The organism is Rhodococcus sp. LB1 (genome assembly GCF_001583455.1).
GTDB lineage: Bacteria > Actinomycetota > Actinomycetes > Mycobacteriales > Mycobacteriaceae > Rhodococcus_F > Rhodococcus_F opacus.
Genome location: NZ_LTCZ01000334.1, coordinates 231160 through 286669, shown reverse-complemented (window position 1 = coordinate 286669; position 55510 = coordinate 231160). Strand labels below are relative to the sequence as shown.

Genomic DNA, 55510 nt, shown 5'->3' with positions numbered 1-55510 from the left:
CGACGTCGATGCGAATCAGCTTGTGGTCCAGTTCGACCGGGCCGTACCAGAAATCGGAGGGTGCGAATTCCGTCCCGATCGCGAGAACGCAGTCGGCGGCCTCGAGCACGGCGCGGACCGACAGATGGTGTACGCCGGCCCCCACCGACAGCGGGTGGTCCTCGTCGAGGACTCCCTTCCCGTTGGTCGTCGTGAGTACGGGCGCGGACAGCCGTTCGGCGAGGGCACGGACCTGCGGCGCCGCCGAGCGGGCCCCGCCGCCCACGACCAGCACGGGACACTGTGAGGCGGCGAGGCGCTGCGCCGCGTCGGTCACCGCGTGGAGGGGAGCGGCGAGCGGAGCGGACTCGACCGGTGCCACGATCCGGACGTCCGCTTCCGCGTCGAGGATGTCGACGGGGATCTCGATGTGCACCGGTCGCGGTCTGCCGGAGCTCATGGCGGCGAAGGCGTAGGCGATCGCGCGGGGGATCTCGGCGACGCTGGTGACCCGGTGGCTGTAGGACACGATCGCCTCGAGCGCGGCCTGCTGATTCTTCACCTCGTGGAGGTAGCCGTTTCCCCTCCCCGGGTGGGTGAGCGGCAGGGCCGGTGAGATGAAGAGAACCGGGACCGAGTCCGACCACGCCTGCGCCGCTGCGGCAGCGGCATTGAGTATCGCGGGGCCGGTGGTGGTCAGGCACACGCCGGGTTTGCCCGTCACGCGCGCGTATCCGTCGGCGGCGTAACCGGCCCCCTGCTCGTGCCGTGTCAGGACGGAGCGGATCGGCGAGTCGGCCAAGGCGGCGTAGACGGCGAGGTTGTGGGTGCCCGGAATTCCGAAGACCGTGTCGACTCCGTGTGCGGCGAGAGCCGCGACGAGTGCCTGGCCGCCGTTCTGGCTTGTCATCGATGCCCTCCCATGGGCTGTGCAGTGTTCGTGTGCGGATGGTGCGCGGGTACCCGGACGGGTGCGGGGCGAAGGCGTGTCTCCGCCCCGCAGCCGCGCGAGTCAGTCCAGGTTCCGGGAAATGACGAGCTTCATGATGTCGGACGTGCCTTCCTCGATCTCCTCCAGTTTCACGTCGCGCATCCACTGCTCGACGGGGTACTCGCGGGAATAGCCCCAACCGCCGAGCGTCTGCACCGCGGCGTGCGTGACGAACATGGCGGTTTCGGACGCCGTCAGTTTCGCCATGGCGGCGATGCCCCTGGCGTTTCCGCCGCTGTCGATGATGCGGGCGGCGTGATGGACCAGCAGCCGGGCGGATTCGATCCGCGTCGCCATGTCTGCCAGCCGGAACGCGACTGCCTGATGCTCGATGATCGGCACCCCGAACTGCTTCCGTGTCTTCGCGTAGTCGAGGGCGTACTCGTAGGCGGCGCGGGCGGCGCCGACGGCGGCGGCCCCGAGCACGACCCGCGAGATGTCGAATGTGCCCATCAGACCGTAGAAGCCCTGTCCCTCCTCGCCGAGACGATTCTCCTCGGGGACGAACACGTTGTCGAAGAAGATCTCCCGGCACACGATGGCGCGCTGTCCCATCTTCTTCATCGGCTCCCCGAAGGTCATTCCCTCGGCGCCCTTCTCGAGGAGGAACGCGGAGACGCCACCGGACCGCTGGGTGCGGTCGGTCTTCGCGAACACGACGTAGAACTGGGCGGCGCCGGCGTTGGAGATCCATGCCTTCTGCCCGCCCAGCCGGTAGCCGCCGTCGACGCGCTCGGCCGTGGTGACGATCGACGCCGCATCCGAGCCGGATCCCGGTTCGGTGGTGGCCAGCGAGGTCATCGGTGCGTTCGGTCCGGTGAGGGGGCCGAGCCACTGCTTTTTCTGCTCCTCGGTACCGAGGACCATGATCGGATCGGAGAAGAAGCCGTTGGAGCACACGAGGTTTCCGATTCCGGGGTCACCCCAGCACAGTTCCTCCTGCACCAGGCACTGGGTGAAGACGTCGCCCATGCCGCCTCCGCCGAACTCCTCGGGGATCATGAAGTCGGTGATGCCCACCGCGGCGGCCTTGGCGAAGATGTCGACGGGTGTCACGACATCCGCCTCGTCGACCTCCCGGCCGCGGGGCCGGATCTCCTTCTGCGCGAAGTCCCGGCACAGCTCGATGATCTGCTTCTGCTCGTCGGTCAGGGGCCAGGCGGGGATGTTGGTGGTGGTGGTCATGTCGCGGTTCCTTCGCTTCGAATACGGTTGTGTCGGTGCGGGACTGTGGAGTGTGTGTGGGGTGCGTCGGGTCAGCGCTGCACCGCCGTCAGCTCGGTGAATTCCTCGACGCCGAACCGGCCGAGCTCCCGGCCCAGGCCGGAGGACTTCCAGCCTCCGAACGGGGCCTCGGGGTTGAACGGGGCGCCGTTGATGTCGACCTGACCGGTGTCCATCCGGGCCGCGACGCCGAGTGCCCGTTCCGGGTCGGCCGACCACACGGCGCCGCCGAGCCCGTAGTCGCTGTCGTTGGCGAGCCGGATCGCGTCCTCGTCGCCGTCGTGCGGAAGGACGGCCAGCACCGGCCCGAAGATTTCGTCGCGCACGATCGGGTCGTGCGGCCCGACCTCGGCGAGCACGGTCGGTCGCAGGTAGTGGCCCGTTTCGAGGCCGGCAGGCACGCCGGAACCTCCCGCTGCCAGGCGGGCCCCGCCGGCGACCGCCGCATCGACCGCCTCCGCGATCGATCGTCGCTGCGCAGCCGAGATCACCGGGCCGAGTTGCGTCGAGCGGTCCCGGGGATCACCCACCCGCAAGGTGTCGGCGTGATCGGCGGCGAGTTCGACCGCCTCCTCGTACCGTGCGCGCGGCACGAGCAGACGAGTCCACGCGCTGCACGTCTGACCCGAGTTGAGCATGGCGGCGTCGACGGTCGCGGCGACCGCTTCCGGCAGCGGGGCATCGTCGAGCACCACGGAGGCCGACTTCCCGCCGAGCTCGAGGCACGCGCGTTTCAGGGATTCGGCGGCGGCGTGTGCGACGCCCCTGCCGACAGCGGTTGAGCCGGTGAAGGACACCACATCGACCCCGGGGTGCGCGGCGAGCGCGGCCCCCACCGTTCGACCGCTGCCCGGAACCAGGTTCAGGACCCCGGGCGGAACTCCGGCATCGAGTGCGGCGTCGGCGAACAGGTAGGTGGACAGCGGGGTGAGCTCGGCCGGCTTGACGACAGAGGTGCATCCCGCCGCGAGAGCCGCTCCCACCTTGGCTGCGAGCTGGTAGAAGGGGTAGTTCCACGGCGTGATGCACGCGACGACCCCCGCGGGGCGCCGCAACAGCAGCGTCCGGCCCAGCCGTTCCCGGAAGGGAAGGTCCCTGGCGAGCCGCGCATACGATGCGAGGATCTCGATACCGAGGTCGATGTGCGCTTCCTCGGCCACGGTCACCGGGGCTCCCACTTCCGCGACGGTGGTGTCGACGAGGAGCTGCCTCCGCGCGCGAAGTTGGGTGCACAAGGCGTCGAGGACCGCGGCGCGATCCTCGGGAGCACCTGCACCCCACGCTGTTCCGGCGACGCGTGCCGCCGCGACAGCGGCGTCGACATGGACGGCACCGGCCGACGCGGACCGGCCGATCACGGACTCGGTGGCCGGGTCGTGCACCTCCGTGCAGTCGGTGACGGGAATCCAGTCCCCGCCGACGAGGATCGAGTCCCGGTCCCAGGTGGTGTGAATCGTGACGGTCATCGGGCCGCCGCTCGCGAATCCGTGTACACGGACTTGCCGAGCCACTGGCCGCCGTCGGTGACGAGGACCTCTCCGGTGACGTAGCCGGAGCGGTCGCTGAGCAGGAAGGCCGCGGATTCGGCGACTTCCTCCGGCGTCGTGAAGCGAGCAGCGGGGACGCTCGACAGCACTCGGGCGCGGTCCTGCTCGGTAGGCCACAGGGCCGCCCCGGCTCCCTCGGTTTCGGTCGGTCCCGGTGCGATGCAGTTGATCCGGACGCCGCGACCGCCCCATTCCACGGCCAGCGTGCGCGTCATCGCGACGACACCCGCCTTGGCCGCCGCACTGTGGACGGTGCCGGGATGACCGTGCCACGCGTAACTGGCGATGGTGTTGAGGATGGTGCCGCGACCGGTCGCCAGCATGTGGCGGCCCGCCGCGCGGGTGCAGTAGAACGTGCCGTTCAGGACGATGTCCACCACAGCCTTCCACCCGCCCGGCGAGAGGTCCTCGCTGGGAACCACGAAGTTGCCTGCGGCGTTGTTGACCAGCGCGTCGAGGCGGCCGTAGCGATCGACGACGCCGTCGATCGCCACGTCCACGGCGTCGGAATCCCGCACGTCGCACACCACGGCCTCGGCTTTCCCGCCGACCAGCTCGGCCGCCCGGACGGTGTCGTCGAGCGCGTTCTGCCTGCGGCCGAAGACGACGACGGTGCCGCCCGCGGCCGCCCACCGCATCGCGACGGCGCGTCCGATACCGGAGCCGCCACCCGTGACGACGGCGACGCGGCCCTGGAATTCGTCGGCGGTGTTCGGGACGAGGCCGGGGGAGTGGGTCTCGGTCATCGCATGGTTCTCCTGTGCTGTCTCGGGATGTGGACTCACGGGGCTGGGGTCGGTTCGGCGGCCACGACGAGCGCGTCGACGGTGAGCGCTCCGTCCGGGGCGACGCGGACCGGATTCAACTCGATCTCGGCGATGTCGGGCCGTTCCGCGATCAACCGGGACACCCGCGTGATCACGTCGACCAGACCGTCGACGGACACCGCGGGGCGTCCCCGCCATCCGCGGAGAAGCGGCATGCAGCGGAGGCGTTCGACCATCGCGAGGGCATCCTCGGCCCCGACCGGGGCCGATTCGAGACCGATGTCCTGGAGCACTTCGGTTTCGGTGCCGCCGGCGCCCACCACGATCACCGGACCGAGGTCGGGATCACGGCGCGCGCCGACCAGGATTTCCACCGCGCCGGCGCGGGTGTCCTGCTCCTCGAGCACGTAGTCGCCGTCGCCGAGCCGGGAATACATGTCCTGAAAGGTGCACACCAGTTGTTCGGGACCGGCGATGCCGACCGCGACCCCGCCCGCCTCACTCTTGTGCTCGAGCCAGCTCGCCTTGAGGACGAACGGGGCCCGCAGACGGCCGGCCACTGCGACCGCCTCGTCGTGGGTGCGCACGACCCCGCCGTCGGGAAAGGCGACACCGAGTTCGGTGAGGAGTTCACGCGCGGCCCAGTATCCGGACCGGAGTCCGCCCTGCGGAACGGGCTCGGAGAGAAGGTGATTCGAGGCCTGAGGTGGACGCAGGCGGGACAGCCCGGACAGGGCGCGGACCGCGGAATCGACCGTGTCGAACACGGGGACGCCGTGCTGCCACAACGCCTGTGCGGTGCTCGATTCCGGAGCCATGGTGTGGACGACGACGGGTTTGCCCGTCTCCGCGGACGCCCGCCCGATCCGTTCGGCCACGGCCGCTTCGCGTTCGGCGAGAGTGGGAGCGTCCCGCGCGTAGCAGCCGAAATACCCGGTGAGCACCACGGCGTCCGACTCGTCGGCGCGGAGAAGGTGTTCGACGACGCTCGCGTAACTTCCCAGATCCTGCTCTCCCGCCCCGGCGAGGTCTACCGGGTTGCTGCTGGCCGCACCGGTCGGCAGTTGCAGGGCAATGGATTCGGCGAGCGCGGACGAGAAGTCGGGAACGGTCAATGCGCTCGCGCTCGTCACGTCGGCGGCGATCGCGCACTGCCCGCCGCTGTCGCCGACGATGGCGACGCGGTTGCCGTCGGGGACGGTGGTGGTGAGAAATGCCCGGGCGACGGTGATCAACTCGTCGGGGGTGCTCACGCGGAGCACGCCCGACGCGCGGCAGGCTGCGTCGACGACGTCCAGGGCAGAGGTGAGTGAACCCGTGTGGGAGCGCGCCAGGCGCGTGCTCGCGGCGCTGGCACCGACCGTCAACAGCAGAGTCGGTCGTCCGGTGTCGCGCAGGGCGCGCAACGTCCGGAATAGGGATTCGCCGTCGCTGAAACTTTCGAGGTACAGGGCGATCACGCGCGTCGGGTCGTGGCTGCCGAGATCGGAGAGCAGTTCGGCGGCGGTGACGTCGGACTGGTTTCCGATGGAGACGAACCGGGAGACGCCCACGCCGTGCCGGGCGCCGAGCGCGGCGAGTTCGGAGCCGAGTTGCCCGCTCTGCGAGATGACGGCGAGCGGCCCGGGTGTGAACCGCCCCCACGTCAGCGAGAGGTCGGTGGCGCTGTCGTAGATGCCGAGACTGTTGGTGCCGACGAGTCGTGCTCCGGCACTTCGGATCCGGTCGGCGAGTTCGGCTTCGCCGGGAACGCCTGCGGTGACCCCGAGGAATCCGCGAACGCCGAGTGCGAGTGCCTCGTCCACCACGTCCGAGACGAACGGCGCCGGCACGCAGAGGGCGACGAGGTCGGGGACCTCGGGGAGGGCCGACAGGTTCGGATGGCATGGGTGTTCGAGGAGGGTGTCGGTTCTCCTGTTGACCAGATGAACTCGGCGGCGGTGCTCACCCGTCAATGCGCCGCTCGCCAGCCAGTAACCCCACTTCGCGGGATCGGCGGAGGCGCCGACGACGGCCACCGAGGCGGGGTCGGAGAACACGCTCAGTTGTGTGACGGATTCGGCCACCACAGTGGTCATAGGGACTCTCCTCGATCTCGCGTTGCTGTCGATCGGAAAATAGATAACTGGCGCATCAGTCAATTTAGATTGTGGCGGCACTCACAGGGGCTGTCAACCCGCCTCTCGCCGTCGCTGCGGGTGCCGTTCGGGAGGTGATGCGCTCTTGACATCGAGTGTGATCGCCCTCACGATGATTCATAACTGGCCCACCAGCCAACTATTCGACACCCTCTGTCCGGCCATCCGCGAGGAGCGTTCATGAAGACTGTGCACGATGGATCGACCACGAACGACACGATGATGTCCTCGGCGGGAATCCCCGACGCCGAGGCCGGTCAGCTGCCGCGCGGAATCCTCCCGACGTGGGCAGTGTTCGGCGTTTCGCTCGGCATTCTGGCGCCCGCGTCCACGCTGGCCCTCGCGATCGGTGTCGTCGTCACGATTGCCGGCAACCTCAGCTGGATCACCTGGGCCGTGACCTCCGTGCTGGTCCTCGGGTTCGCCGGGGGCATCGGCTGGCTGGCCAAACGCTTCACCACCACCGGAGGGACATACGGACTCGCGGCTCGCGCGGCAGGCAAACCGGCCGGATTCTTCGTCATGGTCACCCACCTCGCGTCGTCACTCGTCGCGGGTCCCGCATGCGTGATCGGCTCGGCGATCTACCTCGACGCATTCCTTCAGAAGGTGGGTCTGCCCGCGAGCACGTGGACGCTCGGCATCTGCGCCGGGGCCGTCGCGGTCGCGGTGACCGCCCTGAATCTTCGTGAAGTGAAGCTGTCCGCGAAGCTGCTGCTGGTGATCGAATTCTTCACGGTGGCAGTGATCGTCGTGCTCCTGATCGTGGTCCTCGCGAATTCGGACACCGGTCCGATCGACAGCCGGCAGTTCGACTTCCACGGGTTCAGTGCCACGGCGATTCTCGCGACCGCAGGCTTCTCCGTGTTCTCCCTCGCCGGATTCGACCACGCCGCCACGCTGGGCCGGGAGGCGCGTCATCCCAAGCGGGCCATCAGCTTCGCCGTCGTCGGCTCGGTCCTGGCCTGCGGGGTGCTCTACATCGTCGCCACCTACATCATCGTCCTGGGCTTCCGCGGGTTGCCGATCGAGAACATGAACGCACCTCTCGACACCCTGGCGGAGCACAACGGCGTCGGGTGGCTCGGCTATCTGATCGACATCGGTGTCGCCATCAGCTTCTTCGGTTCCACTCTCGGGGTCATGGCAGGTACCAGCCGGACCGTGTACACACTGGCCCGCGACGGTCTGCTGCCCGCTCGACTCGGCAAGGTCAGCGCCCGCCACGGAACTCCCGTCGGCGCGGTGACGACCCTCGGCGTCATCTACCTCGTGGCCGGGCTCCTCGGCGTGGTCGTGACCGCGGCGGAGACGTCGTACGGCCTGCTCGGGACGTACGCCGGCTACATGCTGATCGCCGCCTACGGACTCACCGCACTGGCGGCCGGCTACTGCGCGATCCGGTCGCGGTCGCTGCGCCTGGGCATCGGACTGGCGACCGTCCTCGCCGCGATCGGGTCGGTGCTCGTGTACTGGTACAGCTTCAACCCCTTCCCGTCCGGAGCGCGAGGCGTGGTCGCGTGGATCTTCTTCGCGACCGTGCTCGGCTACATCGCCCTGTACTGCTACCTGCGGCTCCGCAAGCCGCTCGTCTTCGCGCGAATCGGTGAATCCGACCGGAAGACGACCCTCGAGGTCGATGCCGACGAGCAGGCGGGCGCGGCGCGCTGACGGTCCGGGCGGTGGCAGGGCGTCAGGCGCGTCCGGCGTCGTGCTCGGCGATCGCCGGCGCGACGAACTGCTCGAGCATCGTGCGTTCGTCGGTGTCGTCGACGCCCGGAACGGTGAGCAGGGAGACGATGATCCGGACGAGCCACCGTGCCTTCCTCACCGTCTCCTCTCCGGAGAACCCCGCCTGCCCCAGGAGGGCGGTGCCCAGCGACTCGATGACGTCCGACGAGTGGGCGATCTGCGCGGCGAGGCCGGAGTCGCCGAGCTGGAACCAGGCGGCCAGAGTCGGGTCGGCGCGCACCAGCCGGATCGCGGCCAGCATCGCCTCCACGATCACGTCCTTCGGGTCGCCGACCCCGGACACCTCCTCCGCGACCAGCGCGCCGATGCGCCGGGCCTCGCGGTGGACGAACGCCAGCTGCAACGACTGCCTGCCGTCGAAGTAGCGGTACAGCGTGGCGCGGGAACATCCGGCCGCCCGGGCAACCTCGGCCATTCCGACGGCGGCGATGCCGTTCTCGACGTACAGCTGGGCCGCGACGTCGAGGATTCGCTCGGCGGCGAGGCGGGGGCGTTCGTCCCGCATCCAGTCGGCGGTCACGCTCCACCCACCCGGAACGGGACGCTTGTCGGGCGGCGCACGTAATTGCCGTCCGCGTAGACGACGGCGTCGATGTCGACGGTGAAGTCGGGGCAGCGGGCCAGCAGTTCCTCGAGAGCGATCCGCGCCTGCATCCGTGCCGCGGCCGCACCCAGGCAGTGGTGGGCCCCGTGGCTGAACGTGAGGATCTGCTTCGGACTGCGACGCACGTCCAGGACCTCGGAATCCGGTCCGAACCGGCGCGGATCGCGGTTCGCGGAGCCGTACAGCAGGAGTGCCTTCCGTCCCTCGGGAACGACGGTGCCGTCGATCTCGACGTCGCGGGTCACCGTGCGGGCGAGGCCCTGGACGGGGGCCGTGAGCCGCAGCAATTCCTCGACGGCGTCGCCGACGAGCTCCGGATGTTCGATCAGATCGCGGCGCTGATCCCGGTGCTCGGTGAGCAACTGGACTGCACCTCCGAGCATCCCGGTGGTGGTGTCGTTGCCGCCGGTGACCATCGTGAACGCGAAACCGAGGATGGAGAGCAGCCCGGTGACGTCGCCGTCGGCTCCCATCCCGCCCGCGACGAGGTGCGAGATCGTGTCGTCTCCGGGGTCGGTGCGCCGCCGCTCGATCAGTCCGGCGAAGTAGCCCATCAGATCGGTGACCGCACCCGTCGCCTGCAGCGTGTCGCCCTGCGCATTGGCCGCGACGATTGCCTCGGTCCACCCGTCGAACTGCGCTCGGTCCTCGTCGGGGACACCGAGGTAGTGGGCGACGACCATGCTCGGCAACGGCTTGAACAGTTCCTTCACCACATCGCCCTCGCCTGCCTCCCGCAGTCGTTCGATGCGCTCCACCACGAATGCCCGGACCGACGGCTCGACGGCGGTGACCTGCCGCGGGGTGAATCCCTTCGAGACGAGACGCCGGAACGCGGTGTGGTCGGGCGGGTCGAGCATTACCAGCGGCGGATTGTCCTGCAGGCCGATCTTCTCCAGCTCGCCGTACGTCGTGGTGAGGCCGGCTGCGGAGGAGAACGTCTCGGCGTCCCGGGCCGCCGCGTAGACGTCGGCGTGCCGGGACAGCACCCAGTAGTCGTTCCCGGGTGCGCCCTCGGGGACGACGTGATGGACAGGGTCGTGGTCGCGCAGGTCTGCGTACATCTGCCACGGGGCCCGCCACGATTGCCCGGATCTCGGCACGAACGAGACGCTCGACACATGTGCGGTCATGTATCGATGGTGAGACACTTTGGCCAAAGTGTCAATAGTGCGAGGCGCGACCCCTTAGCCGAACAGGGCGAACGCCACGACGGCGAGGATCAGGACGAGTACCGGCGTGAGGATGAGCAGCAGCCCCAGCAGTCCCGGATTCTTCACCGGCCGATGATCGATGGCGCCCTTGCTGAAACTGCTGAACGGCGACGCGTAGTACACCGGGGGAGCCGGGTGATACCGGTTGTCGACGGTGATCTGTGCCTTGCCCTGCTCCACGATCCACGGGACGGAGATCTGGATGTGATGCACACCGGGAGGTGCCGGAATGACGTTGTGGCCCCACCGCAGCGGTACGGGATAGCCGTTGATACGGGCGTTGGGCGTCACCAGCATCGGGCCCATCGGCGGCTTCTTCGCGTCGATGACGAGCGCGGTGGGTGAGGAGGCGGGCTGCATGAAGGGCGAGAGTATCACCCGGCCGCAGCCCGAAAAGTGCGGGCTACTGGCCGGCCGCGATCCGGGCCTTCTCCAGAGCCGCGAGGGTGCGGAGCACGGTGGCGCGCTGCTTCTCGAGGTCGCTGATCCGGGCACGCGCGGCGAGGCCGGCGGGCTCACCGATCAGATTCATCTGGGCGTCGATGGCCGAGAGCTGATCGAGCAGACCCGTAACGCGCGATTCGAGTGCGGCGACGTCGACGGCGTCGGTGCGCACCGGAGCCACCGGCGGCGTGGCCGACGTGCGGGATGCGCTCGGGCGGGTCGACGCGGTGGCCGACGACGTTCCCGAATGAGCGGTGCTGCGCGGCTCCGACACCACGCTGGCCGCCCGGGGGCGGAGCGCCTTGCGCACGGCGGCCGGGTCCGGGAGTTCCGCGAGCTTCATCTCGTTGAGTTCGCGACGCGCATCGCGGGCGTTGACCCGGTGCTCACGCTCTTCGTCATCGTCCGACTGCAACGTGCCGCCGAGCGGACGCAGACCGTACATGCCCAGGAAGCGGCGGGCCTCGTCGATGACCGATTCCTTCTCGCGGCAAGCGCCACAGCGAGGTTCGTTACGGAACATCTCGACCGCGTTGTCGTCTCCGCACCACACGCACGCCCCCGGCGACCAACGCCGGACGTTTCGAATTGCAGCGATATCGATAGGGCCGGAGAGAGTCTGCGCGTCGATCACGACGAGCCACAGTAGGGGAATTCGAGCGTGCGAGTCACATCGCCGTAAGTACGACCTGCGGTTCTGCGGCCAAGCGTGACGAAGATCATGCCGAGGCTCGCAAACTGCTCCGCAAACGCTGTGTGCCACACGTGTTTTCCCGACCGGTAAGTTTCATTCTCCGGCACCGATGACGGTCGTCAGCCAGTCGACGAGCGGCCGCATCGAACGCCAGGCGGTGCGCACTTCGTCAGCGGCGCGGGGAGTTTCGATCCAGTCGGGGGAGAGATAGCTCCGGCTGGCGGTGAGCGACTTGTGACGCATCAGGTCGAGTCGCGGGTGGTCCTCTGCGACGCCGCGGGGACGGGTCTTGAGTGTGTCGCCGCCGATCTCGAATCCCGACGACCGGACCTTCTTCACGAGCCGGACGAGTTCGCGGCCCTTGCGGTCGTCGTCGACGGCGTCACGGAAACGCCCGACCTGGAGCGGGGTATGCGAATAGAAGCCGCCCGCGACGAACAGTCCCGCGGCGTCGATCTGTACGTAGTAGCCCACGCCGGGGCGGGTTTCGACGAATCCGCCCTGGTGGGTCTTGTAGGGCGTCTTGTCCTTCGAGAACCGGACGTCGCGGTACGGGCGAAACACCTTGCCCGCGCCGAACTCCGATTCGAGTTCCGCGAGCAGGGCGGTCATGGGTGCGCGCACGGAGTCGTCGTAGACGGATTTGTGCGCGGTCCAGAAGCTCTTGCTGTTGTCTGCCTCGAGGTCCTCGTAGAAGTCGAGAGCAGCGGTGGGGATCCCGGTGAACACAGGGAAAGGCTACGCCTGTGAGTGGTTGACGAGTCCCTGGACTCGTCAACCACTCACAGGTGCGAAGCGCCTAGGCGTTGCCGTTGAACAGCGACGTGACCGAGCCGTTCTCGAAAACTTCCTTGATGGTGCGAGCCAGCAGCGGCGCGATGGACAGCACCGTCAGGGTCGGGAACTTCTTCGACTCGTCGATCGGGAGCGTGTTGGTGACGATGACTTCCTTGGCACCACACGCGGCGAGGCGCTCGGCCGCCGGATCGGACAGGACACCGTGGGTGGCGGCGATGATCACGTCGCCCGCGCCGGCCTCCTTGAGGATCTTCACGGCGCCGGCGATGGTTCCACCGGTGTCGATCATGTCGTCGATCAGGATGCAGGTGTGGCCTTCGACGTCACCGACGACGCGGTTGGACTTCACCTGGTTGGGCACCAGCGGGTCGCGCGTCTTGTGGATGAACGCCAGCGGCGCGCCGCCGAGGGTGTCGGCCCACTTCTCGGCGACCCGGACGCGACCGGAGTCGGGGGAGACGACGGCGATGTTCTCGGTGCCGTAGTTGCCGCGGATGTACTCGGCGAGCTGACCCTGGGCGTGCATGTGGTCGACGGGGCCGTCGAAGAAGCCCTGGATCTGGTCGGTGTGGAGGTCGACCGTGATGATGCGGTCGGCGCCGGCCGTCTTGAGGAGGTCGGCGATCAGGCGAGCCGAGATGGGCTCACGGCCGCGGTGCTTCTTGTCCTGGCGTGCGTACGGGTAGAACGGCAGGATCGCGGTGATGCGCTTGGCCGATCCACGCTTGAGCGCGTCGATCATGATCAGCTGTTCCATCACCCACGTGTTCAGCGGGGCCGGGTGGCTCTGCAGCACGAAGGCGTCGGAGCCGCGGACCGACTCCTCGAAACGGACGAAGATCTCGCCGTTCGCGAAGTCACGGGCAGTCTGCGGGGTGACCCGCACGTCGAGTTCCTTCGCCACCTGTTCGGCCAGCTCCGGATGCGCGCGACCAGAAAAAAGCATGAGGTTCTTCTGGTTGTCGATCCAATTCGCGGTCACTGCTCTATGCCATCCTTTAAATCTTGCTTCTCGGTTTCGTGCAGATCTGAACTGTGGTGCAGTCCCGCGGCGGCTGCCGCCTCGGCGGCGGCGGTACCGGGCCGATTTCGTTGCACCCAGCCGTCAATATTGCGCTGCTTTCCGCCGGAGACCGCGAGTGCCCCCGGTGGTACGTCGAAACGCAGCACCGTGCCGGCGCCGGTGTAAGCACCGTCACCGACCTGTACCGGAGCGACGAACATGGTGTCCGATCCGGTCCGGACGTGTGACCCCACCACCGTACGGCTCTTGGCGACGCCGTCGTAATTGACGAACACGCTCGACGCACCGATGTTGCTGTACTCGCCGATCGTGGCGTCGCCCACGTAGGTCAGGTGAGGAACTTTGGAGTGCGCCCCGATGTCGGCGTTCTTCGTCTCGACGAATGCGCCGAGCTTGCCGGACGCACCGAGGACGGTGCCGGGACGCAGGTAGGAGAACGGGCCGACGGTGGCGCCTGCGCCGATCGTCGATTCCGAGCCGTGGGTGCGCACCACACTGGCGCCTTCGCCGACCGACACGTCGGTGAGCGTGGTGTCGGGACCGATCACGGCGTCCTCGCCGACGGCGGTGGTACCGAGCAACTGCACGCCCGGATGGATGGTGACGTCGCGAGCGAGCGTGACGCCGACGTCGATCCACGTGGTCGACGGATCGACGACGGTGACGCCGGCCCGCATCCAGTTCTCGACGGTGCGGCGGTTGAGTTCGGCAGCCAGCCTCGACAGCTGGACGCGATCGTTGGCGCCCGCGACCTTTGCGGAGTCGGACAGATGCGCGGCGAAGACGGGTGCACCGGCCTCGCGGGCGATCTTGACGACGTCGGTCAGGTACAGCTCGCCCTGCGCGTTGTTCGCGTTGAGCTGTCCGAGCGCGGAGCGGAGGAACTCGGCGTCGAACGCGTACACACCCGCATTGACCTCGGTGATGGCCGCCTGCTCTTCTGTGGCGTCGGCCTCTTCCACGATCTCGGCGATCTCACCGTCGTGGGGCAGTCTGACGATCCGCCCGTAGCCCGTGGGCTCCGGGGCAGTGAACGTCAGTACCGTGACCGCCGCGGGAGTGGGCTCGCTGCGGTGCTCGTCGACGAGAGCGTGCAGGGTGCGGCCGTCGAGCAGCGGGACGTCCGCGGCGGTGACCAGCACGGTCCCACGGAAATCGGCGGGCAGAGCGGACAGGCCGCATTCGACGGCGTGCCCGGTGCCGTTCTGCTCTTCCTGGACGGCGATTGCGATCGGGCGGCCAAGCTCGGCCTCGAGGGCAGTGACGGCGGCTCCGACGCGTTCCTTGTCGTGGCCGACGACGGTGACGAGGTGCGCCGGATCGACCTCCGAGGCGGCGTGCAGGGAATGCGCCAGCATCGTGCGTCCGCCCAGGGTGTGCAGCACCTTGGGGGTCTTCGACCGCATCCGAGTTCCCGCGCCGGCGGCGAGGACGACCACGGCGGTCTGCACTGGCATGAAGCTCCCTCTGGGTCGTTCCGCTCTTGACTGTTCTCGACAGCTCCGCCTGCAGGAAATAGCTCCGCAGGCTCCGCTCCGCCGCCAGGACTCGAACCTGAACTATCTGAACCAAAATCAGAGGTGCTGCCATTACACTACGGCGGATTGCCACACACACGGGGTGTCACGCCCGTTTGCGCGAGAGAATCCTCGCATGCCGACCCGCCGCCCGTCGAACCGCTGCGGAAATTTGTCTCGGTCGTCCCGATAGAGTGGGTGCTACCTGCAGTGTTTCGACGCTGCCCGCGGCACTTCATCGTCGCGAGTGTCAGGAAAGGATGGTGCCTCGGTGCCCCGACCCACGGACGTGGACGCGACCCCCGAGAGGGCGGTCCGCACCCGGATGACCGGTACGCAACGCCGCGAGCAGTTGATCGAGATCGGTCGCGCCCTGTTCGCCGAGCGAGGCTACGAGGCGACGTCGATCGAAGAGATCGCACAGCGGGCGCACGTCTCCAAGCCTGTCGTCTACGAACACTTCGGCGGCAAAGAGGGCCTCTATGCCGTGGTCGTGGATCGGGAGATGTCGCGGCTGCTGGAGATGGTGACGTCGTCGCTGAAGCAGAACCGCTCCCGGGTCCGGGTCGAGCGGGTCGCGCTGGCGCTGCTGACCTATGTGGAGGAGCACACAGACGGATTCCGCATCCTCGTCCGCGACTCTCCGGTGGCGGCACCGGACGGAACGTATTCGAGCCTGCTCAACGAGGCCATCGGTCAGGTCGGGCACATCCTCGCCGGCGATTTTTCGCGGCGTGGCTTCAATCCCGATTTGGCCTTGCTCTACGCGCAGGCGCTGGTCGGAATGGTGTCCACCACCGCGACGTGGTGGCTGGACGAGCGGACGCCTCCGAAGGAAGTCGTCGCCGCGCATCTGGTCAACCTGTGCTGGAACGGGTTGACCAATCTCGAAGCGGATCCCCAGCTGGGCACCGATCGGCCCCGCACGACACCTCAGTGAACGTGTTCTCGTTTTCCGACTCGCGGTTCAACTTCACTAGGGCTGCGCCTGTCGAGTGCTAGGGTTCGCTGGAGTTTGCGCGCCCCGTCGGGGGGGTTGTTCGGGAGGCAGTCGATGGCGAGACAGGTTCGAGCAGAGGTAACTCGGGCGTCGGTCCTGATGGCGGCGGCCGACGTATTCTTACGCCTCGGGTACGCCAACGCGGGTCTCAACGAGATCATCGAGCAGTCCGGTGTGACCAAAGGTGCGTTGTACTTCCACTTCAGTTCGAAGGAAGACCTCGCCCGCGGTGTCATCGACGAGGGGCAGATCCGTCTCACCTCCGGAATGACGTCCGTCAGCGACGGGCCGACGCCGGCACTGGAAGCGCTCGTCGCTCTGTCCTACGTGGCGATCGAGGCAGCGAGTTCCGATCCGATCGTCGCGGCGATGTTGCGACTGCAGCACGAGATCGGCGACTACCAGGGGACGCACGGCAACGTGGTGGCCTCGTGGCAGCAGGGTTTCGAACGACTCGTCGCACGAGCGGTCGAGGAGGGCGACATTCTCGCGGAGGACGACGTCTCCACGGGGACGCTTTCCACCTTTCTGCTCGGGTCGTTGCTGGGAGCGCATGTGGTCGCGACCGCGACCGGCGCCTTCGACGATCTTCCGCGCCGCATGGAGCGGGTCTGGTACTTCATTCTTCCCGGGCTTGTCGAGCCGTCGAAGCTCGTGTACTTCCGGCAGTTCGCCTCGCGCCGCCTGCTGCGCTGAGTGCGTTTCCGGCGGTGGTGCCTCCACCGCCGGGCGCTCCTCGCGCCCCCACCCGGAGCGGGAACTGCATCTGGTCCATCACCACACGACGGCCGAAGTCCAGGGTTCGTCAACGATGGAACCCCCGCGGCGCGCCGTTCGTCTGCGCATCGTCGAGATTCGTCAACAACTGAGGCTCTAGCTTCTGTCGGGCCGGGTGGGTAATCTCTTCATCGAAGTGATATAGCTCTCTTGTCTGTGTTGGGGGCCAAGAGAAGGCTCTGGAGGCCGCGCTCACCCACATTGATGGAGCCACCATGTTCCACTTGCGTTCCGCGCTTGGTTCAGTTGCGGTCGCTGCGGCCGTCGTCTTTTCCATCTCGGTCACACCGCTTGGGGTGACGACAGGGGTGAGCGCCGCGCCGTTCACCACCCCCGTGGCCCGGACCTTCACCGGCGACTACAGCAGCGGCGACTTCTCGCAATGGCCGTCGGTGCAGACCAAGGACTACAACGGCTCCGGAGCGGACTATGTCCCCAGTTACTCTGCGAGCATCGTCCCGGACGGAACCTACGGCAGAGCGGCCCGCTTCGAGGTTCGCAGCGGCGACGTCCCGTCGTTCGGGGACGGTGAGCGTTCCGAGGTGGCGGCCGGGAACGAAACCGGCGGATTCGAAGGTCAGACACGCTGGTATCAATTCTCCACCAAGTTCGACCCCGGATTTCCGCAGAACCATGCCGACCTCGGCTGGGGGCTGACGAACCAGTGGCACCAGGACGTCGGTGTCGGAAGTCCCCCGGTCGCATGGTCTGTGGGCCAGCGGAACGGCTACTGGTCACTGATCGTCCAGAAGCAGTCCGTGCCCGGCGCCTATCTGGAGACACTCACCCTCTTCGAGATACCCCTGGACGTGGGTCGGTGGCATGACGTGAAGATGCAGATCAATTGGTCGGCATCGGACACCGCAGGCTGGATCAAGCTGTGGCTCAACGGCGTACCGCAGATGTTCACCAACGGCGCCGACACGTACTTCGTCCGCACGCTGATCCCCGGCACGAGCACCGTCTACTACAAAGAGGGTTACTACCGGCAACCTATGCAACCCACCGGTGTCGTGTTCCACACGGGATTCCGGTGTGCCACCGACGAGGCGGCACTGTAGGAGGTGCCCGGTGGTCGCTCCACAGATTGCGGGTCACTCCGCACCGGCGGCCGACCGCATTGCACTGAGGCGCAAGTTATTTACGCTCGGCAATCAAGAGGACTTCACGGACCGAGAGAGGGCCGGCGAGTTTCGTGCGAACGGAGATCGGAGCCGCCTGCAACGGACGCTCGATGATCGCCTTGACTGCGACCGGCACGTACGCGTGACGCTTCGCCCTGCCGAGGTGTAACAACATCCGACTTGGCACGGCGCGACTGCGCACGCGCCGAAAGCCGGCGTCGCGCAGCATGGCGCCCAACTCCCCGTTGGTGTATTCCCGCAGGTGAAACCCCGTGGCCACAGGAGTGAAGCCGCGCGAAATGTCCCATGGACCGGTCAGTCGACTGGGTGTCTCGATGAGAAAGCGCCCCCCCGGCCGCAAAATCTTCAGAACCGCGGCGAGGTGTTCGGGAACATCGTCAGGGTGCAGGTGCTCCATGACCTGACGGCTTATCACGAAATCGGCCGAGGATGGCGGCAGCGGTGGGTCGAGCACGCTACCGACCATGAAGCGTGCGTTGGCCGGTCGCTCTTGGTTCGCAAGTTCCACCATTGCGTCCGAGGCGTCGATGCCGATGCATTCGCGCACGGCCGGCGCGAATCGCCGAATCAGACCTCCTCTCCCGCAGCCTACGTCGACCACAGTGTCAGTTGGCCGAGTCAGCGCCCCGTACTGCTGGAACCAGCCTTCTTCGAAGGCTTCCTCGGAAGCGGCGTCTGTGACGTGCGCTTTATGCCAGGGAACCTCCTCGAACAGACGGTTGTATACATCTCGAGTGACGGACTCGCGCGTGTCGGGGGTGCTGGCCAACAGTTCCTCGCGCAGTCCTCGTTCGATTTTCCAGTGAACTCTGTCTCGGTCTTCTGGCGGTGGCCAGTCCTTCGAGGGCTCGCCCGGTGGTTGAGACATGTCGATCGAGACCTCCTGGGTGAAGTGAAGTGAGGGTTCCCGGCCGAGACCTCTGACCAGGACGTATCACTCGAGGACGGAGATCCGACTTACGTTTTACAGTGTAGACATCCGCGGCGCCGCGGCTGAGACGAACGCGTCGACTCACCAACAAAGCAGGCTCACCAACAAAGCAGGCTCACCAACACAGCATTCGGACTGCCACGCATTCGGTCGGTGCGGTCCGACCCTTCCCGGTAGCCTCGCTTGCGCTGACGGGCCGGGGGTCGGGAATGCGGTGTACCAGGCCTTCCGGCGAGCGGTTTTCCGGCGTGCGTCGAATGTCGGTACAAGAGGTTTGCCGGCGACTGTGCGGTCGGAGATCGGAGCGGTTCACGCAGATCGTACGTGCCCGCCTTGTCCCGCGGTGGCGTCCTCGAGTGCTTGTGTGGAGTAGGTCGTGTGGACGCGGTTTGGTCCGCAGACGATGGGCGATTCGGCGGAATCGAGCCGGCGCGGCGAGGATGTGTTTCGCAGCGTCGTGGATGCCGATTCTTTTTTTGCAGAGCGCTTTTCGGTATTGCGACGTATCCGAGCGTGCCGTCGCGTGGGCTCGGGTCTCCGAGTGTCGAGCAACGGGTGAGTCTCGGCGTTCGCCGCGTGATGCGCACCGACGGGTCGAACTTGTTTCTGTCGAGTCCCTCCCGGCGGAATGCGTCAACATGGTTCAGCTGCTGTGGTATTGAGCGTTGGAGCATGGTCGTCGAAATCAATTCTGCCGCTGAAGAATTAGTCTGCAACGCCGATCCTGCGGGGTGTGGCGTACCGGCGGAGGGCGGGGGCGACCGGCCGCCCGTGGAGGAATCCCGTCACACCCCCGGATTCGATCGCTCTGCTGTAGATCTCGAGTGCACCCCGGGTTGCCTCGAGGGTCTGGGTGATGTCCGTCGGGGTGTGCGCTGCGGATGTGACGAAGGATTGGCCGAGCACTCCACCCGACAGCAATTCCTGGAGGAAGAGCGTACGGAACTCTTGCGATGGTTGACGTTCGGGGTCTCGTGTGACGAAGACGAGGCAGGATGGTCGTCCGATCACTTGGACGTAGTCTGCGATGCCCAGCTCTGCCGCGGCCCTGTTGACACCCTCGGCCAAGCGTTGTCCCGAGCGCACCATGTGAGATATAGGGTCCTCGGTGGCGTAGGCGTGAACGACCGCTCGGAAGGCTGCCAGCCCGCCGCGCTCCGGGCCGTGCGTGGTCGACAGGAGGAACACGCGCTCTCGGTCCGTATTCAGGCCTCCTAGGTCCATGTACTCACGTTTACCGGCGAGGGCCGATATCGGAAAACCGTTGCCCATGGCCTTTCCCCAACACGACAGATCGGGTTCGACCGAGTAGAGCGATTGTGCGCCGCCGGCCGACCAGCGGAATCCAGTGATCATCTCGTCGAAGATCAGCAGTGCGCCGTGCCGGTCGCAGAGGGCGCGGACACCCTGGAGGAAGCCCGGTTCCGGCTCCGCCGTTGCGGTCGCAGCTTCGAGGATGACGCAGGCGATCTGACCGTCGTTCCGGTCGAAGAGTGCGGTGAGCGAAGGGAGATCGTTGAACGCGAAACCGGCGGACTTGGCGCCGGTATCGGTGGGGACGCCACTGTTCATCGCTGTGGTGCCGATGAACCAGTCGTCGACCGAGAAGAATGGTTGATTGCAGATGGCCACCATGTCGCGACCCGTCACCGCCCGGGCGAGGCGGACCGCGGCGGTGGTGACGTCCGATCCGTTCTTGGCGAACTTCACCATGTCTGCTGCGGGAACCAGTTCGAGGAAGTCCTCCGCGGCGTGCAGTTCGAGCTCGGTCGGCCGGCTGAAGTTCGTTCCGTCGGCGATCGCTGCGCAGACGGCGTCCGTGACAGGACGGTAGCCGTGCCCCAACGTCACCGACCGCAGACCCATGCCGTATTCGATGAAGTTATTTCCATCCGCATCCCACACACTGGCGCCTGAACCGCGGACGAGAACGGGCGCCATGAAGTCCGGATACTGGTCGGGACCGCGCGCGTAGGTGTGTGCGCCGCCCGGGACCAATCGGTTCAGGCGGGACTGCAGTTCGTTGGAGCGTGTGAACGACGGGCGGGCCGAGCCGTCGTCGCGTGCATTCGACATAGCCGAACTCCGGGGTGTGGAGGGGTGCAGTGCCTTCACGTTGTGCGGTACTGTCGACACGAGTCTCTCCCCGTCGGGGTGCACTCGCAAGCGGCGTCGATCGGAAATCTTTCCCCGGCTGCATCTGACGAGACTGTTGTCGGCCCAGCGTTGTCGCGCGAGACTGTAGCCATATCCGATTTCTCCGGACTCTTCAAGGACAGTAATGGCGAACTATGAAGCCGACTCGACGGGCATCGACAGTTCGGCTCTGCGCGTACTGATCGAGAACGGGGAGTACTGGCTCACCAATAGAGGTGATCTCGCCATCCTCGACGTCACCGTTCGGAGATTGAGCGAGCGATGGCCCGGTGCGCGGCTCGGCGTCCTGACCTATGCACCGTCGTTGTTGCGCGCGTTCGCTCCGAGCGCCGAGCCGGTCACCTATCGCCGTGGGAGCAGATGGTCGCGATCCGGAACATGGTGGCAATTACCCTCGTATGCCGGGCCCCAACTGGTCGGCCCGGTGTCGGAGGGCTGGTGGGCTGCCTCGGATCGTCCACGGCGTTACGCGCGCAGGGTTCGTGACTCCCTCCGCGGGTCGGTCGCCAAGCCCGACGACAGCGGGCGCATTCCTCGCATTCCGATGGCCGTCCGCGATGCCTCACTCGTGATCGCCATGGGCGGTGGCTACATGACCGACGTCGATCCCTATCAGGCCCACCGAACCCTCGATCTGCTCGAGCGCGCGGCTGACCTGCACATACCGACCGCGATGTGTGGTCAGGGCATTGGACCGCTCACGGGTGAACACCTCGTGGCCCATGCCTCGCAAGTCCTGCCCAAGGTCGATCTCATCGCGGTCCGAGAGGGAGTGCGAGGCCCGGCGCTCCTGCGGTCGCTCGGCGTGTCCTCCGAGAGGGTCGTGGTCACCGGCGACGATGCCGTGGAACTGGCCTACGACATGCGATCGGACCCGATCGGGACAGACATCGGGGTATGTCTTCGCGTTGCGGGATACTCCCAGGTCACGGGCGGTGCACAAGATGTCGTCGGACGTGTGGTCCGGCGGTTCGCTGGTAGCGTCGATGCTGGTCTCGTTCCGCTGATCGTCTCCGAGTACGAGGCCGAGGATCGTCGCTCGACGATGCCGTTGGTCGACGGGTTTCCGGTCGTGAGACCCATAATGGGGCGCTTCGCCAGTGCCCGAGATCTGGTGACCGAAGTGGCGCGGTGCCGGGTGCTCGTCACCGGCGCATACCACGTTGCCGTTTTCGCCCTTGCCCAAGGTATTCCGGTGGTGGGTTTGTCCACATCGCGCTATTACGACGACAAACTCGGTGGTCTGAGCGGGATGTTCCCTGGCGGCGTCGAGTTGGTGCAACTCGCCGAGGACGGGCTCGAGGAAAGACTCACGCGTGCGGTTCACCATATGTGGCAGGCCGCTCCGGATCTGCGTTCCGGCCTGCGTGCGGAGGCGCACGCGCAGGTGTGTGCGAGTAGGCGGGCGTTCGAGCGCGTGTACGCGCTCGTCGAGTCGGAGAACCCGCGCCGGGCAACGGAACAGTAACGCGCCATTCGTGTTCCGGTCGAATCATGCGCTGACGAATGCGGTGGTCAGGGTGTCGTCAATGTTGGATGTTGTCGGGACGTGGGTCTCCCATGTTCGAGGCCTGCGCCCACATATCCGACGTGATCGCCCACATGTCGTGATCTCTACGGCGGCCGCCGACGTCGAGGAAGCTGGCCATTGTGCCCTCACGTCTCATGCCCACGCGCTCAGCCCGCTTCGCAGCCGCAGCGTTGTCCACGCAGATGGGCGCGGTGACTCGGCGTAGTCCCAATGTGCCGAACACGTAGTCCGCGAGTAGCACGCCCAAGACTGAGCACACGCCTTTGCCGGTCACCCGTGCGTCGAGCCAGATTCCCAACTCTGCGGTCTTGGTGCGCACGTCGATGCGCTCGAGATTGCATTGTCCCGCAAAGCGCCCGTCGATCTCGACCACCATCGGCAGCGCGAGGCCGGCACGGGCGGCCTTTCGTGACTGCAGGCATTCGTCGACCCATACCGTCTCGGTGTGGCGCTCCGGCCAGTTGAGTGCAGAACTGACCCAGTACGGTTCGATCAGACGCTGATCTCGCAGCCGAATTTCCCGCCAGGCGATTGCATCGGACAGCCGCGGCGAACGGAGCGCGACTTCGTGCCCGCCGACGACTACCGGGCCGAGGTGTAAGTCCGGGGCCCGGCGTGCAAAATGAATCCGGCGGAGCGGCCGGAGGTGGAACCTGGCGGCCGCGACGACTGCAACTCTTGTTTTCGGAAGATCCAACGATCTCACCTCTGGCGATTGATGATACTCGGCCGCGTGTGCCAGTCGTCAAATATGAAAAATCCGCCAAAACCATACCGCAGGTACTCTTCTATGGAGTAAATTAATCTCCAGGTCGGGAAAATCGCTTAGTCGACATTCCGGGTCGGCGCCGTGGGTCTAACGATGGCGTGCCGAGTCGGCCCGACATCTCAGCGGGGACGCGCGATTCTCCGCAACCTGATGGTGGAGGGGCACATGACCAGCACATTGAACGTTCAGCTCGAGCGTATCTGGCGCCGTCGTGTGTTGGTCGTCCTCATCGCGGCGCTGGCGGTCCTCGGAGGGGTCGTAGCAGCGAACGAAGCCGGGACCAGCTATACGGGCAGGGCGGCGCTGATCGTCTCCTCGCCGGGCCGGGCTCCCGAACAGGACGCAATCCTCGTGGTGGGGTATGTCGACTACTTCAACAACGGGCCCTACCAGGAACGGATCCGAACTCGAGCGGGCGTCCCCGACGACGTAGCCTTCGCAGCCAGCACGGCCGCCGCGAGTCCGATCCTCTATATCGACGCCACAGCCAAAGACCCCGAGACCGCGGCATCCGCGGCAACTGCAATGGCCGGGGCGTTCCGAGACGATGTAAACACCGTCAGGTTTGCCGGTAGGGCCGACACCCTCGAGGAGCTCAGGAAGCAACTCGACGAGCAGCGTGCCACCCCCGAAGCGGACCCCGTCGCAATGGCGCAGCTCCAGGACCGGATCACGGCGATCGAGTTGGACACGACAAACGAGCTGCAGGACCAGCAGCTCGCCGCCGGCGTCGCAGAGGAGAGCCCGTCTCTGGCGCGGAACGCGGTGCTCGGGCTGTTCGGCGGCCTGATACTCGGGTGCGTTGCAGCTCTCGCGCTGGACGCGGTGTCGAAACGCCTCACGACCGCCGACGACGTGCGTGCGAAGGTCGGCGTGGACACGCTGGTCGAGGTCCCGCGCGGCGGGAAACCTCGAGCGGAACAGCGTCGCGAGGCACAATTCCGACGTTTGGCAAACATCGTCGGCTTGGCCGATCTTCCCCGCCCGGCAACGATTGTGGTGACCGCGCCGCGGCGCACGGAGGGCGTTGCACAGGTTGCGCGGGCAATTGCCGAGCACAGGGCGATCCAGAGCGAACGGTCCTTGATCGTGCGGGCGGATCTGCACGGTTCCGAGCGCGCAACGAATATCGATGAAGCTCCGGGCGTCGCGGATTTCCTCGCCCCGGTCACCCCACCTGCGATCGCCGGGTTCATCCAGGACGCGGTCCCCGGCGAGATGCCGGAGATGCCGAGCGGAACGGGGAACGGTGATCCCTACGTGCTGTTCACCCGTGAGCGGTTCGGCAACCTGCTCCAACAGGCCCACAGTATCGCCGACGTTGTTGTCGTCGAGGCTCCGCCGATCACGGAAGAAGCTGAAGCGCAGGTGATCTGCGCGGCAGCAGACGCGGTAGTGCTGGTGGTCGAAAGGCGCAGCACGCGGGTCCCCGAAACGGTGGAGGCATGTCGGCTGCTCGGGCAGGTGGAGTCGAGGCTGCTCGGTGCCGTCATCATCGATCCTCGATGCACGCGACGCAGTGCGCCGATCCCGCCATCGGACGCGTTGGACGAGTCCACGGACTCGGACGCGTTGGATACCGTTGACCTCGTGAAGGTCCGCGAGTCCACTCCGGATCAGACCGCGCGTCCGTGACCTGACGACAATGAGACGGACACCGCCCCTCGCCGACCCCACCAGTGCCTCGTCCACGGGTGGATCGACCTTCCGATGGATGATGGGCGCAGGGTTCCCCGTGGCTGTGCTCATCGTGCTTGCAGCCGCGGCGAAGGTACCGACTCATTTCGGTGTGCTTCTCCTGCTCGGCGCCGTCGGCAGTGCACTTGTTTTCGCCGGGCTGCGCGATCCGGTGGTCGCTGTGCTTCTGCTGCTGGTCACCACGTTCCTCCGGGTCGCCCTACCCAGCATCTTGCCGGTGGATCCCTTCGTCCTGGCGTACCTCGGGGTGGTGGGCGCGTGGGCGATCTGGATCGCCCGGGGCATCGACCGCGCTCCGCGTCTGGGCGCCATCGAGTGTGCAATGGTTCTCTACGTCACCTGGAACGTGATGTCGATGTTCTCCTCACACCAATACGGCTCCGTCGTCCCCGTGTCCGGCGCAGAACTCTCCGTACCGCGATTCGTACTGACCGGCACCATCATTCCGTTCACGGTGTTTCTCGTGGGGCGGTACACATTCGACCGAGTGTCTGCGGTCCGGCTACTTCTATGGACGATCCTGTCGCTCGGGGCTTACTCGGCTGCGATGTGCATTCTGCAGTTTCATGGTCCGACCGCACTCGTCTGGCCACGCTACATAGTCGAGTCTCCGAGCTGGGAGGGGCGAGCCGTCGGCATCTTCGACCAGCCCGTGGTCAACGGCGTGGTGTTGATCCTCGGTTTCATCGTGGCGCTCCTCCTCGCCGCAACGCGCAGTGAACCCCGGTGGAGCCGGATTCTGGCCATCGCTATCGCGGTTGCGTCCGCATACGGCGTCTATCTGACCCACACGCGAGTCGTCTGGCTGGCATTCGCTGTGGTGGTGTTGGTTGGAGCAGCGTCTGCCAAGGGGTTTCGAACCGGGTTCGTCATGACCGGTGCGTTCGTGGCGGCCGCCGTGGCCATCAAATGGTCGGCCTTCACCAGCAGCGATCGTTCCGCGGGTGGTGTCGGATCACCCGACGAACTGCAGGATCGGCTCAACACTGCGGAAACGGCGATCTGGGCAGTCCAGGAGAAACCGTTGGCGGGGTGGGGGATCGGGCGCTTCACCGCGATGAACACGTACCATCACCAGCGGTGGGCGCCGGATGTGCCATGGATTCGCGGCTTCGGAATCGCGTCCCACTTCAATGAGCTCGGAATCGCGGCGGAACTGGGACTACTCGGGTTGGCTCTGTGGCTCGCCGTCCTCTTTCTCTTGGCCTGCGGTCTGACCCATGCATACCGGGTGCTGCCGGCCGACGGCCTGTGCGGGAAGCGTCTCGCGCTGGTGGCGATCATGGCCTTCGTTGTGCTCGTGATCGCGGGCCTCACGGTCGACCTGCGGTTCTTCGACTTTCCGAACGCGGTCGTGATGCTGCTCGTCGGAATCGTCATCGGCTGGGCCGATCGACTTCCCGAGGATCACTTGACACCTGATCCGCATCGACGCGCGTCTGAATCGGCCCCAGCACAGGAACGCGCATGAACCGGCAGCGGGCCCTGTGGGCGTCGACCAGTACATCCACCCGGGGCGGAGTAGCGAGTTTCGTCCGAACGATGCAAGCTACTCCGCTGTGGGAGCTGTGGAACGTTCGCCATGTCGGTACCCACCGGAACGGCACGGTCGCCACGAAGATCGTGGCGTTCGCGACGGGGCTGGGCGCGTTCGTGACTGCTCTGGTTTTCGACCGGCCGGATGTGGTTCACCTTCATACCTCCGTCGCCGGCAGCTTCATCCGAAAGGCCATCCTCGCCTGGATCTGTCGAATCTTCCGGGTGCCGATCGTGATGCACGTGCACGGTTCCGACTTCCATCTGTTCTACGGCCGATCGCCGCGCCCCATGAAGGCGCTCATCCGCGCCACGCTCACCGGTGCGGACGTCGTAGTGGCACTCGGGGACCGGTGGGCAGAGCGGCTCGAGCGGATTGCGCCGCGGGCGTACATCGTCTCTGTTCCCAATGCGGTCCGGCCTTGCCATCCGGTACGGCAGCCGTCCGGAAGTGAACCCGTGCACGTTCTGTTCCTCGGCTGCATCGGCGATCGCAAGGGGACCTTCACACTGCTCGACGCGTGGGCGAAGATGATCGGCGACGGAAACGGGCGTGCGCGACTGACGCTCGCCGGTGACGGCGAAGTGCAGCGCGCGCGGGACCGGGTCGATCAGCTGTCGGTGGGTAGCACCGTCACGGTGCTCGGGTGGCTCGCTCCGGATCGGGTACCCGAATTGTTGGCAACGTCCCAGGTACTGGCCCTGCCGTCGCGCAACGAGGGCCAGCCGATGGCGATACTCGAGGCGATGGCACACGGCCTGTGTGTGGTAGCCAGCTCGGTGGGAGGCATCCCCGAACTGATCGACGACCGTTGCGGGGTGCTGGTTCCGGTCGACGACGTCGACGCACTCGCGGCCGCCTTGCGTCGTGTGGTCTACGACGACGATGCGCGCATCAGGCTCGGATCCCAGGCGTTGCAGCGCATCCGAGCCGAGTTCGACGTCGACATCGTCTGGCGCCGTTTCGATGCCCTCTACCGCGAGGTGCGGCGATGACAGCCGATCGCCCCCTACGGGTGTTGTGTGTGGTGCCTGACCTCCGCGTCGGAGGAGCGGAGCGGCATGCTGTCACGTTGCTTCCCCGGCTGGACCGAAAGAGGTTCGACCCCAGCGTCATCTGCATCGGGAGCGAGGGCGACCTGTTCCCCGCCCTGGCGGCCGGGTATGTTCCCGCCCTGGCGTTGAAACGAACGAAGTTGCAGGCGGTCGGTGCGCTGTGCGACCTCGTGCGGGAGACGCGCAGGATCGCCCCGGACATCATGATTGTGCGCGGCTTCAATGCGGAGACTCTCGGTCGGATCGCTGCTTTCCTGGCGCGAGTTCCACGGACGGTCGTATGGGTGCACAACTGCGGTGAGACCACCACGAGGAGTGTCCTGCGGCGGATCGTCGACCGCGCGCTCGCCCCGGTCACGAGCGCGTATTTCGGTGTGGCGAAGTTGCAAGTTCCCTATCTCGTAGACGATTTGCACATCCCGCCGCGCAAGATCCGAATCATTCACAACGGGGTGGATCCCGCACAGTTCGATCCGAGGGGAGATCGTGCCGCCGCCGCGGACCTCGGGATCGGGCCGCGCGACCGAGTGGTGGGAATCCTTGCCGCGCTGCGACCCGAGAAGGACCACGCCACGCTGTTGCGCGCCGCACGGCTGGTCGTCGACGAGCTGCCGGACGCGAAGTTCCTGGTCGTCGGCGATGGGCCGACGCGAGGCGATCTGGAACGGTTGGCCGGTGAGCTGGGCATTGCCGACCGCGTGGTGTTCACCGGTTCCCGTCCGGATGTGAGGGATCTGCTCGGAGTGATGGACGTCTTCGTACTGAGCTCGTACAGCGTGGAGTGTTTCCCGATGGCGTTGCTCGAGGCGATGGCCGCAGGGCGGCCGGCGGTCTGTACCGCAGTCGGCGGCGTTCCAGAGATGATTTCGGAGGGGGTGACCGGATTTCTCGTGCCCCCGCGTGCGCCGACGGCACTGGCCGAGAAGCTGTTGCGAGTGCTGACGGACCCCGAGACGTCCAGGGAGATGGGCCTCGCAGCGCGGACGCGAGTCGAGTCCGAGTTCAGCCTGCGCGCCAGCGTAGCCGAGAGTGAACGTGCACTCGAGGAGGTGGCGGGTCGGTGCCCGCCTCGCGGGGCGAGACCCATCCGGCTCAGCCTGGTCTTGGACCTGACGTTCGTCGGGGGTGTCGAACTCCTGATGCTGGAACTGTTCCGCAATCTCGATCCGCGGGTGGTACGACCGCGCCTGATCTGTCTGCGCGAGGCTGGGCCGCTCGGCGAGGAGTTTCGGAGGGCGGGATTCGACGTCGAAGTGCTCGAGCGCTCGGGTCGCTACGACGTTCGAACCCTGCCGCGGTTGATCCGTAGCCTGCGACGTGATCGCACGGACGCGGTGCTGGTTACTCATCATCATCGAGCGGCGCTGGCGCTGGGGCGAATTGCGGCACGGATCGCGGGAGTACGTGCCAACATCGTGGCGGCCCACGACATGGACCTGACGTCGGTCGGCAAGCGCTGCCTACCGCGCTCCACCGTGGAGACGCTGTGGCTGTCCGATGCGCTGGTCCTGCTCGCCCCGCGACAGGGCGAGTACCTGCGCCGGGAAGAAGGGGTAGGACGCTTCGCGTGGCGACGCACGCGCGAGGTGGTGATTCCGAACGGGATAGTGCTGCCGCCGTTGCCGCGTGACACCGACCGTGAGCGTGCCAGGGCCGCGTTCGGTCTCGACCAGCAGGACTTCGTTGTCGGTATCGTCGGCCGGCTCAGCAGTCAGAAGGCGCACCAGGTGCTCTTCGAAGCAATTTCTGCCGTGGCGGCGTCCGGTGTCCGGGTACGGCTGGTCGTGATCGGAGGCGGCGAACGCGACGATGAGTTACGCACTCTTGCCACCGAACTCGGTATCTCGGGCCGCACGCGGTTCATGGGGGTGCGGCGGGATGTGCAACAACTCCTGCCAGGGCTCGACGTGTCCTGTCTGTCGTCCGTGCATGAGGGCGTGCCGATCATCGCGATCGAGTCCATGGCCGCGGGCGTGCCGCTCGTGGTCACCGATTGCGGTTGCCTGCGAGACATGGTCACCGATGGTGAACAGGGTTATGTGGTGCCGGTCGGAGATGCACATGCGATGGCGCAACGGCTCATTTCCTTGGCCGCGGACCCAGGACTGTGCACTCGGCAGGGACGGTCGGGGCGTGCACGGGCGGAACAGCAGTACCGGATCGAAGACACGGCGCGAGGATTCGAGCGCCTGCTCACGGAAGTGGTGGAGGTGCGATGAGTCGGCACATTCTGATTCTCGTGGAGAATCTATCGGTACCGTTCGACCGCCGGGTGTGGCAGGAGAGCAGCGCGTTGGTCGAGGCAGGCTACCGCGTCACGGTGATATGCCCGATGGGGGCCACCCAGGACTGCGAGCCGGACGCCACGCTGGACGGGGTCCGCATTCTCCGCTATCCCCTTCGTGCCGCGGAAGGTGGGCCGTTGGGCTATCTGCGGGAGTACGGTCTGGCGTTGTGGCACACCACGCGGCTCGCTCTCCGGGTGCGGCGTGATGATCCGGTCGATGCCGTCCACGCCTGCAATCCGCCGGATCTGCTGTTCCTCGTCGCTGCGCTTCTTCGCCCGGCCGGTGCCAAGTTCGTGTTCGATCACCACGATCTGGTGCCCGAACTCTTCCTGTCTCGGTTTCCCCGAGGCGGTCCGATCCTCTATTGGGCGACCAGGCTACTGGAACGGCTCACACTGGCCTCCGCCGACGCGGTGATCTCGACGAACGAGAGCTATCGGCGGGTTGCCCTCGATCGCGGGCATCTGCCGCCGGAGCGGGTTACCGTCGTTCGGAGCGCGCCCGATCTGAGTCGGTTCGTCTGCCGAGATCCCGATCCGAACCTGAAGCGCGGCAAGCGGTATCTCGCGGCGTACTTGGGTGTGATGGGCCCGCAGGACGGCGTCGACTATGCGCTACGGGCCCTGGCTCACCTGCGGGACGGCATCGGGCGGGACGACCTCCACTGCATATTCATGGGAGCGGGGGACTCTTTCGACGACATGGTGGCCCTCAGCGAGAAGCTCGGACTCACGGACATGGTCGAATTCACCGGCCGGGTCCCCGACGAGTTCGTGCAGCGATGTCTGTCGACCGCAGATGTCTGTCTCGCACCGGATCCACGCAACCCATTGAACGATGTGTCGACGATGAACAAGGTCGTCGAATACATGGCGATGGGTCGCCCACTCGTCTCGTTCGAGCTCGTCGAGTCGAGAGTGTCGGCGGGGGAGTCCGCTGTCTACGCCCCGGCCAACGACGAGGCAGCCTTCGCAGCGGGGATCGACGAGCTGCTACGGGACCCGCAGAAACGTCACAGAATGGGCCAACTGGGCCGGGCACGTGTCGAGCAGCAGTTGTCGTGGGAGACGTCGCGCCGGGCACTCACGGACTTCTACGCGCGGCTCTTCGCGGCCGAGCGCGTGAGGCGATGAACGATCGAATGCGGTCATGGGTTCTCGCTCGAGAGCACGAGACCGTCGCTCGGTTGGAGGGTCACCGACGTGACGGTGTCCCCGTTGTTGGTGCTCGGATCCCGGACGCCCTGAATTCGCCGAAAGGGCTTCTCGAGTTGCACTTCTCGCGGTTTGTCGTCGGTGTTCAGGAGGACGGTTCCGTGCTCGAAGTCGCGACGGAAGAGGCCGTGGCCCAGCGACCCGACCCCGTTCGCGTACGGATCGTTCAGGACAGCCGGCGACGGGTCGGCCACCAGTGGATGCCCGAGGTACCCCGGGCCGAGTCCGCCACCGTCCATCTCGTCGAAGTAGGCCGGCTCGTCGTAGTCGGCGCCCATCGGCGCCCAGAATCCGTTCTGGAGCAACGTCGCCGCCAGGAAGTACCGGGCACGCTGGAAATCCTGTGCCGAATGCGGTGCGGCACCCAGCTTGTCGATCGTCATCGCGAGGCCGGGCCGGCGGTGGTCGCCTTCGGCGGTCAGGCTGACATACTGCTCGATGTCGAACATGGGATTCCGGTCGGCGCGCGGGTCTGCGAATTTCTCCCACGCCCGGCCGTCCAGTTGTTGCGTCAGCAGTGTCCGGTCGCCGTTCGCGATCAGGATCGCGTCCGGAATTCGTTGCCGGATGATCTGTTCGGCCAGGTTCACGCCGCGTTCCCAGGGGTTTCCGAACCCGTAGATCGAATCGTCCGGCTCGTCGGTTCCATCGGAGTCGATGTCCCAGTGATCTCGATCCGCACTGTAGATTCGGTCGCCCCAGACGTCGAGGAAGATGCCGTCCCACACCCCCGCGGACCAGACGTCGTCCACCACCCAGTTTGCGGCATACTCGGCAAAGATCTGGCCGTTGATCCGCGGCGCCTGGTCCGTGAGGTTGGTCATCGTCGACTCCGGCCACTCGCTGACCGGCGTGCCGTCCATCGTGTGCGCCAGCCATGGTTCCGGGAACGCACTTTCGCCGTTCTGGTCGAACTGCCACAGCGCGTATCGGTTGGCCCAGTACGCCTCCGTTCCGAGTTGATCGGGATGGTCGACCACGTTCACGTAGGCGAGCAACCGGAGGCGTGGATTGGCGTGACGGAGCTCGTCGAAGTAATCGTGCGGCTTCCGGTTCGCCCATTCGTTGTCGACGACCACCACGTCGTATCGAGCGAGCTCCTCGACGGGCGGAAGATCCTGCTGATTCAGGAAATACGTTGCGGTCCTGGGGAACGTCAGGGAGTGGGGATCGCCGGGGGTGTGCGCGGGCGCGGGACGCTCGTCCACGGGCGTAGCGCACGCGACGGTCAGTCCAACGGCCGTAACGACCGTCGTCAGGGCGAACCGGAGGCGGCCGAAACGCCGGGAGGCGAGAGTGCCGGGCACCGAGTCAGCTTGACACGTTCGAGGCCACCTTGTCACCTGCCGGACGAGGATCTCGTATCCGCATGGAGGGCGCCGTGAGTCAACTCTTGTGGCACGTGCACCGCTTGCAGTCGATGAGCCCGCGCGAGGTGGCGTGGCGTGCGAGTCGAGCGGGTCGGAGCCTGCTTTCGCACGGCGGGCGCGGTGCGACGAGTGACGCAGATCTGTTCGGGACGCCGGAGGCAGACTGGGACGCCGCGTTGGCGAAGTTCCGGGAATGCGCCGGTCGGCCCATACTTCTGGACCGCGGCCGGGCCGCCGTCATCGCGCGGGAACATCCGGCCGGGGTCGAGCAGGTGATCGCGGCTGCCGAGCGCGTGGCCGGTGGGCGATTCGCCTACTTCGGTTACCCGGAAGTGATGCTGCCGGAGCGGATCGACTGGCACTACGACCCGCATTCGAAAGTCGGCTGGCCTGTCGTGCCCGCATCCAGAATCGACCACCGCACCGCGGATGGTGATCCGAAGTGGATCTGGGAGCTCAATAGACTCCAACATCTGACCTGGCTCGCCGAAGCGTGGTTGTTCACCGGTGAGGAGCGATTCGGCGACGCGGCGTTTCGTCAACTCGATTCGTGGATCGAGCAGAATCCACCGGGCATCGGCATCGGATGGCGTGGTGCCTTCGAGGCGGGGGTCCGCTCGATCTCGATCGCGGTGGCACTCCAGGGTCTGCGGGATTCGCCGGCGTTGACGACCGCGCGGTTTCGGGCCGTCGTCCGCGTGCTCGCCGAGTCTGCCCGTCGCTGCTGGGACGAGCGTTCACGGTTCAGCTCGGCGAACAACCACCTGGTAGGGGAAATGGCAGGCCTGGCCACAGTGTCAATTCTTCTGCCGGACCTGGCCCGTGCCGAGTCGTGGGAGAAGGACGCGATCCGCGTATTGTCGGCAGAGGCCGGGCGGCAGATCCTGCCCGATGGTGCAGGCGCCGAGCAGGCAATGGGATACCAGATCTTCACCTCGGAACTGCTTCTCACCGTGGCGGCGTTGCTGACGCTTCGTGACGGTCGACCACCCCCGGAGTTGATCGCGGCCGTCGATCGGAGCGCGGACTTCATCGCAGCACTCGTCGGTGATCGTGATCCGGAGCCGCACTACGGCGACGACGACGAGGGTTTCGCGCTCCGGCTCGGCGCGGAGCCGGTGCGCACAGCCCGAGATCACCTCGGCACGGTGGGCGCGGTGACCCGCAACACGGCGGCACGTCGGGTGGGCCGCACGACGCTGTCGGCGGCCTGGATGAACTACGCTCGCACAGAACCGGTTTCCGGGGCGGAGTCCTTCCCCGAACCTGGTCCTCGTAGCTTCTACGCCCTGCACGGCGGTCTTGTCGTGCTGCGCGCGGGCGCGCGCCGGCTGACTGTCGACGTCGGGCCGCTCGGTTACCTCTCGCTCGCTGCACACGGGCACGCCGACGCCCTCGCAGTGACGCTGAGCATCGACGGCGACGACGTGATCGGCGACCCCGGCACCGGCAGCTACTACCGGCACCCCGACTGGCGCGCTGCTCATCGGGGTACTCGCGCTCATGCCACCGTGTGTGTCGACGGCCTGGACCAGTCGGTCGTCGGAGGGCCGTTTCTGTGGACGGAGCACGCCCGGGTTCGGGTGCGGTCGGTCGACCTCGAGCGCTGTGTCGTCGATGCCGAACACAGTGGCTACAGTCGGCTCTCGCAGCCGGTGGTGCATCGGAGGTGGCTCATCGCGCCGCCGGATCGGGGCAGCATCCTCGTCGTCGATCTCATCGCCGGCCGAGGCCGCCACGAGGTACGCACGTCGTGGCCGCTGTCGCCCTCGCTGGACGTGACGCCGCTCGAGGGGGGGCACCTTGCCAGCCGCGATGGGGAGCCGATTCTCCAGCTGGTCCACAGCGCCAGCAGTGAGTTGATCCGGTACGAGGTACGAGGTGACGCCCAGCTCGGTCTCGGGTGGTGGTCGCGTCGGCTGGAATCGAGAGAGCCGGCATGGTTGGTCGGTGGGTACTGCACGGGCGACGTACCGGTTGTGGTTGCTTCTGTGCTCAACCCACTGGACGAACGCATGGCGTGGGCTGAAGACCTCACCGTCGGGGTTCGCGATGGATGTCTCATCGCGAGTTGGCGCGAGGGGAGCGCGGAAAATCGGGTGGAAATCAACCATTCGATTGGACACGCGTCTAGAAACGGGGACGTAGTATGGAATGTGTCCTTATAGCAAACTTCGCGGACTCTACTGGTTTGGGCGGTTGTCATGAGCGCGACCGAATTGCATATGCGTCCATCCGCGCGGCGGATGGTCCTGAGCGTCTTCGGGCTGGGCTACGTCGGATGTGTTTCGGCGGCGTGCCTGGCGTCCCGGGGTTTCCCCGTGGTCGGGGTGGACGTCAATCCCTCGAAGATCGAGTTCCTGCGCCGGGGCCAGACCCCGGTGTTCGAGGAGCGGATCGGCCAACTGATCGCGGAGGTGGTGGAATCCGGCCTGCTCACCGTCAGCGACGACCCGGCCGCCGCCGTCGTCGCGAGCGACGTCACGATCGTCTGTGTCGGCACCCCGTCCGCGCCGGGGGGAGGCCTGGCCACCCGCTATCTCGAGCGTGCGACCGACGAGATCGGCGCCGCGCTGGCGACCAAGGACAGCTTCCACGTCGTCGTCTATCGCAGCACCATGGTGCCGGGTACCTGCGAGGAGATACTCATCCCGCGTCTGGAACGTGCCTCGGGCAAGCGTGTGGGTGTGGACTTCGGCGTCTGCGTCAACCCGGAGTTCCTGCGTGAAGGCAGCAGTGTGCGCGACTTCCTCAATCCGCCCAAGACGGTGGTCGGGGAAAGTGACGAGCGCAGCGGGAAGCTGGTGACAAGTCTGTACGACGGGCTCGGTGGACCGCGGTTCCGCGTGCCGATCCCCGTCGCGGAGATGGTCAAGTATGTCGACAACAGTTTCCATGCCCTGAAAGTGGGGTTCGGCAACGAAATCGGAGCCATCTGCGCATCTCTGGGGCTCGACTCGCACGCAGTGATGGACATCTTCCTCGCCGACACGAAACTGAATCTCAGTGCCGCCTATCTGCGTCCGGGATTCGCTTTCGGTGGCTCGTGTCTCCCGAAGGACGTGCGCGCGCTGATGCACACTGCTCGAATCCACGACGTCGAAGTGCCGGTGCTGGCGAACGTGCTGGTGTCGAACGAGATGCACCTGCGGCGGGCAGTGGACCAGGTGATCGCGTTGGGTAAGCGCAGGATCGGCATCTTCGGTCTGTCGTTCAAGCCCGGCACCGACGATCTGCGTGAGAGCCCGATGGTCGAGTTGGCCGAGCGACTCATCGGCAAGGGCTACGACGTCAAGATCTGCGATGCCAATGTGGCACTGTCCAGGTTGTTGGGCGCGAACCGCGACTTCATCGAGGAACTGCTGCCGCACATCGGTGAGGTTCTCACCGATGACGTCGACGCCGTCCTCGATCACGCAGAGGTGCTCATCGCGGGGTCCAGGGAGCCCGCAGTGGTGGCGGCGGTCAACCGGGCGGGCGCGCAGCACACGGTCGTCGACCTCGTCCGGCTCCCGGGCGCCGAGGAGCGGCGCCGACGCGAAGGTTATGTGGGTTTGGGGTGGTAGCGGTGAGCGAATCGTGCCCCCTCCCTGTCTTCAGCTTTCTGACCACCGCCTACCGGACCGAGCAGTATCTGGCGCAGACGATCGAGTCGGTGCGCCGCCAGACCCGTACCGACTGGGAGTTGATCGTTGTCGACAACGGATGCTCCGACGAGATCGCGTCGATAGTCGGTTCCTTCGCATCCGACAGCCGGATCAGACTGGTGAGACAGGAGAATCGCGGATACGAGGGCGGTGTCACGGCTGCTGCCGACCTGGCGCGCGGACAGTACGTCTGCGTGCTCGACAGCGACGATCTGCTGATGCCGGACTTCTGCGCGCGGACGGGGGCGGTACTCGCCGCCGACCGGGCCGTCGACGCGGTCGGCTGTGACGCCCTGCTGTTCGACGATCACGGTGGCGCACCCAAGGGATACCTACGCTCGATCGGATTCAGGGCGCGACCGCACCCGGCGCAGCCTCTGGCACTGACCGAGATGCTCGCGGGATACATCCCGTACTACACGGGCGCGGTTCGGCGCGAGGCGTGGATCGCTGTGGGTGGCTACGAGCACGCGACACAGGAAGTCGAGGCGGACGTGGTCATGTGGCTGAGGCTCGTCGATTCCGGATTCGATGTGCGCATGCTCCCTGATCGCCTCGCGCGCTGCCGTGTCCGGAAGGACTCGGTGTCCCGCGACCCCGCCGGGGTCGAGGCGTTCGATGGGCGCATCCAACGGTCGTTCCAGACGGTCGCCCACTCCACGAGCCGGGCCGAGGACCTGGACGCGTTACGGAGCAACCTACGGCGGTTGCGGTACCACCAGGCTATGCGACGGGCCCGACGGTCGCTGCTCGAAGGAAACCTGGCCGTGGCGCGTGGCGAGGCGAAAGCAGCGTTCGCGCAGCGGCACACGCTCCGCGCCGCCTTGGTGACGTGCTCGTTGTCGCTCTTTCCCGACACGCTGCGCAGGCTGCATCCGGTCAAGCATCGCGTCACCGTTGCTCTCGGACACACGATCGGTCGGCGCAGCAAGTCCGTGAGTCGGCCGTGAACGAAGGCGGCGCAGTGGGTTCGCCGACACCCGGGCGCGCACCGGAGTCCGGTGACGTGGAATCTGCGCCGGCGCCCGGGACCGCCGCGGTCGGCACACTGAGCGGCATCCTGCGCCGCGGAGCCGCGATGGCCGCGGCGGGTCTGCTGATCGTGCAGAGTGTGACGTTCGTGCAGACGTTGGTGCTGGCGCGGTTGCTGAGCCCCGAGATCGTCGGCGTGTTCGCGGCGGGCACGGTGATGACCACCTTTCTGGTGGTCGTCACCCACGGCACGTTGGCCCAGGCACTCGTTCAGCGTGAGCACGACATCGAGAATGCGGCCACCACCGTGTTCTGGGTGACCCTGGGCACCGGGCTCCTCATGAGCCTGGTCATGCTGGCGGCATCGCCGTTGATCGGACGCGTATTCGACAGCCAGGCGGTCGGGACGGTGGCCGCTGCCATGTCGGGTTCGATGTTCTTGATCGCGATCACGTGCGTCCCGGATGCCTTGATGCAACGCCGTTTCCAGTTCAAACGCCGGATCATCGTCGATCCGGCAGTGGGCATCACCTTTGCGGTGGGTTCCATTGTCTTCGCCGCGCTGGGGTATGGCGTGTGGTCCCTGGTGATCGGCTCGTATGCGTCGATGCTCGTCTGGATCGTCGCGAGTTGGTGGCTGTCCCGATGGCATCCGTTCGGTGGGCGGTTCTCGTTTCGGATCTGGCGCGAGATGGCGGTCTTCTCCTTTCCGCTACTACTGGACGGCGCAGCCGCACGGGCACAGGAGGTCGTCGAGTTGACGATCATCGGCCGCGGGCTGAGCGAGGCTGCGCTCGGCAACTATCGGTATGGCCGCAGGATCGCGTTGCTCCCCGGCATGGCGATCGTCCAGGTCTGCTCGTATGTGCTGTTTCCCGCCTTCGCCCGCATCTCCTCCGACTCGCGGCGGTTCAAGGATGCTTTCCTACGCGCTCTGAGTTGGATCTGGCGGGTGGCGATGCCGGCGGGGGCACTGATGGTCGCAGTCGGTGAGCCCGCCGTCGTGGTGCTGCTCGGCGAGCCCTGGCGTGGCGCCGGAGTGGCGGTGGCATCGATGGCGGGCATGGGACTCGGTGTGGCGATGAACTCGGTGAGCGCGGAGGCGATGAAGGGAGCCGGCCGATCCAGCCGCATGAACTGGATGACCGCAGCGGGCCTGCTGACCGGAGTTCCCTTACTGCTGCTGTTGCTACCTCTCGGTCTCGCCGGGGTCGGTCTCGCGGTTTCCGGCGCGGCGATCGTCGTGGGAATCACGGGGCTCGGACTCGCGCGCTCGGTGATCGGGGCATCGGGCGGCGAGATAGCCCGGGTGATGGTCCCACCGGTGATCGCCTCGCTGGCTGCGTTCGCGGTGATCGCGCCACTCGAACGGTACGTGGTGCACTCGGACCAGCGGTCGATCGCGGTGGGACTCGCGTCGATAACCCTGGAGTGCGTGGCGTTCCTGATCGCCTACCTCCTGTCCCTTCGGTTGATCGCACCATCCGCCTTCGCCGAGATTCGGGCGGCCGTCCACACGATCGCCGGCCGCGTCGCGGGAGGGGAACGCTAGGTGCGCAGTACAGCTCGATGGTTGCGCTGGCCGTTCATCTGCGTGGTCGCCGCGGTCCTCGGCGCGACGGCAGCAGGTGTGCCGACCTATGTCGAGCCGCAACTCGACGAACTCCACCGAGCCGATGCGATCCTGGTTCTCGGTGGTCCCGGCCACGAGCGCTATACCTACGGACTCGACCTCGCCCTCGAGGGGCTCGCCGGGCATGTGGTGTTGTCCGATCCGAGCGGTGGATCCGACGAGTGGCTCGATCGACTGTGCGGAGCGCAGTTCGCGTTTGCGGTTGTCTGCTTCGATCCCGACCCCGCGACCACCGCCGGGGAAGCGAAGGCATTTCGCGATCTCGCGACGGCCGGCGGATGGAACAGCGTCATCGTGGTCACGTTCACACCGCATGTGTCACGGGCTCGGTACATTATTCAACGCTGCTTCGGCGGGGACGTCATGATGGCGGCCAGCCCGGCGGACATCTCTGCCGCCGACTGGGTGTGGCAGAGCGGCTATCAGACGGCGGGGTATGTGCGGAGCTTGTTCCAGCCAGGCTGCTGACGTTCCCCGTCAGTGATGTCCACCACCCATTTGCCGGTCAACCCTGGAAACTGCAATTGCACCTCCGGGAGCAGGTCGGCGACCGTCAGCAGCACCACGTCGGGGTCGTCTGCGAGCAGCTGCGCGGGGGAGATGATCGGGACATCGGTGCCGGGCATCCGCCGGCCCTGTTTGGCGCGGGACGCGTCGGCCACCGCGCACAACACACGTCGGTCGACGCCCGCACGGCTGAACAGGGCAACTGCCCGCGACGCCGCACCGTATGCGTAGACGCGTTGCCCGCCACCTGCCATCGCGGCGAGCCAGATACGCAGCGAGCTGACGTGGTCGTCCGCGGTCTGCTGCAGGTGGCGGATCGATCGCGGCTTGCACACCCCCATGGCGTTTTCAGCCGCGAGGATTCTGCGGACGGTGTGCGACGTGCCCGACCGGGCGCCGTGCCGGGCGGCAACCAGGACGGTGCCACCGTACAGGTCGAACTCCCACGCGTACGAAAGGCTCATCCCCACATCCGTGAGCATCCGCCGTAGGGCGGTCAACGAGAAGTACGCACAGTGTCCGTGCCGCAGCGCGTTCCATTGCCCGTGGGTGACGATCGTGGTGAGCGAATGGAATTGGATCAGCAGTATTCCGTCGCTTGCGGTAGCGTGCGCCCGTTCCCGCAGTGACGCCCGTTGATTCGGCTCGTGCATCAGGCCGAAACAGTCCAGCACCACCGAGGCCGGGGGGCCCTCCGGCAGGGAGGTGAATCCTCGCTCGGCGAGTAACTGCAGCCAGCTGCCACCGTGCGGACTGCCGAATTCGATGACACTGTCGCCGTTGAGGAATCCCGATGCGGCGACGGCCTCGACTGCGGCGGCCGCCTGGTTTCGCAGCGCCTGCGGTTCGACGCCCCGCGGCTCCTCCGGCGTCGTGTCGTCGTGCGCCAACTGCGCGAGGCCGCACCGCCGGCACAACTCCATTGCCAACGGGTGCGAGGACTCCGCCGGATCAACGGGGGACCAGTGCGGCGGGAAATAGTCCGCGGCGGGCGTGCGCCCCAGATCGAGGACCCGCACCGTGTCGGACGAAGTGCACCCGCGGCAGATCATCGAGACCACCGGGACGCCTGGAAACGCTGAATTCGGCGGGGCTCGTGGGGCACGATGGTGGGGTGCGGGCGAAATTCACCGAACTCGAGGGCGTCGTGCTCTTCACGCCCGACCCGTTCCGGGACGGGCGGGGCTTGTTCACGCGCACTTTCGACGCGCGGCTCTTCGATGCTGCGGTCGCGGACCGGACTCCGGTTCGCGCGGCGGACTTCATCCAGGACTCCCAATCGCGGTCGCGGCGCGGGGTGATCCGCGGAATGCACGGCAGGTCCGGTCGCGGCGAGGCGAAGCTGGTGCGATGTGCGCATGGCGCGATCCACGATGTGCTCGTGGACATCCGGAGGACGTCGCCGACTTTCGGACGCACGCAGGCGTTCACCCTCGACGATGACACGTTCGCGCATCTGTTCGTGCCACCCGGATTGTTGCACGGGTTCCAGGCCCTCACCGACTGCGCCGATGTCTGTTATCGCATCGACAGGGAGCACGACCCGGCAGAAGACCTGGCGGTGGCCTACGACGACCCTGACCTCGCCATCGCCTGGCCGCTCCCGGTGTCGTCGGTGAGCGCGCGGGACGCAGCTGCCGCGAGCTGGGCAAGTCTGATGAAGTCGCTCTGAGGCGCGCGCACGACCGTCGTCAGTCACGGCCCGCACCGACCCGCTGGAATCGGAGCGACGCGTCGAGCAGACCCGCGGTTTGCAGCGTCCGCAGGTGGGCCAGGCGGGTGAAGCGCGTAGTGAAGAGCTCTTCCGTGAGCCCCCAGCGGACGTAGTTCTCGTACAGTTCGACCGCGCCGGCGACGACGGTCCACTGCGGTGCGTATCCCTCGAGTGCCGTCCGGATCGCGCTGAAGTCGACGCGATACGACCGCGGATCCGGTCCTGTCTCACCGGTGACGTCGACGGTCGAGTTCGGCACTGCCGAGGCCGCGGCCTCCGCGATCTGCGCCACGGTGACGTTGTTGTGCTCGGTCCCCACGTTGTAGGCGCGGCAGTGAATCGCGTCCACGGGCGCGACGAGTGCGGCGCAGAATGCAGCGGCGATGTCGCGGGCGTGCACCAGTGGGCGCCATGGCGTGCCGTCCGACAGCACTCGCACGGTGCCGGTCAGCATCGCGACGCCGACGAGATTGTTGAGGACGATGTCGGCGCGCAGACATGGCGAGAACCCGAACGCGGTCGCGTTTCGCAGAAAGACCGGCGAGAACCCCGAGTCGGCGATGGCGGTCACGTCCTCCTCTACGCGCACCTTGCTCTCCGCGTACGGGGTGAGAGGGCGGAGGGGTGCCGATTCGGTCACCAGATCCTCGCCCGCCGAGCCGTACACCGAGCATGTCGATGCGTACAGGAAGCGTTGCACACCGGCGTCTTTCGCGAGCCGGGCGAGGTGCAACGACGCGTGATGGTTGATGTCGAAGGTGATCTCGGGGGCCAGTGAACCCAGTGGATCGTTCGACAGCGCGGCAAGATGGATCACCGCGTCGAAGCCGACGAGATGTGACGCCGTCACGTCGCGGATGTCTGCGTGGATCGACGGAACCTCGGCACTGTCGGGTCCGAGGATGCAGCCGGCGAACAATCCCGAGTCGAGGCCGACGACGTCGTGGCCGGCGGCGAGCAGACACGGAGCCATGACCGAGCCCAGGTAGCCACGGTGTCCGGTGAGGAGCACTCGCATGTCAGGTCCTTCCGAATCGTATGTTCGCCTTCTCGAGAACGAAGGCCTCGGCGTGCAGTCGCCGGCACTGCACACCCCGCAGTCGGGTGACGCCGAGGAACGCTTCTTCGTCGAACCAATCGCGGTCGATCTGGGACGGGTAGTGCTTCAACAGAACCCGGGCCTTTTCCTCCGCGACCGCTCGTATCAGAGGATGGAAGACAGTGGGGTGGGGGGTGTCGGTCTCCCATTTGAGGATCTCGTAGCCCAGCACGAGATGGTCCCGAAACACTGTCGGTACGAGTTCGGCCAGTAGCCGGTGATCCTGGTGGGCATCCCCGCGATGCGGAGCGAACACGATGTCGGGCTCACATCGTCGCCGGAATCCCTCGAGTGCAGTCTTGATCGGCTCCCAGTATCCTGGCGCGTGGCCGTCCGGAACGTCGAGGACGTCGAGTTCGAGGTCGGCACCGGGGCACAGTGCGGTGAGCGCGTGCCGTTCCTCGATCTCTCGCCTGGAGTCGTTGCCCGACAACACCAGGGCACGCACTCGGAGTCCTGGCGAACTGGACGACAGAGTCAGCAGCGTCCCGCCGACGCCGATCGCGATGTCGTCACAGTGTGCGCCGAGAACGGCGATCTCGGCGACCTGCGGGGTATGGAGGTCGAGCATGACTATGACACCGCCTGCGGTTGCTCCCACACCATCCACGGATGGATGCCCTTTGCGTAATTCGCGTCGAGTTCCGCTCGCTCCTTGAAGGTGTCGGCAGGTTTCCAGAAGCCCTCGTGCCGGTATCCGAACAGGCGGCCTTCGCCCGCCAGGGTTTCGCAGACATCCGCCACCAGATCGCCGCCCGGTGGGAGAAGGTCGAAGATCTCGTGGCTGAGGACGAAGTAGCCACCGTTCTCCCAGATCGGTAGCCGACCGACCGGTATGATCTCCTTGACCTCGCCGTTGTCGGCCACGTTCACGCAGTGGAACGAGGACTGCGGCGGAACGACGAGCATCGACGCCGCGGCACCGGATTCGTGGAACTTCGCGACCACGTCGTCGAGGGGAGCGTCGGTCAGGACGTCTGCGTAGTTCGCGAGAAAGTATTCGTCGCCGTCGAGGTGCCGTCGCACGCGGCGCAGTCGTTCACCGATCGCCGATTCCAGACCTGTGTCGACGAACGTGATGGACCAGTCGCTGATGTCGGAATGCAGAAGCTCGATCTTGTTGGCGTGAAGGATGAAGTCGTTGGACTCCGCTTCGCGGTAGTCGAGGAAGAACTCTTTGATGGCCTCGGCGCCGTACCCGAGGCAGAGGATGAACTCCTTGTGCCCGAAGTGGGCGTAGTAGTGCATCACGTGCCACAGCAGGGGCCGGGGGCCGACCATCTGCATCGGCTTGGGGATTGCGTCGCTGCGGTCGTTACGCATGCGCATGCCGTAACCGCCGCAGAACAGGACAACTTTCATGTCGTGAGCCTCCTTGACACGGTGTCCGGCTGGAAACCGGCGCTGTGCAGGGAGGGGAGTGGAAAGACCAGTTCCCCGCCCCACTCTGTGATGTATCGCAGTTGTTCGGTCAGTTCTGCCTCGAGATTCCAGGGCAACGCGAGGACGACGTCGGGGCGATCCTTCTCGATCTGCTTCGGGTCGAGGATCGGAATCCGGGTGCCGGGCGTGAAACGACCGTGCTTGTAGGGATTCCGATCGACCGTATATTCGAGTAGGTCCGGACGAATTCCGCAGTAGTTCAACAGCGTGTTTCCCTTGCCCGGAGCGCCGTAGCCGACGACCGTCCGGTTCTCGGCCCGGCAGTCCAGGAGGAACCCGAGCAACTGCTGTCGTACAGCCCTCACCCGAGGCTCGAGTCCGAGGTAGCCGTCTACGTCGTGCAGGCCGGCCGTCTTCTCCCGGTGCAGCACCTCGGCGACGCGGCGAGTCGGCTCCCGGCCGACGGCGCTGGGACGCGCCCAGATCCGTATCGATCCCCCGTGTGTTTCCAGCAGTTCCACATCGACGACTGTGAGGCCCGCCGTCGCGAGCGCGCGGGTCGCGGACAGCACGGTGTAGTACTGGAAGTGCTCGTGATAAATCGTGTCGAATTGCGCGAGGTGGACCAGATTCAAGGCGTGGTGAACCTCGATGCTCAGCCAGCCGTCGTCTGCGACGAGGGTGCGGAGAGAGCGAGTGAATCCGAGAAGGTCCGGGACGTGCGCGTAGACGTTGTTCGCGACCACGAGTTCCGCGGGGCCGTGCTCCGCTCGAACACGGGCGGCGAGGTCCTCGTCCAGGAACGCGGTGAGAGTGGGAACCCCGCGCTCACGCGCGGCCGCACCGACGTTGTGCGACGGTTCGATTCCGAGACAGCGGATTCCGGCGGCGACGCAGTGTTGCAGCAGGTAGCCGTCGTTGCTCGCAACCTCCACGACCGACGAAGTGTCGTCGAGGCCGAGTCTGTCCGCGGCCGAGGCGACGAACCTCCGCGCGTGCTCGACCCAGGAGTCCGAGAAGGAGGAGTAGTAGGCATAGTCGGTGAAGGTGTCTTCCGGCGTGATCAGTGCAGGAATCTGCAGGAGCAAGCAGTCTTCGCACAGCCGCAGGTGCAGTGGATAGGTTACTTCCGCAGTGTCCAACGCGGCTTCGGTCAGGAAGAGTTCACAAGGCGGGGTCGCGCCCAGGTCCAGGATGCTCCGCATCCGGTCGGAGTCGCACAGTCGGCAGCGCACTGCAGTCTCCCTTCACCCCGGGGAGGTCATGACGTTCCTGTCAGGTATGTCACACCACGGGTCGTCGATCCACTCAATAAACCACACTTCATGTCAACGTTCAAGGCTCAAAACCAACTTCGGGTATGTTAAGTGCGTACAAAACCATTTTTCGGAATTTATCGAATTAGTCCAGGAGGTGGAGTAATTTGTGGCCTCGAAGAGGCGGCTGGCGGCTTCGGGGACCAATGACGCAGACGGTGGATTCCCGACGATGTATTGTGAAAATTCGACCTCCAAAATGCAGGAGGCCGAACATAAATTGTCCTTGTAGGCCATATGTTCCGATGACATCGGAGGGGTGCCCGGTGCCGTTCGTCATTGTCGAACGCGAAGAGACGTTGGTCGCTGGACTGGCTGTGCGCAGCCCCAAGCGGGCGCTGGGGGAAGCGCGCGACAAGGCTCTCGAGAAGACGTGGTCCACCCTCCTCGCGCAGAATGTGGATCGTCCGTTGGCCTCCGCCTACGTCGACCACGCTCCTGAGATCAATTCGTATTACACGCAAATCGTGGGGTACGAGTGCTCCTCGATAGATCAGGTAGGGCGCGGGCACCTGGTATCGCGGATTCCTGCGGGAACCTATGCGAAGTTCTCCTCGGTCGGCACATTCCCTGATCTCTTCGACGCCCTCTGGGGGCAGATTCGAGACGCGGAGGAGTCACAGCAGATTCAACGGTCCTTCACCGGCGATTTCGAGTTCTACCCGCATGCTTTCGGGATCGATCTTTATGTGGCGATAGTGCCACCCGCCACCAGGCAGGGGCAGCAATGAGTTTCGAAATTGTCAAGCGTGAGTCGACTGATTTCGGTGGCCTCGTTCTCCCGCGCATGGAGTTGGGTTCGTCGGCGCATGCGACCGACCTGTTGAAGTTCACCCGCGAGCGCGTCCAGCTGCGCGGCGTCGAGGAACTCACCACCGTCTACGTGGCGGTCCCGGAGCTGGGATGGACGGCCGTGATCGGGTATCGCTGCATCGACCTCGACCACCTCGAGATCGGCGACGTGCTGGTGCGCGTCCCGGCCGGTTATTTCGCCAAGTTCACACCCGACGGGCGGACGTCCGACCCCATCGAAGATGTGTGGATCCAGGCCGAGGTGGCCGAGAAGGAGGGGCGCATCGAGCGCGCTTACGCGGAAGAGGTAGAGGTCTTCCGTCCTCCGAACAACGTCGAGTTGTTCATTTCCCTGACGTAATTCAGGCGCGTTAAATACCGACCTGAAGTTTGTTTCAGTGCCTATTTTCGGCACCACAGGTGACAAATCCGGAGTAAACGCGGAAAATGAGTAGCCGCGGGGCTGTGACCGGGTGTTCGTGTGTCCAGTTCTTGGGGTCTTAACGTAACCCGTGAGTCCCCGGAATTGCCGCACCAACTCCGATGGGAAAGCCAATGCCTGTTGAACAGCTGTCACGTCCGCAGACCGACGTACGGTCGACCGAGACCATATTCGACCGAACTCTGAGTGTCTGGGATCCCCGGTCGGAGTGTCGCTTCGTCGTGGCCCGGCCCTCCGACGAGCCAGCGCTGTGGGATGCATATCTCGAGGGCGCCGTGACCGGCTATCGCAAGTACGGTGCCGAGAAGGCCCTCGAATACCGCCGGATACAGGATGGCGACACCACTGCAATGTTCGTTGTCGCGATCGAGCCGCAGGGCTCCGTCGCGGCGGGCGTCCGAATCCAGGGACCCTATCTTTCCGCAGATCAGGCGCATGCGATCACGGAATGGGGCACCCATCCCGGAGCTCCCGCCGTCCGCCGGATGATCGAGGACCGGTTGCCGTTCGGCGTGTTGGAGGCGAAGGGCGCGTGGGTGTCGGACAGCGCCGGCAGGCGGGGTGAACTCGTCGGCGCACTGGGCCGATTCGCCACCTATTCGATGGATCTGCTCGACGTCCAGTTCATGCTCGCAACCGCGGCAGCCCACGTTCTGGACACGTGGCGGTCCTCCGGCGGGGTGGTGGCCGACCATATTGCTCCTGTGCCTTACCCCGATGACCGCTACGAGACGCGGCTGATGTGGTGGGATCGGAGTAGGCGCAGGGGCCGCGCCGAATCCATGCAGTTGGCCCAACTGTTACTCACGACGTCCCGCTCGACGCCGTCGGCGGACACAGCGACGGGGACGGGAGGAAACGTCGTCCGGCCGATGCGGAGCGTCTCGTGAACGAATCCCGCGGTGACTACACCGCACTGCTGTTCGACGAGGGCCACTCCGGGGACGCGGCGGTACTCGACCGTCTCCGCCGCGACCCCGCGGTGGTCTTCGTCGATCGACTCGAACAGCAGCGGGACACGCTCCGCACTCTTGTTCCCGCGCCCGATCCCGATGTGCTGGACGAGACGCCGGTGTGGGCGTACTACTCGTGGCGACGCACCGTGGTGCGGTTGCTCGGCCCCGCAGCGTTCCGGCTGCTGCGGCTGGACCGTAATCGGAACAAAGTCACCGCACCGGAGCAGGAACGACTCCGCGACGTGACGGTCGGGATCGTCGGGCTGAGCGTCGGCCACGCGGTTGCGCTGGCCCTCACCCTGGAAGGGGCATGCGGCGGCCTGCGGCTCGCGGACTTCGACACCCTCGAACTGTCCAACCTGAACCGGGTTCCCGGCACCGTTCTGGACCTCGGCGTGAACAAGGCAGTGGTCGCCGCCCGCCGTATCGCGGAGATCGACCCCTACGTCACTGTGACGTTGTGGGAGGACGGTCTCGACGTCGAGTCGGTGGCCGAATTCCTGGACGGCACGGACGTGGTGATCGACGAGTGCGACTCGCTGGACGTCAAGGTGTCCCTGCGGAGGGAGGCCCGTCGCCGGGGTCTGCCGGTGCTGATGGCCACCAGCGACAGGGGCCTGCTGGACGTCGAGCGGTTCGACCTCGAACCGGATCGCCCAATCTTCCACGGAGTGATCGGCGACGTCGACGTGGAGTCACTCGCCGGTCTCGGCGCGCGGGACAAGATTCCGCTCGTCCTTCGGATTCTCGACGCCACACAGTTGTCGGCGACGATGGCGGCGTCGCTGGTGGAGGTGGACGAGACCATCTCGACCTGGCCGCAGCTCGGGGGCGAGGTGTTGCTCGGCGGGGCGGAGGTCGCGGCGGCGGTGCGGCGCATCGTGCTCGGACAGCCGCTGGCGTCGGGTCGGTGCCGCATGGATCTGGACGGGCATCTCGATGCCCTCACCGATCCGCCCAGATCGCACGACCTGCCGGAGGCGCCTGCGGATCGTGCGGCGGCCGCAGCCTCGTCCGATGCCGTCGACGCCGTCGTGAATGCCGCGGCTCGCGCGCCTTCCGGCGGCAACGTTCAGCCGTGGGCGATTGCGGCGGACGAGGAGGGGCTGACCATCTCCCTGGCCCCGACGCACACGACGGCCATGGACGTCGGATACCGCGGCAGTTGTGTCGCGATCGGCGCCGCCTTGCACAACGCCCGGATCGCCGCGTCGGCCGCCGGACTGCTCGGCGCCGTGACAGTCCGCGACGGGGATCTGGGACTTCCCGTCGCCACGATGACGTTCGGCAGCGGAAACGACCGTGAACTCACCGACCGCTACGAGCACATGCTCGACCGGACCACCAACCGCAGGCCGGGCGTGCCCCGGCCGTTGGACGACACGCAGGTAGGGCTTCTCTCGGATGCTGCATCTCGCGAGGGCGCACGCCTCTGCCTGGTGACCGACCGGGACGACATCGCGACGATCGGCGCCATTCTGGCGGAGTCGGATCGCATCCGATTCCTCACTCCTACCCTGCATCGCGAGATGATCGGCGAGTTGCGGTGGCCGCTCCTTGATTCGGTCGAGACCGGCATCGACGTTCGCGCACTGGAACTCGACTCGGCGGAACTGTCGACCCTTGCGCTGTTGCGGAGACCCGACGTCATGGAACGGTTGGGCGCACAGGACGCGGGACAGGCGCTGGGCAAGTCCACTGCGGACCGCGTCGCGTCGAGCTCGGCGATCGCCGCCGTCGCGATCCCGGGCAGCACCCTGCGGGACTATGTGCGCGGCGGCCAAGCGACCGAATGCGTATGGATCTGCGCGCAGGCGCTCGGGCTCGCCGTCCAGCCGATTTCACCGGTATTTCTCTACGGTGTGGAAAGCGCGGAACTCGAACAACTCTCACCACGGTATGCGGCACCATTGGAGAGGCTGCGGAAGGAACTGTTCGACGTCGTCGGAGCGAAGGGAGGTGAAGCGCTCGCCCTGGTGTTACGGCTCAGCCATGCGCCGGGCCCCTCGGTTCGGAGCGAGCGCCTCGCCGATCGGGTTCGTAGGCGGATATCGTAAGGACAGGAGGGCCCGTGAACACCGAGAAGCAAACCGAGAAGCTCGAGACCCTGGTGACAACCGTGGCGTCCCGGCTCACGCCTGTCGATGCGGTCTCGTTCAAGCCCGTGGCCACCCGCGTGTTGCAGGATCTTGTGGAGCATTTCGAGGTCGACACCAGCTTCCTCCGGTTCACCGACCACGACATCGCCGCGACGGTCCTGATCGCGGAATACCCACTCCGGCCCTTCATTCCCGACCCCGACCCGCTCGGCGTCGTCTATTTCAAGGATGCCGACTCGACGTTCGCCCAGATCGAGCACCAGAAGGAAGTGGCCATCTTCCGGCCGGAGGTGTCCGGTCCGGATTACAACGAGCGGGTCCGCGAGGCGTCCGGAGTGCCACAGGTGTCGCTCGCGGCCGTTCCGCTGCTGTCCGGTGAGACGACGACGGGCACGCTCGGATTCATCAAGTTCGGCGACCGCGACTGGACGCCGCCGGAGCTCGACGTCCTCAAGGCCATCGCCGCGCTGCTCGCCCAGGTCCAGGCGCGCATCGTCGTCGAAGAGCAGTTGCGCTACTCGGCCGACCACGATTCCCTCACCGGACTCAGTAACCGGCGCGCGCTCTACCACCACCTGGACACGCGCCTCGCCGAGTCCGAACCCGGGCCGGTCGCCATCCTGTTCCTCGACCTGGACCGGCTGAAGCCTCTCAACGACTTCTTCGGTCACGGAGCCGGCGACGGGTTCATCTCCACGATCGCGGACCGGCTCAGATCGAGCAGCGAGGCCGACGACCTCGTCTCCAGGCTGGGCGGCGACGAATTCGTGCTCGTGCTCGGCGGATCGGTCGGTTTGCAGGAGGCGGAGGCGCGGGCGCAGCGCATCCGCGACGTCGTGACCGAGCGGGTGCGTCTCGGCCGCGAGGTCGTCAGTCGCAGTGTCAGCATCGGCGTCGCGGCGGGATATCCGGGTAAGGCGACCACAAGTTCACTTCTCAGCCAGGCGGACCAGGCCGTCATGGTCGCGAAGACCAAGGGCGGTAATGCGATCAGCGTCTTCACGGACGAGATGCAGGAGGAGAGCGAGAAACGCAACATGATCGAGCTCAGTCTGCGTGCGGCCATCGCGGACGAGTCGCTGTTCCTCGAGTACCAGCCCGAGGTCGACCTGCGGACCGGCCGCATCATCGGGGTGGAGGCCCTGGTGCGGTGGAATCACCCGCTGCTCGGGTTGCTGCAGCCGGCGTCGTTCATCGACGTCGCCGAGGCGACGAATGTGGCGGGGGAGCTCGGGCGCTGGGTGATCCGGAAGGCCTGCCGGCAGTGGGCCGACTGGCGGTCGCAGGTTCCCGAATTGGATCTGGATCTCAGCGTCAACGTCTCGCCGGGGCAGTTGGCCGGTCTGGATTTTCTCGACGTCGTTGCCAGTGCGTTGACGGAATTCGACCTTCGGAAGGGCGCGCTGTGCCTGGAGATCACCGAGAACGCTGTGCTCAGTGACCTGACCTGGACGCGTGAAGCGCTCGAAGGGCTGCACGCGATGGATGTCGAGGTCGCGATCGACGACTTCGGCACCGGGTACAGCTCCCTCAGCCACCTCAAGGCGCTGCCGGTCGGGACGCTGAAGATCGACAAGGGCTTCGTGATGAACCTCGACAGCAATGCGGGGGACCGGGCGATCGTGAAGTCCATCATCGGCCTTGCCGAATCGTTCGGCCTGGAGCTCGTCGCGGAGGGCGTCGAGAACGTCGAGTCGGCCCGGCAACTTCTCGACATGGGTTGCCATCGGGCGCAGGGCTTCCTGTTCAGCCGCCCGGTCTCGGCGGAGAAGATCGGCAAGTTGCTGGTCGCGGGAGCGATCGAGGTCGGGCTGTAGGTCGCCCGTGGCATAACAACCATACCGAAAGTTTGGTTTAATTCATTTTAAATAATGCAAGTCATTTGATTGCGGCTATAACAGACTCGGAGTATGTTTTTTAGTAATCAGTTCCGGGGCTCGATCGGATCGACGCCACGGCGGGTGGGTTCCGAGCATGGGTTTGGCCAATGTGCGAATGTGGAAGCGATGTCGAAGCGCTGAGTGTGTCCGAGAGGACCCAGCTCCTCATTAGATCCGAATGTGCACGTGTCCGAACGGGGGCGGGAGTACCGACGATCCCCGGCCGTGCCCTGCCCGAGCCTCCGCCTCGACGACCGGACTGGGAGCGTTCGTACTTTCGCGCTGCGTTCTGCAGCGATCTCCTCTGTGTCTTGGCTGCGGACCTCTTCGTCACCGTCGCCTATCGCCACCTCTCTCTCGGGTCTCTTGGGGCGTGGCAGGGGGGTCTCGCAGTTGCGGTCGCGGTTCTCGTTCTCTCGATGCTCTCCCTGGCTCTGGCGCATGCATGGGATCCACGCGTTCTCGGCAGCGGTGCCGAGGAAGTGCACAGGGTCGGACGAGCGTATGTGTGGGCCATCGCAGTGATGGCTGTCGCCGGGTACGCGCTCGGCACCTCGAACGGGCACTCGTGGGTGTTCGGCGCTCTTCCGCTCGCGGCCGCACTCTCGGTGCTCGGACGCTATGTGCTGAGGCTGGAACTGCGCAGACGCCGGAGATCGGGGGGCAATCTGCGCTCCGTCCTCGTGGCCGGCGACGTCGCGGAAGTGCTCGAATTGATCAAACGAACGCCTGATATCTCCCAGGCCGGGTGGCGCGTCGACGCTATCTGCCTGGCCGATGTGAGACCGGGTGAAGAGCTTCCGCTTGCAATCGAGGGCATTCCGGTGATCGGGACGGAGAAGGACATCGTCGGAATCGCGAGGCTGCATTCCTTCCAGGCGATTGCGGTTCTCCCCTCGAGCGGCTGGACCCCCACTCGAACCGAGCGGCTCAGCTGGGAACTCGAGGGCACCGGAACCGACCTTCTGATCGCGCCCGTGCTCATGGATGTGGTCGGTCCGCGCCTGCATATAGCGCCTGTCGCGGGAGTTCCGTTGATGCAGTTGAGCGCGCCGACGTATTCGGGCCCGGCATGGGTCATCAAGAATGTTCTCGATCGGATCTTCGCTCTCGTTCTCGTCATCGGCATCGCTCCGGTTCTTCTGATGATCGCCTGTGCAATTCGCGCCAGCAGTCGTGGTCCGGCGTTGTTCAAACAGATCCGCGTCGGGCGGGACGGCGCGCTGTTCACGATGTACAAGTTCCGCAGCATGGTGGTGGGTGCCGAAGGGCGACTTCGTGAGCTCGCGGCGTTCGACGAGGGCGCCGGCGTGATGTTCAAGATTCACGACGATCCCCGGGTCACCCGTGTCGGCAAGTTCATTCGCCGCTACTCGCTCGACGAGCTGCCGCAGTTGTTCAATGTCGTGACGGGCAGCATGTCCTTGGTGGGCCCACGTCCACCGCTGGAGTGCGAGGTGGCGCGATACGGCGACGACGGTGCGCGGCGTCGGCTGTTCGTCAAACCGGGACTCACGGGTCTGTGGCAGGTGAGTGGCCGGAGCAACCTCAGCTGGGAGGAGTCGGTGCGTGCCGACCTGCATTACGTCGAGAACTGGAGCCCCACGCTGGATTTGCTGATCCTGTGGAAGACGACGCGCGCAGTGCTTCGGCCGAACGGCGCCTACTGAGGGTGCGTCGACTCCGAGTCGGCCATTGGGTCGCGGGGATGTGGAGGGCGGTCGTCCCTCCGGGACTTGGAGTCGGCCGTTCCGGCAAGACAACGTTACGGACTCGGGGTATGTTTATGCCCACACCGCAGTACCTCTTGTCTTGAATTGTCGGTGTGCGGTAACTTTTCGAAGGGTTTGCTGGAGAGTCGCTGAGTGCGGCTTCCGGTGCAGAACGTGGGACTGGCGAAGACTGGAGCAGGGGGATCGATGTCTGGTGGTTCTGTCTTGTCGATCCCCGAGTCCCGTATCGGGTGCGACGTGATGACGGTCGGGCATGTGAGAAGCAGTGTCGAGCGGTTCGGTGACCGCTATCTGACGAGAATCTTCACGCCCCACGAATTGGAAACCTGCGAAGGACCTGCGCGGACCCAACGGCTGGCCGCCCGGTTCGCGGCCAAGGAGGCCGTGGTCAAGGTGTTGCGGCCCGGGGACGTCGCCTTGCCGTGGCAGTCCATCGAGATCCGGCGCGAGAGCTGGGGCGGATGCGGAGTGCGCTTGTCCGGCAACGCGTCGGCCCTCGCCGAGCGGCAGGGGCTCGGCGGATTCGACGTGTCGATCTCGCACGAGGCCGACGTCGCGATCGCGATGGTCACCGCGTCCCGGCTCGGCACCCCATCCCATCACCAAGGAGAACGTCACCCATGAGCGAGCAGACCATCCGCAAGGTTCTCGGCGACCACGCCCGGTTGTCCGTCGATGCCGCGAGCATCGCCGTCGGCGCCGATCTCTACGAACTGGGTTTGACGTCGCACGCGAGCGTCAACGTCATGCTGGCGCTGGAGGATTCGTTCGACATCGAGTTTCCCGACGAGCTGCTGCGCAAGAGCACGTTCGCGAGTGTGGATTCCATTCGGGGTGCACTCGTCGAACTCGGAGTGGCATGAGTATCGCCTTCGCGAGCGGCACCGGGATCGAGTCCGCGCAGTCGTGGGGACCGGCGGCGCGAGCCGAGAGGGTCGTGGCCGAGGTGGCCGCGCGCTGGGCCGTCGACGTCGATCGGGACGCACGTTTTCCGCAGGAAGCGATCGACGCGCTCCGGGACCAGCGGTTGCTCTCGTGTGCCGTTCCCGCGGAACTGGGTGGCGAAGGCGCGTCGCTGCGGGAACTGTGCACGATCGCCCGGACCCTCGGGCGTCACTGCGCCGCGACGGCGATGGTGTTCGCGATGCACCAGACCCAGATCCTCTCGCTCGTACGGCATCCGGGTGGCGACGGCGTCTCCGCTTTCCTGCGTGACGCGGTCGCCGGTCGGTACCTGCTGGCATCGGCGACGACGGAACTGGGCATCGGGGGCGACGTCCGGCGCAGCACATGCGCGGTGGAGCAGTCCGGCGGGGTGGTGTCGCTGGTCAAGAATGCCCCCGTGATCTCCTACGGCGAGTACGCCGACGCGATCCTCGCGACCGCGCGGCGCACCCCCGACAGCCCGCCGAGCGACCAGGTGCTCGTCATCTGCCGGCGTGCCGACGTGACGCTCGAGCGCACCGGTGACTGGAACACGCTGGGACTGCGCGGAACCTGCAGCCCCGGTTTCGTGTTGCGTGCCACCACCAGCCCCGACCTCGTCGTCGCCGATCCCTACGCGGAGATCTCGGCGGCGACGATGCTCCCGGTGTCGCATTCGGTGTGGTCGGCCGTGTGGCTCGGCATCGCCGACGCCGCGGTGGAGAAGGCACGCCGGTACGTGCGAGCGGCAGCGCGTAAGCAGCCGGGCGTGGCCTCGCCCGCGGCGTCGCGTCTCGCCGAGGCGGCCGCTGTGCACCAGCAGTTCTCGGACATCGTGTTCGCGGCGGCCCGCCGGTTCGACGACGCCGATGCGGCACCCGCCGGTTCGCCGGAGGCCGAAGTCGCGGGCGGAGTGGGCTATTCGCTGGCGATGAACAACTTGAAGGTGACGGCGTCGACCCTGGTTGTCGACCTCGTCGGCAGGGCCCTGCTGATCTGCGGGATCGCCGGCTACCGGGAAGACACGGAGTACTCGCTCGGCCGGCACCTGCGCGATGCGCACGGGGCGGCCGTCATGGTCAACAACGATCGAATCATGGCCAACTCGGCGCAGATGGCCACGGCATACCGGGGGACGATATGAGCACGGATACAGCAGTGGAGCGGGAAGAGACGAGCGAACTCGAGCGGGCCCGGCGTGCGTTCCGGGCGGAACTGCTGGACGCCGGGCTTCTGGTGGACACGTCGGTTGCCGGCCTCTACGGACGGTCGGGATTGTTCGAGGACATCGTCGACGGCATCGACGCGGTCGTACGGGCAGCAGGGCCGGGCGCGTCCGCGGCCCGATTCCGGTTTCCCCCGGTGTTCCCCCGCACCAGTTTCGAGCGCACCGACTACATCGCGTCGTTCCCCAATCTGACCGGGGCGATCAACACGTTCACCGGCACAAACGCCGAGCACGCCCAACTGCTCGCGGCGCGAGCCGACGGCGAGAGCTGGGACAGGTGGCTCGAACCGGCCGACACCATGCTGGTGTCGGCGGCGTGCCACCCCGCGTACCCGATGTTCACGGGGGTGTTGCCGGACGGCGGTGCGCTGCTCGACGTGTACGGCTACTGCTTCCGGCACGAGCCGGCGTTCGATCCCGCCCGCATGCAGGCGTTCCGGATGCACGAGTTCGTGCGGATCGGCACGGCGGACCAGGCCGCGACGCACCGTGATTCGTGGATCGAGCGCGGGCTCGAGGTGCTGTCCGACCTGTGGCTGGACGCCACGCCGGTGGTCGCGAACGACCCGTTCTTCGGCAGGGTCGGACGCATGCTCGCCGCCAACCAGCGCGAGGAGAACCTCAAGACCGAGCTCACGGTGCGCCTGTACGGCGATCTCGACGAGGGGACCGCCGTCGTCTCGTGCAACTGTCATCAGGACCACTTCGGTGTCACGTTCGACATCGCCACCGCAGACGGCGGCGTCGCCCACAGTGCGTGCGTGGGATTCGGAATGGAACGCATCGCGCTCGCGATGCTGCGGACCCACGGCATCGACCCGTCGCGCTGGCCGAGTGCGGTGAAATCCCGGATGTCGCTGTGACGTCCCGGTTGATCGAGATCTCGCCGGACGGATACGAACCGCACACCATCCACTCCGGCGAGCGGACGTGGACCGAGACCAACTGCTACCTCGACCTGTGGGTGGAGGTACTCCACTCGCTCGGGCTCGATCCGGTGCCCGCCGCCGCGTGCGCGTT

Annotated in this window: 48 protein-coding genes and 1 tRNA gene (1 of these 49 cut by a window edge); 27 read left to right on the top strand and 22 right to left on the bottom strand. The window is 66.2% G+C overall.

Annotated features, from left to right (window positions below; genetic code table 11):
- The 5 genes from AZG88_RS34355 to AZG88_RS34335 all read right to left on the bottom strand — a co-directional run.
- The coding region (locus AZG88_RS34355; protein ID WP_269455091.1) for a thiamine pyrophosphate-binding protein at positions 1-889 on the bottom strand (889 nt) is incomplete at its 3' end.
- 102 nt (positions 890-991) lie between these two features.
- Positions 992-2155, bottom strand: a complete 1164-nt coding sequence (locus tag AZG88_RS34350; protein ID WP_025432127.1) for an acyl-CoA dehydrogenase family protein — start codon at positions 2153-2155, stop codon at positions 992-994.
- Between the two features lie 71 nt (positions 2156-2226).
- On the bottom strand, positions 2227-3660 hold the full coding sequence (locus AZG88_RS34345) for an aldehyde dehydrogenase family protein (RefSeq protein ID WP_061041529.1): 1434 nt from the start codon (positions 3658-3660) through the stop codon (positions 2227-2229).
- Positions 3657-4487 carry an SDR family oxidoreductase gene (locus AZG88_RS34340; protein WP_061700334.1) on the bottom strand — a complete coding sequence of 277 codons (831 nt, stop codon included), beginning with the start codon at positions 4485-4487 and terminating at the stop codon, positions 3657-3659. The genes AZG88_RS34345 and AZG88_RS34340 overlap by 4 nt, the downstream gene beginning before the upstream one ends.
- 35 nt (positions 4488-4522) lie before the next feature.
- Positions 4523-6586 (bottom strand): acetate--CoA ligase family protein, encoded by a 2064-nt coding sequence (locus AZG88_RS34335; RefSeq protein ID WP_061700333.1) that lies wholly within the window; start codon positions 6584-6586, stop codon positions 4523-4525.
- A 240-nt stretch (positions 6587-6826) separates the two neighbouring features.
- Here AZG88_RS34335 and AZG88_RS34330 point away from each other — a divergent pair, with 240 nt between their 5' ends.
- Positions 6827-8317: an APC family permease gene (locus tag AZG88_RS34330; RefSeq protein ID WP_061700332.1), complete on the top strand. Its 1491-nt coding sequence runs from the start codon at positions 6827-6829 to the stop codon at positions 8315-8317.
- Between the two features lie 22 nt (positions 8318-8339).
- On the opposite strand, the gene AZG88_RS34325 is transcribed toward AZG88_RS34330, so the two are convergent.
- From AZG88_RS34325 to AZG88_RS34290, 8 genes are all read right to left on the bottom strand, one after another.
- Entirely contained in the window at positions 8340-8918 is a 579-nt protein-coding gene (locus AZG88_RS34325) for a TetR/AcrR family transcriptional regulator (protein WP_061700331.1), read from the bottom strand.
- Positions 8915-10135 (bottom strand): cytochrome P450, encoded by a 1221-nt coding sequence (locus tag AZG88_RS34320; RefSeq protein ID WP_061700330.1) that lies wholly within the window; start codon positions 10133-10135, stop codon positions 8915-8917. Before AZG88_RS34320 ends, AZG88_RS34325 begins: the two co-directional genes overlap by 4 nt.
- 54 nt (positions 10136-10189) lie before the next feature.
- A complete protein-coding gene (locus AZG88_RS34315) occupies positions 10190-10576 on the bottom strand; it encodes a hypothetical protein (protein ID WP_005238797.1) in 387 nt (128 codons plus the stop codon).
- Between the two features lie 43 nt (positions 10577-10619).
- Positions 10620-11183 carry a hypothetical protein gene (locus tag AZG88_RS34310; protein ID WP_037179295.1) on the bottom strand — a complete coding sequence of 188 codons (564 nt, stop codon included), beginning with the start codon at positions 11181-11183 and terminating at the stop codon, positions 10620-10622.
- Between the two features lie 264 nt (positions 11184-11447).
- Positions 11448-12083 (bottom strand): DUF2461 domain-containing protein, encoded by a 636-nt coding sequence (locus AZG88_RS34305; protein WP_005238799.1) that lies wholly within the window; start codon positions 12081-12083, stop codon positions 11448-11450.
- Between the two features lie 70 nt (positions 12084-12153).
- Entirely contained in the window at positions 12154-13134 is a 981-nt protein-coding gene (locus tag AZG88_RS34300) for a ribose-phosphate diphosphokinase (RefSeq protein ID WP_005238800.1), read from the bottom strand.
- Complete coding sequence (gene glmU / locus AZG88_RS34295; RefSeq protein ID WP_025432130.1) at positions 13131-14633, bottom strand: bifunctional UDP-N-acetylglucosamine diphosphorylase/glucosamine-1-phosphate N-acetyltransferase GlmU; 1503 nt, start codon at positions 14631-14633, stop codon at positions 13131-13133. Before glmU ends, AZG88_RS34300 begins: the two co-directional genes overlap by 4 nt.
- A gap of 76 nt (positions 14634-14709) precedes the next feature.
- A tRNA-Gln gene (locus AZG88_RS34290) sits at positions 14710-14780 on the bottom strand.
- A 238-nt stretch (positions 14781-15018) separates the two neighbouring features.
- On the opposite strand from AZG88_RS34290, the gene AZG88_RS34285 reads away from it, so the two are divergent.
- The 3 genes from AZG88_RS34285 to AZG88_RS34275 all read left to right on the top strand — a co-directional run bounded on the left by AZG88_RS34285 (position 15019) and on the right by AZG88_RS34275 (position 17531).
- Positions 15019-15633, top strand: a complete 615-nt coding sequence (locus tag AZG88_RS34285; RefSeq protein WP_206031502.1) for a TetR/AcrR family transcriptional regulator — start codon at positions 15019-15021, stop codon at positions 15631-15633.
- Positions 15634-15747: 114 nt separating this feature from the next.
- Complete coding sequence (locus AZG88_RS34280) at positions 15748-16389, top strand: ScbR family autoregulator-binding transcription factor (protein WP_005238803.1); 642 nt, start codon at positions 15748-15750, stop codon at positions 16387-16389.
- 377 nt (positions 16390-16766) lie between these two features.
- Positions 16767-17531, top strand: coding sequence for a polysaccharide lyase (locus AZG88_RS34275; protein WP_061041547.1), 765 nt, complete (start codon positions 16767-16769; stop codon positions 17529-17531).
- 76 nt (positions 17532-17607) lie between these two features.
- Here the strand turns inward: AZG88_RS34275 and AZG88_RS34270 are convergent, their stop codons facing one another.
- Positions 17608-18483 (bottom strand): class I SAM-dependent methyltransferase, encoded by an 876-nt coding sequence (locus tag AZG88_RS34270; protein WP_082764447.1) that lies wholly within the window; start codon positions 18481-18483, stop codon positions 17608-17610.
- A 768-nt stretch (positions 18484-19251) separates the two neighbouring features.
- Positions 19252-20622 carry a glutamate-1-semialdehyde 2,1-aminomutase gene (locus AZG88_RS34265; protein ID WP_061700329.1) on the bottom strand — a complete coding sequence of 457 codons (1371 nt, stop codon included), beginning with the start codon at positions 20620-20622 and terminating at the stop codon, positions 19252-19254.
- A 205-nt stretch (positions 20623-20827) separates the two neighbouring features.
- On the opposite strand from AZG88_RS34265, the gene AZG88_RS34260 reads away from it, so the two are divergent.
- Positions 20828-22171 carry a polysaccharide pyruvyl transferase family protein gene (locus AZG88_RS34260; protein ID WP_061041520.1) on the top strand — a complete coding sequence of 448 codons (1344 nt, stop codon included), beginning with the start codon at positions 20828-20830 and terminating at the stop codon, positions 22169-22171.
- A 58-nt stretch (positions 22172-22229) separates the two neighbouring features.
- On the opposite strand, the gene AZG88_RS50870 is transcribed toward AZG88_RS34260, so the two are convergent.
- Positions 22230-22931, bottom strand: coding sequence for a GNAT family N-acetyltransferase (locus tag AZG88_RS50870; RefSeq protein WP_082833550.1), 702 nt, complete (start codon positions 22929-22931; stop codon positions 22230-22232).
- Between the two features lie 237 nt (positions 22932-23168).
- Between AZG88_RS50870 and AZG88_RS34250 the strand changes: the two genes are divergently transcribed.
- From AZG88_RS34250 to AZG88_RS34230, 5 genes are read left to right on the top strand one after another with little or no spacing between them, the layout of a single operon-like run.
- Positions 23169-24638 carry a hypothetical protein gene (locus AZG88_RS34250; protein ID WP_061700328.1) on the top strand — a complete coding sequence of 490 codons (1470 nt, stop codon included), beginning with the start codon at positions 23169-23171 and terminating at the stop codon, positions 24636-24638.
- A 10-nt stretch (positions 24639-24648) separates the two neighbouring features.
- Entirely contained in the window at positions 24649-26172 is a 1524-nt protein-coding gene (locus AZG88_RS34245) for an O-antigen ligase family protein (protein ID WP_156517688.1), read from the top strand.
- A complete protein-coding gene (locus tag AZG88_RS34240; RefSeq protein WP_061041517.1) occupies positions 26169-27233 on the top strand; it encodes a glycosyltransferase family 4 protein in 1065 nt (354 codons plus the stop codon). Before AZG88_RS34245 ends, AZG88_RS34240 begins: the two co-directional genes overlap by 4 nt.
- Positions 27230-29512 (top strand): glycosyltransferase, encoded by a 2283-nt coding sequence (locus tag AZG88_RS34235; RefSeq protein ID WP_061700326.1) that lies wholly within the window; start codon positions 27230-27232, stop codon positions 29510-29512. Before AZG88_RS34240 ends, AZG88_RS34235 begins: the two co-directional genes overlap by 4 nt.
- The gene (locus AZG88_RS34230; RefSeq protein WP_061041515.1) at positions 29509-30714 is read left to right on the top strand and encodes a glycosyltransferase family 4 protein; all 1206 of its coding nucleotides are present in this window, start codon (positions 29509-29511) and stop codon (positions 30712-30714) included. The genes AZG88_RS34235 and AZG88_RS34230 overlap by 4 nt, the downstream gene beginning before the upstream one ends.
- Positions 30715-30728: 14 nt before the next feature.
- On the opposite strand, the gene AZG88_RS34225 is transcribed toward AZG88_RS34230, so the two are convergent.
- Positions 30729-32102, bottom strand: coding sequence for a putative glycoside hydrolase (locus AZG88_RS34225; protein ID WP_061700325.1), 1374 nt, complete (start codon positions 32100-32102; stop codon positions 30729-30731).
- 74 nt (positions 32103-32176) lie between these two features.
- Here AZG88_RS34225 and AZG88_RS34220 point away from each other — a divergent pair, with 74 nt between their 5' ends.
- From AZG88_RS34220 to AZG88_RS34200, 5 genes are read left to right on the top strand one after another with little or no spacing between them, the layout of a single operon-like run.
- A complete protein-coding gene (locus tag AZG88_RS34220; RefSeq protein WP_231914294.1) occupies positions 32177-34333 on the top strand; it encodes a heparinase II/III family protein in 2157 nt (718 codons plus the stop codon).
- Positions 34334-34369: 36 nt separating this feature from the next.
- Positions 34370-35731: a nucleotide sugar dehydrogenase gene (locus AZG88_RS34215; protein WP_231914293.1), complete on the top strand. Its 1362-nt coding sequence runs from the start codon at positions 34370-34372 to the stop codon at positions 35729-35731.
- A gap of 2 nt (positions 35732-35733) precedes the next feature.
- Positions 35734-36762, top strand: a complete 1029-nt coding sequence (locus tag AZG88_RS34210; RefSeq protein WP_061041544.1) for a glycosyltransferase family 2 protein — start codon at positions 35734-35736, stop codon at positions 36760-36762.
- A 14-nt stretch (positions 36763-36776) separates the two neighbouring features.
- Complete coding sequence (locus AZG88_RS34205; RefSeq protein ID WP_231914292.1) at positions 36777-38336, top strand: oligosaccharide flippase family protein; 1560 nt, start codon at positions 36777-36779, stop codon at positions 38334-38336.
- Positions 38337-38885 (top strand): YdcF family protein, encoded by a 549-nt coding sequence (locus tag AZG88_RS34200; RefSeq protein WP_231914291.1) that lies wholly within the window; start codon positions 38337-38339, stop codon positions 38883-38885.
- On the opposite strand, the gene AZG88_RS34195 is transcribed toward AZG88_RS34200, so the two are convergent.
- The gene (locus AZG88_RS34195; RefSeq protein ID WP_061700342.1) at positions 38840-39976 is read right to left on the bottom strand and encodes a class I SAM-dependent methyltransferase; all 1137 of its coding nucleotides are present in this window, start codon (positions 39974-39976) and stop codon (positions 38840-38842) included. The genes AZG88_RS34200 and AZG88_RS34195 overlap by 46 nt on opposite strands.
- 62 nt (positions 39977-40038) lie before the next feature.
- On the opposite strand from AZG88_RS34195, the gene AZG88_RS34190 reads away from it, so the two are divergent.
- On the top strand, positions 40039-40596 hold the full coding sequence (locus tag AZG88_RS34190) for a dTDP-4-dehydrorhamnose 3,5-epimerase family protein (protein ID WP_061041511.1): 558 nt from the start codon (positions 40039-40041) through the stop codon (positions 40594-40596).
- 19 nt (positions 40597-40615) lie between these two features.
- Here AZG88_RS34190 and AZG88_RS34185 read toward each other — a convergent pair whose 3' ends face one another.
- From AZG88_RS34185 to AZG88_RS34170, 4 genes are read right to left on the bottom strand one after another with little or no spacing between them, the layout of a single operon-like run.
- Complete coding sequence (locus AZG88_RS34185; protein WP_061041510.1) at positions 40616-41656, bottom strand: NAD-dependent epimerase/dehydratase family protein; 1041 nt, start codon at positions 41654-41656, stop codon at positions 40616-40618.
- Between the two features lies 1 nt (position 41657).
- Positions 41658-42308, bottom strand: a complete 651-nt coding sequence (locus AZG88_RS34180; RefSeq protein WP_061700324.1) for a PIG-L deacetylase family protein — start codon at positions 42306-42308, stop codon at positions 41658-41660.
- Between the two features lie 2 nt (positions 42309-42310).
- The gene (locus AZG88_RS34175; RefSeq protein ID WP_061041508.1) at positions 42311-43099 is read right to left on the bottom strand and encodes a hypothetical protein; all 789 of its coding nucleotides are present in this window, start codon (positions 43097-43099) and stop codon (positions 42311-42313) included.
- Positions 43096-44355: a class I SAM-dependent methyltransferase gene (locus AZG88_RS34170; RefSeq protein WP_061041507.1), complete on the bottom strand. Its 1260-nt coding sequence runs from the start codon at positions 44353-44355 to the stop codon at positions 43096-43098. Before AZG88_RS34170 ends, AZG88_RS34175 begins: the two co-directional genes overlap by 4 nt.
- Before the next feature lie 347 nt (positions 44356-44702).
- On the opposite strand from AZG88_RS34170, the gene AZG88_RS34165 reads away from it, so the two are divergent.
- The 11 genes from AZG88_RS34165 to AZG88_RS34115 form a co-directional block, all read left to right on the top strand.
- The gene (locus tag AZG88_RS34165; RefSeq protein WP_054246065.1) at positions 44703-45167 is read left to right on the top strand and encodes a GyrI-like domain-containing protein; all 465 of its coding nucleotides are present in this window, start codon (positions 44703-44705) and stop codon (positions 45165-45167) included.
- A complete protein-coding gene (locus AZG88_RS34160; RefSeq protein WP_054246042.1) occupies positions 45164-45589 on the top strand; it encodes a hypothetical protein in 426 nt (141 codons plus the stop codon). Before AZG88_RS34165 ends, AZG88_RS34160 begins: the two co-directional genes overlap by 4 nt.
- Before the next feature lie 302 nt (positions 45590-45891).
- The gene (locus AZG88_RS34155) at positions 45892-46560 is read left to right on the top strand and encodes a hypothetical protein (RefSeq protein WP_231914290.1); all 669 of its coding nucleotides are present in this window, start codon (positions 45892-45894) and stop codon (positions 46558-46560) included.
- The gene (locus AZG88_RS34150) at positions 46557-48683 is read left to right on the top strand and encodes an Rv1355c family protein (protein WP_061041505.1); all 2127 of its coding nucleotides are present in this window, start codon (positions 46557-46559) and stop codon (positions 48681-48683) included. Before AZG88_RS34155 ends, AZG88_RS34150 begins: the two co-directional genes overlap by 4 nt.
- Before the next feature lie 14 nt (positions 48684-48697).
- Positions 48698-50542 (top strand): putative bifunctional diguanylate cyclase/phosphodiesterase, encoded by a 1845-nt coding sequence (locus AZG88_RS34145; protein WP_061041504.1) that lies wholly within the window; start codon positions 48698-48700, stop codon positions 50540-50542.
- Between the two features lie 374 nt (positions 50543-50916).
- Positions 50917-52275 carry a sugar transferase gene (locus AZG88_RS34140; protein WP_231914289.1) on the top strand — a complete coding sequence of 453 codons (1359 nt, stop codon included), beginning with the start codon at positions 50917-50919 and terminating at the stop codon, positions 52273-52275.
- A 249-nt stretch (positions 52276-52524) separates the two neighbouring features.
- A complete protein-coding gene (gene acpS, locus AZG88_RS34135) occupies positions 52525-52962 on the top strand; it encodes a holo-ACP synthase (protein ID WP_061700341.1) in 438 nt (145 codons plus the stop codon).
- A complete protein-coding gene (locus AZG88_RS34130; RefSeq protein ID WP_005238830.1) occupies positions 52959-53201 on the top strand; it encodes an acyl carrier protein in 243 nt (80 codons plus the stop codon). Before acpS ends, AZG88_RS34130 begins: the two co-directional genes overlap by 4 nt.
- A complete protein-coding gene (locus AZG88_RS34125) occupies positions 53198-54406 on the top strand; it encodes an acyl-CoA dehydrogenase family protein (protein ID WP_061041502.1) in 1209 nt (402 codons plus the stop codon). The genes AZG88_RS34130 and AZG88_RS34125 overlap by 4 nt, the downstream gene beginning before the upstream one ends.
- On the top strand, positions 54403-55353 hold the full coding sequence (locus AZG88_RS34120; protein ID WP_025432139.1) for an amino acid--[acyl-carrier-protein] ligase: 951 nt from the start codon (positions 54403-54405) through the stop codon (positions 55351-55353). The genes AZG88_RS34125 and AZG88_RS34120 overlap by 4 nt, the downstream gene beginning before the upstream one ends.
- On the top strand, positions 55350-55510 hold the 5' portion of the coding sequence (locus AZG88_RS34115; protein WP_061700323.1) for a DUF1839 family protein. The gene runs 805 nt beyond the window's last position; the window shows 161 of its 966 coding nt (coding positions 1-161); the start codon lies at positions 55350-55352; its stop codon lies off the right edge, out of view. Before AZG88_RS34120 ends, AZG88_RS34115 begins: the two co-directional genes overlap by 4 nt.

What these genes read in the sequence shown, in the direction of transcription:
- AZG88_RS34330 (WP_061700332.1), top strand. Translation starts at nt 6,827, where the DNA reads ATGAAGACTGTGCACGATGGATCGACCACGAACGACACGATGATGTCC.
- AZG88_RS34180 (WP_061700324.1), bottom strand. Translation starts at nt 42,308, where the DNA reads ATGCTCGACCTCCATACCCCGCAGGTCGCCGAGATCGCCGTTCTCGGC.
- AZG88_RS34175 (WP_061041508.1), bottom strand. Translation starts at nt 43,099, where the DNA reads ATGAAAGTTGTCCTGTTCTGCGGCGGTTACGGCATGCGCATGCGTAAC.
- AZG88_RS34250 (WP_061700328.1), top strand. Translation starts at nt 23,169, where the DNA reads ATGACCAGCACATTGAACGTTCAGCTCGAGCGTATCTGGCGCCGTCGT.
- AZG88_RS34315 (WP_005238797.1), bottom strand. Translation starts at nt 10,576, where the DNA reads ATGCAGCCCGCCTCCTCACCCACCGCGCTCGTCATCGACGCGAAGAAG.
- AZG88_RS34195 (WP_061700342.1), bottom strand. Translation starts at nt 39,976, where the DNA reads ATGATCTGCCGCGGGTGCACTTCGTCCGACACGGTGCGGGTCCTCGAT.
- AZG88_RS34310 (WP_037179295.1), bottom strand. Translation starts at nt 11,183, where the DNA reads ATGTTCCGTAACGAACCTCGCTGTGGCGCTTGCCGCGAGAAGGAATCG.
- AZG88_RS34320 (WP_061700330.1), bottom strand. Translation starts at nt 10,135, where the DNA reads ATGACCGCACATGTGTCGAGCGTCTCGTTCGTGCCGAGATCCGGGCAA.
- AZG88_RS34270 (WP_082764447.1), bottom strand. Translation starts at nt 18,483, where the DNA reads ATGTCTCAACCACCGGGCGAGCCCTCGAAGGACTGGCCACCGCCAGAA.
- AZG88_RS34335 (WP_061700333.1), bottom strand. Translation starts at nt 6,586, where the DNA reads ATGACCACTGTGGTGGCCGAATCCGTCACACAACTGAGCGTGTTCTCC.
- AZG88_RS34120 (WP_025432139.1), top strand. Translation starts at nt 54,403, where the DNA reads ATGAGCACGGATACAGCAGTGGAGCGGGAAGAGACGAGCGAACTCGAG.
- AZG88_RS34230 (WP_061041515.1), top strand. Translation starts at nt 29,509, where the DNA reads ATGAGTCGGCACATTCTGATTCTCGTGGAGAATCTATCGGTACCGTTC.
- AZG88_RS34235 (WP_061700326.1), top strand. Translation starts at nt 27,230, where the DNA reads ATGACAGCCGATCGCCCCCTACGGGTGTTGTGTGTGGTGCCTGACCTC.
- AZG88_RS34260 (WP_061041520.1), top strand. Translation starts at nt 20,828, where the DNA reads ATGGCGAACTATGAAGCCGACTCGACGGGCATCGACAGTTCGGCTCTG.
- acpS (WP_061700341.1), top strand. Translation starts at nt 52,525, where the DNA reads ATGTCTGGTGGTTCTGTCTTGTCGATCCCCGAGTCCCGTATCGGGTGC.
- glmU (WP_025432130.1), bottom strand. Translation starts at nt 14,633, where the DNA reads ATGCCAGTGCAGACCGCCGTGGTCGTCCTCGCCGCCGGCGCGGGAACT.
- AZG88_RS34125 (WP_061041502.1), top strand. Translation starts at nt 53,198, where the DNA reads ATGAGTATCGCCTTCGCGAGCGGCACCGGGATCGAGTCCGCGCAGTCG.
- AZG88_RS34285 (WP_206031502.1), top strand. Translation starts at nt 15,019, where the DNA reads ATGACCGGTACGCAACGCCGCGAGCAGTTGATCGAGATCGGTCGCGCC.
- AZG88_RS34345 (WP_061041529.1), bottom strand. Translation starts at nt 3,660, where the DNA reads ATGACCGTCACGATTCACACCACCTGGGACCGGGACTCGATCCTCGTC.
- AZG88_RS34240 (WP_061041517.1), top strand. Translation starts at nt 26,169, where the DNA reads ATGAACCGGCAGCGGGCCCTGTGGGCGTCGACCAGTACATCCACCCGG.
- AZG88_RS34245 (WP_156517688.1), top strand. Translation starts at nt 24,649, where the DNA reads ATGAGACGGACACCGCCCCTCGCCGACCCCACCAGTGCCTCGTCCACG.
- AZG88_RS34215 (WP_231914293.1), top strand. Translation starts at nt 34,370, where the DNA reads ATGAGCGCGACCGAATTGCATATGCGTCCATCCGCGCGGCGGATGGTC.
- AZG88_RS34130 (WP_005238830.1), top strand. Translation starts at nt 52,959, where the DNA reads ATGAGCGAGCAGACCATCCGCAAGGTTCTCGGCGACCACGCCCGGTTG.
- AZG88_RS34280 (WP_005238803.1), top strand. Translation starts at nt 15,748, where the DNA reads ATGGCGAGACAGGTTCGAGCAGAGGTAACTCGGGCGTCGGTCCTGATG.
- AZG88_RS34340 (WP_061700334.1), bottom strand. Translation starts at nt 4,487, where the DNA reads ATGACCGAGACCCACTCCCCCGGCCTCGTCCCGAACACCGCCGACGAA.
- AZG88_RS34160 (WP_054246042.1), top strand. Translation starts at nt 45,164, where the DNA reads ATGAGTTTCGAAATTGTCAAGCGTGAGTCGACTGATTTCGGTGGCCTC.
- AZG88_RS34265 (WP_061700329.1), bottom strand. Translation starts at nt 20,622, where the DNA reads ATGTCGAATGCACGCGACGACGGCTCGGCCCGCCCGTCGTTCACACGC.
- AZG88_RS34185 (WP_061041510.1), bottom strand. Translation starts at nt 41,656, where the DNA reads ATGCGAGTGCTCCTCACCGGACACCGTGGCTACCTGGGCTCGGTCATG.
- AZG88_RS34350 (WP_025432127.1), bottom strand. Translation starts at nt 2,155, where the DNA reads ATGACCACCACCACCAACATCCCCGCCTGGCCCCTGACCGACGAGCAG.